Here is a 48,391-nt window from a genome sequence, read left to right on the forward strand (position 1 = left end):
GCGGGCGGAGTTCGCGAAGCGGGCGGCGGCCGCGGCGCCGGTGGTGCCCACGTGAATCCGACGATGCGCGCAACGGTTTCCCGTGTCCTGCTCGCGGCTTTCTTCGCGGCCGCCGCGCTGCCCGTCCACGCCTGCCCCAAGGCCGAAGACGTGCGCGCAGTCGAGCTGCATGGCTTGTGGCGTGCGGAATTCGAGGGCGTCTCCAGCGGCGCCACGCTGCTGCTCGAGAAGCATCCCGAATGGGTGGAGAGCGTGGCCGGCGCGATCAATCGAGACGGCGCGCGCAGCCTCGTCTCGGGCGAGCTGGAGACCGGCGACTTCACCCTGGAGGAATCCGCAGACGGCATTCACATCGCCGCGGTGTGGGACGGCGCGATCGTCGACGGCTCGTGCGGCCGCGAAATCCGCGGCACCTGGACGCGCGACGGCGAGACGGCAGGTCGCGCGTTCAGGCTGCGCAAGCTCGATTGATTTCCCCGGCGCGCGGCTACCTGGGATACAGGACGAGCTGGGTGCAGCGGAAGAGCGCGAGCGTGCGTCCCGTCTCGCGATGCGTGACCACGGCGTCCCACACCTGCGTCGTCCCCCCGAGGTGCGCCGCAGTCGCAGCGCAATCGAGCGTGCCATCCAGCGTGGTGCCGAGGTGATTGGACTTCAGCTCGATGGTCGTGAACCCGTTCGCGCCTTCAGGCAGGTTGGCACGGCAGCCGTAGCCGCAACAGGTATCGGCCAGCGTGACCAGGCTGCCGGCATGCAGGTATCCGTTGGGCGCCATCAGCTCCGGTCGCACCGCCAGTTCCGCGCGCAACTCCCGCCCGTTCACGGACAGCACGCGAATTCCGAGGTAGCCGGGCAGCTTTCCCACGCCGGCATCGTTGAAATCGTCTGCAGTCATCCAGGTCGCTCCTTGCTGATGTTCACGTCTTCAGCTCGCCAGGAATGCTAGTACCTTCGGCACGAAGTCGGCATGGAACTGGAACACCGCGCCATGTCCGGAATCGGGATAGAGGATGAGCTCGGCGTTCGGAAGCCGCTGCGCCAGGTCGCGCGTGTTCTTGCTCGGCACCATGCGATCACTGTCACCGTTGGCGACGAGGACAGGTTGGTGGACCCGGGACAGGTCCGCAGCTTCCTTCGCGCCCCAGCGGCGCAGTGCCTTCAATTGCGCCTCTCCTGGGCGATCATCCCGCCCATCGAGAACCCGAACAGGTCCACTTGGTCCAGGCGCTGGGCCTTGATGAAGGTGATGGCGTCCCTGGCCATTTCCTCGATCGATGCCGAAGGCTTCCCGCTCGACGCACCCACGCCTCGATTGTCGAACGCGATCACGCGGTGCCTGGCTGCGATGCCGTCGACGATGCGGGGATCCCAGTTGTCCAGCACCGCGGCCAGATGGACGAGGAACACGACCGGCGGGCCGGCATGGTCCGTCCCCAGTTCGCGATAGGCGAACTCCACGCCCCCTGCGGTGATCGTCCGCGTTGGAACGTCCTTCCAGGTGGGCTGCGATGCATGCGACGCGTTCATGGTGCTCCTAGCCGGCCAGCGCCGGATAGTCGACGTAGCCTTTGGGACCCGGGGTGTAGAAGGTGGCCACGTCGACGGGGTTGAGCGGCGCGTCGACCTGCATGCGCTGCACGAAGTCGGGATTGGCGAGGAACGGTTCACGTGGGCGTTGAGGAACTGCTCGATCAGGTAGCCGTTGGCGGCATGCAGCTCGACGCCGTCGAATCCGGCTTGCACGGCGAGCCGGGCCGAAGCCGCGAACTCGCCGACGGCCGCAGTCATGGCCCGCGGCGCGCTGTGCGGCTGCATGCCCTGCCCGTCGGTGAACATCTCGCCGGGGCAGGCATCGGCCGTCGGACCCAGCACTTGCCCACCGGGCGGCAGGTTCGCGACATGCGCCACGCGGCCCGTGTGCATCAACTGCACGAAGATCTTGCCCCCCTTGGCGTGGACCGCATCGGTCACCGCCTTCCAGCCTCGCACCTGCGCATTGTTGAAGAGCCCTGGGATGCGCGCATAGCCGAGGCCGTTCGGCGAGGGCGAGGTGCCCTCGGTGACGATCAGGCCCGCGGTTGCGCGCTGGCCGTAGTAGTCCGCCATCAGCGCGTTGGGGGTGTTGGCCTCGACGGCACGACTGCGCGTCATCGGCGCCATGACGGCACGGTTGTCGAGTTGAAGCGAAGGCGTCGCGAGAGGTTCGAAAAGCATGGGGTCCTTGGATGGAAGAGGTCGCTGCCAGGCGGAGCTTGGGCGATGGCGCGCAGTCCGGGTCAGGCCGGCTGCGGCAGGTAAGTCGGACGGGCCGCCGTCATCCCCTGCTTGACCTGCAGGGTGACGTCATCGGCCAGCACTTCCTCCAGACCCGACTCGAGTCCGTCGAGCGCGCGCCTGACGATGTCTCCGGGGCTTGTCTTGGGCACATCGATCCCTCGCGTGAGGTCGGTGTCGACATACGCCATGTGCAGCGCAAGCACTTGCGTGGCCTGCCCGGCCAGCTCGCTGCGCAGGGCATTGGTGAGCGACCAGGCAGCGGACTTGCTGGCCGCATAGGCGGCCAGCTCGCCGCCGTTGACCCAGGAGGCCACGGACAGCACATTGAGCAGTGCGCCGCCGCCGTTCTGCTTGAGCGCCGGCGCGAACGCCTTGCTGACGCGCAGCACCGAGAAGAAGTTGGTCTCGAAGATGCGCCTGGCGACGGCTTCGCTGTCGGGCGCGAGAAAACCGCCTGGCTGCGCGATCCCCGCATTGTTGATCACGAGCGTCACGTCCGAGGCGAGCGCGGCGGCGGCAGCAACCTCCTCCGGCTTGGTGACGTCGAGTCGCAGGGGCTGGACACCGGCTTGCGCGACGGAAGAAGGCTCACGCGCGCCGGCGTACACCTTGCGTGCACCGCGGGCGAGCAGCTCGCGCGTGAAGGCCAGGCCGATGCCGCGATTGGCGCCCGTGACGAGGACGACGGCGTTCTTGATCTTCATGGGGATCTCCGGGTTGGGAATGGGAGCAAGTGGTTCAGGCGAGCTTGACGACGACCTTGCCCTTGGCGCGTCCTGCATCGAGGTAGTCCATGGCTTCATTGGTGGCTTCGAATGGATAGACCCGGTCCAGCACGGGGCGGATGGTCCCGGACTCGACCAGGGCAGCGATCTCGCGCAGCTGGCTGCCGTTGGCCTTCATGAAGAGAAACTCGTAGCCGACGCCCCGGTCCCTGGCCTTGCGCCGGATGCCGGCGCTGAGCAGGCGGATCACCAGCTTGACGAAGCCGGGTGCGGCGATGTCCTGGCCGAATGCGGGGTCGGGCGGGCCGGAAATGGAAATGAGCTTCCCGCCCGGCCTGAGCACCCGCAGTGACTTGTCCAGCGTCTTGCCGTCCTGGCTGTGCAGGACCACGTCGTAGTCGCGCAGCACCTGTTCGAAGTCCTGGCTCCTGTAGTCGATGGCGACGTCGGCGCCGAGGCTCTTCACCAAGGCCATGTTGGCCGTGCTGGTGGTGGTGGCGACGGTGGCGCCGAGGTGCTTCGCCAGCTGGATGGCGAACGTGCCCACGCCGCCCGAGCCCGCCTGGACGAAGACCTTCTGGCCCGGCTTCAGCTGGGCCCGCTCGACCAGCGCCTGCCACGCGGTCAGGCCCACCAGGGGAATGGAAGCGGCTTCTTCCATGCCGATGCCCCTTGGCTTGAGCGCGAGGGAGGTTTCCTTGACCGCAACGAATTCGGCCAAAGTGCCGATGCGGAAATCGTCGGTCCGCGCATAGACCTCATCCCCCGCCTTGAACTGCCGCACGCGCGGCCCGACGGCGACCACCACCCCGGCGACGTCGTGACCCAGGATGAGCGGCATGCGATACGGCAGGATCAGCTTGAATTCACCGTCCCGGATCTTCGCGTCCAGCTGGTTGAGGCCGGCCGCATGGACCTGGACCAGGACGTCGTCCTCGCGCAGTTGCGGGGTTTGAACGTCCGCCGCCTGCAAGGGGCGACGCTTGCCGTACTGCTCGAGGACGAAAGCCTTCATGATTTGTTTCCTGGCGATTTTCGTATGATGCTCATCATATTCTGGATCAAGCGAACCGGCCGCATACACGGGCGTGGTTCAGTCGCTTGCGGGACGGAGGTGTTTCAGCGCGGCCTGGCGCAGGTCATCCGACAGCGCGGGCTCGTCGACCGCGCGCGCCAGCAGCAAGGCCCCGACCATGGTGGCGACGGTCGCAAGGGCGCGTTCGTGGGCGCCGGGTCGGCCCCAGTCGGGTGACTGGCGCGCCACCAGGTCGTTCATTTCCTTGATCCGCAAGGTGGCCGCGCGCCGGACCTCGGGCGCCTGGCGCGGCATCTCCGAACCGAGCGCGGCCACAGGACAGCCGAGCTCCGCGTTCTCCACGTGCTCCCTGGAGAGATAGGCGCGCAGCATGGCCGCCAGCGCCTTCTCCGGCGGCACCCGGGCAGCTGCCTTCGCCACTGCGGCGAGGGACTCCGCGCCCGCCCGATCCGCCGCTTCGGCCAACATGGCCTCGCGCGATGCGAAATGCGCATAGAAAGCACCATGCGTGAGGCCGGCCTCCTTCATGATGTCCGCAACCCCGGTGCCGTCGTAGCCGCTGCGACGGATCGCCCGCGCTGCCGCCGACACGATCCGGTCGTGCGAGGCTTCCTTGGCAGCAGCTCTGGCGTGGGGTGCCTTGTTTCGCATGACACCCATCATACGTCGTTCCGCCGAACAGCGCAAAAGGCGGCTGCGGCTTGCCTCGAGGACGAGTGCGCGGCCGCGCTGGACCTCGACAGGGTCAAAGGACCACGTCGTACTCGATGGTCAGCGGCGCGTGGTCGCGCACAATCCTGTCCATGCCATCGCTCGCCCCGACCAACAAGGCCGAAGCCTTCGAGCTCGCCTTCGAGTTCTCGCCCGTGGGCATGTGCATTACCGAGAACCGCGTGGTCACGATCTGCAACGCCGCCTTCGGCAGGATGTTCGGCTACGCGACCGGCGAACTCCTGGGCAAGCGGCTCGAGCCGCTCTATCCGTCCCACGAGGAGTACGTCCACATCGGCAATGTCGGCCTGCCGATCATGCGCGAGACGGGCACGTACAGCGACGAGCGGATCATGAAGCGTCGCGACGGCTCGCTGTTGTGGTGCCACGTGGCCGGGCGGGCCCTGGACCGCTCGGACCCTTTCGCCTGCGCCGTCTGGATGTTCGAGGACATTTCCGCCAAGCGGCCGCTGGTGGGCGACCTGACGGTTCGCGAGCGCGAGATCGCGCGCCAGCTGATGACGGGCGGCACCAGCAAACAGATCGCGCGGGTGCTTGGCATCAGCCCGCGAACGGTGGAGGCGCATCGCGCGCGGCTGATGAAGAAGCTCGGAGCCTCCAACCACGGCGATCTCGTGGCCCGCCTGATCGGCAACAGCTGATCGCTGCGGCGCCGCCGGGGATTCACCCTGACGTAGTTCTACGCTCTGGCCGCGCATGCTGCGGCGCACTACGCTTCGCGCACTCGTGTCCCTCCCGGAGAAAACCGTGACCCAGGCGCAGATCGTCGGCTGGAGCCATCTGCCGTTCGGCAAGTTCGGTAGCCTCGACCTCGAATCCCTCGTCGGCGGCTTGAAGGCCAAGGGCCACTCCATCGGCGCGACCGGCGTCTCGATGCACGTGCTCGCCTGCATGCAGCTCACTGGCACGGCGGCAGACATCCAGTCGCCGGTCGCGCGCCTCGGCGCCGTGTTCAACATGGGCGGCTACGCGGTGACAAGCTGCGCGTCGATCCTGGAGGCGGCCCGGTGAACCTCGCGCTGTCGCTGCGCCGCATCGCACTGGCGGAACCGCAACGCCCCGCCCTGTACTCGGGCGAGCAGCTCCTGCTGACGTACGGCAACCTCGCCGATCGCAGCGCGCGCATCGCGCAGTCGCTGCGCGCCGCGGGGCTGGAAAGCGGCGACCGCGTCGTGCTGTTCATGCGCAACCACCCGGCCTGCCTGGAGCTGCTGTACGCCGCGTGGTGGGCCGGGCTCGCCGTGGTGCCGGTCAACGCCAAGCTGCACCTGCGCGAGGCGCAGTGGATCACGGAGCACTCCGGCGCGCGCTGGGCCTTCGTCACGGCGGACGTCGGAGCGGGACTGCAGGTGCCGGGGCGCTGCATCGACGTGGACGCGCCGGAGTACGCGGCCCTGGCGCAAGCCGCGGCCGCCACGATCGTGGACCGCGCCCCCGGCGACCTCGCCTGGCTGTTCTACACAAGCGGAACCACCGGTCGGCCGAAGGGCGTGATGCTCACGCACGGTAACCTGCTGACGATGGCGCTCGCCTATTTCGCGGACGTCGATGCCGTCGACCCGCGCGATGCGATCGTGTACGCGGCGCCTATGTCGCACGGTGCCGGCCTGTACGCGTTGCCGCATGTGATCGCTGGCGCCCGCCATGTCGTGCCCGCCTCGGGGGGCTTCGACGCGGCGGAGCTCTTCGGCCTGGCGCGCGGCTTCGGTCGCCTGTCGATGTTCGCCGCGCCAACCATCGTCAAGCGCCTCGTCGACCACGCCGAAGCGCACGACCTGGATGGGGAGGGCTTCAAGACCATCGTGTATGGCGGCGCGCCGATGTATGCGGAAGACATCCGGCGCGCGCTGAAGGTCATGGGCCCGCGCTTCGTGCAGATCTACGGCCAGGGCGAAAGCCCGATGACGGTCACCGCGCTCTCGCGTCGTCACCTCGTGGACAAAGCCCACCCGCGCCATGCCGAACGCATCGCCTCGGTTGGCGTCGCGCAGGCGCCGGTGGAAGTGCGCGTGGCCGATAAGGACGGCACCCCGCTGCCGCTGGGCGATGTAGGCGAAGTGCTCGTGCGTGGCGCCACCGTCATGCCCGGGTACTGGCGCGACCCTGCCGCCACCGAAGCCGCCATCCGCGACGGCTGGCTGTTCACCGGCGACATGGGCGCGCTCGATGCCGACGGCTTCCTGACGCTGAAGGACCGCAGCAAGGACATGATCATCAGCGGCGGCTCCAACATCTATCCGCGCGAAGTGGAGGAAGTGCTGCTGCTCGCGCCCGGCGTGGCCGAAGTGTCGGTGGTCGGCGCGCCCGATCCCGAGTGGGGTGAAGTGGTGGTCGCGTTCGTGGTGGCGCGTCCGGGCCACGCGCTTGACGCCGCCGCGCTGGACGCGGTGTGCCTGCAGCACATCGCACGCTTCAAGCGCCCCAAGCGCTACGAATTCGTTGGGCAGTTGCCGAAGAACAACTACGGCAAGGTCCTGAAGACCGCGCTGCGCGAACAACTGAAGGAAGAAAGAACATGAGCGATAGCCCTCCCCTGCAAGGCCGACGCGCGCTGGTCACCGGCTCCGTGCAAGGCATCGGCCTGGCGATCGCGGAGGCCATCGCACGCCAGCGCGCCGATATCGTGCTGCACGGCCTGGCCACCCCGGCGCAGGCGCACGAGGCGCGTCGCGTCATGCTGGAGGCCGGCGCCCCGCGAGTGGACGTGTTCACGCACGACCTGCGCGCCCCCGCCCACGTCGAGGCAATGATGCAGGAGGCGCTGGCCGCGGGCCCCATCGACATCCTGGTGAACAACGCCGGCATCCAGCACACCGCGCCACTCGCTGACATGCCGCGCGCGAAGTGGGACGACATCATCGCGATCAACCTGTCGGCGGCCTTCGACACCATGCGCCTCGCGCTGCCGCCCATGGCGCAGCGCGGCTACGGGCGCGTGGTGAACATTGCCTCCGTGCACGGGCTCGTGGCATCGATCCACAAGGCGCCGTACGTGGCGGCCAAGTTCGGGCTGATCGGCATGAGCCGCGTGGCCGCGCTGGAATACGCCGGCGCCGGCTCGCGCGCCACCGGCGGCGTCACGGTCAACTGCATCTGCCCCGGCTGGACCGAAACGGCAATCATCCAGCCGCAGATCGACGCGCGCGCGCACGGCCTGGACGTGTCGCGCGACGAGGCGATGCGCGACCTGCTGCGCGAGAAGCAACCGAGCGGACGCACGTCGCTGCCGACGGAGATCGCTCGCGTGGTCACTTGGCTTTGCGAACCGGCGGCGCACAACCTGACCGGGGTGGCAATCCCCGTCGACGGCGGCTGGACAGCCCAGTGATCCGGGCTCGGTAAGGTCCGACTTGGCGCCCCGGCGGCTCAGAGCGCCATCTCGTACTGGATCGTGATGGGCGCATGGTCCGAAAATCGCTCGGTCTTGTAAATCGTCTCGGTCCGTGCAAGCGCCGCGATCCCCGGCGTGGCCAGATGGTAGTCCAGCCGCCACCCCACGTTCTTCGCATACGCCTGCCCCCGGTTGCTCCACCATGTGTAGCACTCCTCGCCCGCCTCCGGCTTCAGCAGCCGATACACGTCGACCAGCCCGGTCTCCGACGTGATCTTCGTCATCCACGTCCGCTCCTCGGGCAGGAAGCCGCTGTTCTTGCGGTTGCCGCGCCAGTTCTTCAGGTCCCGCTCGTGGTGCGCGATGTTCACGTCGCCGCACAGGATGAATTCGCGCGACTGCTTCAGGCGCACGAGGTGCGGATCGATCTCGTCGAGGAAGCGGAACTTCGCGAGCTGCCGGTCCTCGCCCGACGAGCCGCTCGGAAAATAGCAACTGATGAGCGAGAACTTGCGCGCGGGCGTGTCGAAGCGCAGCTCGACATAGCGCCCCTCCGCGTCGAACTCGCCCGAGCCGAACCCGACGATGACGTCGCTCGGCTCGTGCCGGCTGAATGCACCCACGCCGGAATAGCCCTTTTTCTGCGCGTAATGGAAGTGGCCGCGCAGCCCGGCGAGGCTGTCGAAGCGGCCTTCGACGTCCGCCGCCTGCGCCTTGACCTCCTGCACGCAAATACAATCCGGCTTCACCTGCGCGAGCCACGCCTCGATACCTTTGCTGGTCGCGGAGCGGATGCCGTTGAGGTTGAGGCTGGTCAGTTTGAACAAGGATTGAGGCATGACGAAAGAGGGTGGCCAGGACGTCCTGGCGCAGGAGTTCGTGCAGTTCGCGGTGGAAGCCGGCGTCCTGCGCTTCGGCGAGTTCAAGACGAAAGCCGGTCGGCTGTCGCCCTACTTCTTCAATGCCGGCCTCTTCGACGACGGGGCCAAGCTCGGCCGGCTCGCGCAATTCTATGCACGCCGCATCGCGGCGTCGCGCATCGAGTTCGACATGATCTTCGGCCCCGCCTACAAGGGCATTCCGCTCGCCGCGGCCACCGCCGTCGAGCTCGCGCGGCTCGGGCGCAACGTGCCCTATGCCTACAACCGCAAGGAAGCCAAGGACCACGGCGAAGGCGGCACGCTGGTGGGCGCACCCGTGAAGGGCAAGGTGCTCATCATCGACGACGTGATGTCCGCCGGCACCGCGGCGCGCGAGTCCATCGCGATCATCGAAGCCGCCGGGGCGACGCCGCATGCGGTGGCCATCGCGCTCGACCGCCAGGAAAAGGCGACCGAGGGCGGCAGGGACGTGAACCATAGCGCCGTGCAGTACGTCCGCAACCAGCTCGGGCTGGAGGTTTGCGCGATTGCGGAGCTTGCCGACTTGCTTCAGTATCTTCGGCAGCACGCCGGCACGGAGCTGGGCGCGCATTACGACAAGGTCCTCGCCTATCGGGAGCGGTACGGCGTCGACTGACCACGAGGGGCGGCGTTTGTCGAGACCGAAGCACAAGGCAGTGGGGGCGTGCTTGCTGCTGGCGGGCAGCGTGGGCGGCGCGTGCGCGCAATCCATCTACGCCTGCGTCGACGCGAAGGGCCGGCGCCTCACGTCCGACCGGCCCATCGCGGAATGCATGGACCGCCCGCAAAAGGAGCTCAGTCCGTCCGGCACGGTTCGGCGCGTGGTCCCGCCGCCGATGACGGCCGACGAGCGCGCGGCGGCCGAGGAGAAGGCCCGCAAGCTGGCCGAGGAGAAGCTGCGCGAGGACGAGGAAAGGCGGCGCAACCGCGCCCTGCTCGCCCGCTATCCCGATGCCGGCTCGCACGAGCGTGAACGCGTCTCGTCACTGAAGCTCGTCGACGATGCGATCGCGATCGCGCAGAAGCGCGCGGTCGACCTCGACGAGCAGCAGAAGAAGCTCGCGCTGGAGACCGAGTTCTACAAGGGCGATGCGGCGCGGATGCCGCAGCGCCTGCGCAAGCAGATCGAGGAAAACGCGCAGCACCTGGCGGCGCAAAAACGCTTCATCGCGGAACGGCAGGAAGAAAAGAAGCGCATCAACGTGCGCTTCGACCAGGAGCTGGCGCGCCTGAAGCAGCTGTGGGTGGGCCAGCGCGGCCCCGCCTCACGGCCGGTGGCCGTCCCTACACCCCGAGCTTCTTCTTCAGCAGCTCGTTGACCTGCTGCGGATTGGCCTTGCCCTTGCTCGCCTTCATGGCCTGGCCCACGAGCGCGTTGAACGCCTTGTCCTTGCCCGCGCGGATCTGCGCGACGTTGTCGGGGTTGGCGGCGATGATGTCGTCGAGGATCTTCTCGAGCGCACCGCTGTCGTTCATCTGCTTCAGGCCCTTGGCCTCGATCACGGCGTCGACGTCGCTGCCCTCGCCGCTCCACAGCGCATCGAACACCTGGCGCGCCGCGTTGTTGGAGACCGTGCCGTCGGCGATGCGGCCGATGAGTCGCGCGAGCGTGAGCGCATCCACGGGCGCCGCGTCGATGCCGATGTCCTGTGCGTTCAGCCGGCGCGACACTTCGCCCATGATCCAGTTGCTCGCGAGCTTCGGCTGGCCGCAGGCCTGCGCGGCCGCTTCGAAGTAGGCGGCCATCGCCTTGCTCTGCGTGAGCGTCGCAGCGTCGTATTCGGGCAGGCCGTGGACCTGCACGAAGCGCGCGGCCATCGCGCGCGGCAACTCGGGCATCCCGGCCTTCACGCGCTCGATCCACTCGGCGGCGATCACGAGCGGGGGCAGGTCCGGGTCGGGGAAGTAGCGGTAGTCCGCGGCGTCTTCCTTCGTGCGCATCGCGCGTGTCTCGCCCGTGTCGGGGTCGAACAGCACGGTGGCCTGCTGGATCGCGCGGCCGTCCTCGATCTCGCCGATCTGCCACCGCGCTTCGTAGTCGATGGCCTGCTGCATGAAGCGGAAGCTGTTGAGGTTCTTGATCTCGCGGCGCGTGCCGAGCTTCTCGCCGGGCTTGCGCACCGAGACGTTCGCGTCGCAGCGGAACGAGCCTTCCTGCATGTTGCCGTCGCAGATGCCGATCCAGGTGACGATCTTGTGCAGTTCCTTCGCGTACGCCACGGCTTCGTCGGACGATCGCATGTCCGGCTCGGTCACGATCTCCAGCAGCGGCGTGCCCGCGCGGTTCAGGTCGATGCCCGACTGGCCGACGAAGTCCTCGTGCAGCGACTTGCCCGCGTCTTCTTCCAGGTGCGCGCGAACGAGCCGCACGGTCTTCTTCTCGTCGCCGACGTAGAACTCGACGCCGCCGCCTTGCACGACCGGAATCTCGAACTGGCTGATCTGGTAGCCCTTGGGCAAGTCGGGATAGAAGTAGTTCTTGCGCGCGAAGACGGATCGCGGCGCGACATGCGCGCCGATGGCGAGGCCGAAGCGGATGGCACGTTCGACGGCGCCCTTGTTCATCACCGGCAGCGTGCCCGGCAGCGCGAGGTCGACGGGCGACGCCTGCGTGTTCGGCTCCGCGCCGAAGGCCGTGGGCGAGCGGCTGAAGATCTTGCTCTGCGTCGAAAGCTGCGCGTGCGTCTCGAAGCCGATGACGACTTCGTAGCCCTGGATCAGTTTGGCGGGCATGTCAGAAGCCTTCCGGTTTGCGGAGGTGGAAATCGGTCGCTTGCTGGAACCGGTGGGCAGCGTTCAACAGCTTCGCTTCGGTAAAGTAGTTGCCCAGCAGTTGCAGCCCCACCGGCATGCCGCCCTCGCCGAATCCGCAGGGATGCGACATGCCCGGCAAGCCGGCGAGCGACCCCGGCAGGGTGAAGATGTCCGCGAGGTAATCCGCCAGCGGATCGTTGCCGTGCTCGCCGAGCTTCCACGCCACGCTCGGCGCGGCCGGCCCCGCGATCACGTCGCACTGCCCGAACGCCTGCTGGAAGTCGTCGGCGATCATGCGGCGGATCTTCTGCGCCTGCAGGTAGTAGGCGTCGTAGTAGCCATGCGAGAGCACATAGGCGCCGATCATGATGCGGCGCTTGACCTCGTCGCCGAACCCCTCGGCGCGGGTCTTCTTGTACATGTCGAGCAGATCGCCATGTTGAGCCGCGCGGTGGCCGAACTTCACGCCGTCGAAGCGCGAGAGGTTGGAGCTCGCCTCGGCCGGCGCGATGACGTAGTACACGGGAATCGCAAGCTCGGTGCGCGGCAGCGAGACCTCGACGAGCTTCGCGCCGAGCTTCTCGTACTCCTTCAGCGCGGCATCGATGGCGGCGCGCACGTCGGGCGCGAGCCCTTCGCCGAAGAACTCCCTGGGCAGGCCGATGCGCAAGCCTTCGAGGCTGCCGTTCAAGGAGCGCGAGAAGTCCTCGGCCGGCATGTCGAGCGAGGTCGAGTCGCGGTCCGGGTCCGGGCCGCACATGGCCGACAGCAGCAAGGCGCAATCTTCGGCCGTGCGCGCCATGGGCCCGGCCTGATCGAGGCTGGACGCGAAGGCGATCATCCCGTAGCGCGACGCGCGGCCGTAGGTCGGCTTGATGCCGGTCACGTTGCAGAACGACGCGGGCTGGCGGATGGAGCCGCCCGTGTCGGTGCCCGTCACGGCGGGCGCGAGCGAAGCCGCGACCGCCGCCGCGCTGCCGCCCGATGAGCCGCCGGGAATGCGGCTCGTGTCCCACGGATTCTTCACGGCCGCGAACGCGGAGTTCTCGTTCGACGAGCCCATGGCGAATTCGTCGCAGTTGAGCTTGCCCAGCGTGACGCAGCCGGCTTCGGCGAGTTTCGCCACCACCGTTGCATCGAACGGCGAGCGGTAACCGGAGAGCATCTTCGAGCCCGCGGTGCTCGGGAAGTCCGCCGTGACGAAGATGTCCTTGTGCGCGATGGGCACGCCGAGCAGGGGCGCGGCGTCGCCGGACGCGATGCGCTTTTCGGCCGCCTTCGCCTGCTCGATCGTCACCGCCTCGTCCGTGGCCAGAAACGCGCCGAGCGATTCGTGCTTCGCGATGCGGCCCAGGTAGTCCTTCGCCACTTCCACCGGCGAGACCTTGCGCGCTCGCAACTCGCCCGCGAGGCGCGCGACCGTCCAATCCATCATTCGATCACCTTCGGCACGAGAAAGAGGCCGCGCTCCACGGCGGGCGCGCTTCGCTGGTTGGCCTCGCGGCGGTTCGGCTCGCTCGCCACGTCGTCGCGCAGGCGCAGCGCGACGGGCTGGACCACATCGACCGGATGCGCCAGCGGTTCGATGCCCGCGGTGTCGACGCCGCGCATCTTCTCGACGATGCCGAAGAAGCCATTGATCTGAGAGAGCATGCGCTCGCTCTCGTCCGCGCTCAATTCCAGCCGCGCCAGGTTGGCGATGCGGCCGATGTCTTCAGGGGTCAGGGACATAGTGTAAAAAAGGCTTCGCGCACCCCCGGCGGGGGCGGGTCGACACAGGGGATCGGGTATTATCCCGCCTTTGGTGAACGGCCGCGAAAGCGGCCGATTTCACAGAAGAAACGAGGACTTTCCCAAATGTTCGGAGCTTTCCGTCGATACCTCTCGACCGACCTGGCCATCGACCTCGGCACCGCGAACACCCTGATCTTCGTCCGTGACAAAGGCATCGTGCTCGACGAGCCCTCCGTCGTCGCCATTCGCCACGAGGGCGGCCCCCAGGGCAAGAAAACGATCCAGGCCGTGGGCGCCGAAGCCAAGGCCATGCTCGGCAAGGTGCCGGGCAACATCGAGGCCATCCGCCCGATGAAGGACGGCGTGATCGCCGACTTCACCGTCACCGAGCAGATGCTCAAGCAGTTCATCAAGATGGTCCATCCCCGGTCCATCCTGAGGCCTTCGCCGCGCATCATCATCTGCGTCCCCTGCGGCTCCACCCAGGTCGAGCGCCGTGCGATCCGCGAGTCGGCGCTCGGCGCCGGCGCCTCCGAGGTCTACCTCATCGAGGAACCCATGGCCGCCGCGATCGGCGCCGGGCTGCCCGTGTCCGAAGCCTCCGGCTCCATGGTCGTCGACATCGGCGGCGGCACCACCGAGGTCGGCGTCATTTCGCTGGGCGGCATGGTCTACAAGGGCAGCGTGCGCGTGGGCGGCGACAAGTTCGACGAAGCCATCATCAGCTACATCCGCCGCAACTACGGCATGCTGATCGGCGAGCCTACGGCCGAGTCGATCAAGAAGCAGATCGGCTCCGCCTTCCCCGGCAGCGAGGTCAAGGAGATGGAGGTCAAGGGCCGCAACCTCTCCGAAGGCGTGCCGCGCTCCTTCACGATCTCGTCGAACGAGATCCTCGAGGCGCTCACCGATCCCCTGAACAACATCGTTTCGGCCGTCAAGAACGCGCTGGAACAGACGCCGCCCGAGCTCGGCGCCGACATCGCCGAGCGCGGCATGATGCTCACCGGCGGGGGCGCCCTGCTGCGCGACCTCGACCGCCTGCTGGCCGAAGAGACGGGCCTGCCCGTGCTGGTTGCTGAAGACCCGCTGACGTGCGTGGTCCGCGGCTGCGGCATCGCACTCGAACGCATGGAGCGACTGGGCTCGATCTTCACCAGCGAGTGATCGGCCTCGGCACAATACGCGGATGCCTTTAGGCACCCTCGACCGCACCCCCCCGCCCTTTTTCAAGCAGGGCCCGTCTGCACTCTCCAAGCTCATGGTGTGCAGCGCGCTCGCGCTGTTCCTCATGGTGGCGGATGCGCGCTTCAAGATGACGCAGCCGCTGCGCCAGGCGGTGGCGCTGGTGATCTTCCCCGTGCAGTGGCTCGCCATGCGGCCGGTGCTGGGCATGCGCTGGGTCTCCGAATATTTCGTCGGGCTCGACGCCGCGCAGTCGACGGAAGCCCAGGCCCGCGAGAAGCTCGCCCTGCAGTCGCTGCGCGCCAACCAGGTGGAGCAGCTCGCACTCGAGAACGAGCGGCTGCGCAAGCTGCTCGAACTGCGCGGCCGTCTCGTCACCACTTCGCTCGCCGCCGAGGTGCTCTACGACGCGGCCGACCCCTACACGCGCCGCGTGATCATCGACAAGGGGCTTGCGCAGGGCATCGAAGCCGGCTCGCCCGTCATCGACGAATCGGGCGTGCTGGGCCAGGTGACGCGCGTGCATCCGCTCATCAGCGAGGTGACGCTCGTGACCGACCGCGAGCAGGCGATTCCCGTGCTCAACACGCGCACGGGCTCGCGCGGCGTGGCGTACGGCGAACCGACGGCGCACAGCGGCTCGCTGGAGCTGCGCTACATGGCCGCCAACGCGGACGTGAAGCCGGGCGACGTGCTCACCACGAGCGGCGTCGACGGCGTCTACCCGCCGGGCCTGCCTGTCGGCGTGGTCGAAAAAGTGGAGCGGCGCCCCGACTCCGCCTTTGCCCGCATCGTCTGCAAGCCGCAGGCACTGGTCGACGGCGCCCGCCACGTGATGGTTCTCAAGCCGCTCACGGCGCAGATACCGCCTCGGCCCGAACCCGCGCCCTCGGACATTCCCGCAGCTAAAAAAGGGAACATCCGCAAATGATCATGCGCCCCGGCCAGCCCCTGCTGCTGCCCGCCAACACCTTGTTCATCTGGACGAGCCTCGTCATCGCGCTGCTCGTGAACATGCTGCCGCTCGGCCGGCTCCCCTGGCTGCCGGACTTCCTGGCGGTCGTGATCGTGTTCTGGAACGTCCACCAGCCGCAGCGCATCGGCGTCTTCGCCGCGTTCGCGTTCGGCCTCGCGCTCGACGTACACCAGGCGACGTTGCTGGGCCAGCATGCGCTTGCCTATACGGTGCTCAGCTATTTCGCGATCACGATCCATCGCCGCCTGCTGTGGTTCAAAGTGCCCTCGCAGGCGATGCAGGTGCTGCCGCTGTTCGCGGCCGCCCACGCCGTCGAGATCGCGATCCGCATGATGGCCGGCGGCGCGTTTCCCGGCATCACCGTCCTCCTGTCGCCGCTCATCGAAGCGCTGCTGTGGCCGATCGTGAGCATTTTGTTGCTCGCCCCCCAACGCAGGGCGCCCGATCCCGACGAAAATCGACCCCTATGAGGGCTCGTCGATGACCGAACTGCGCAACGTGGAAGCGGACCTGTCGCGCTTCCGCGCGCGGGTCCTGGTCGCGAGCCTGGCGGTGCTCGTCTGTTTCCTGCTGCTCGCCTCGCGGCTGGTGTACCTGCAGGTGTTCCGGCATGCCGACCTCGACGAGCAGGCCGAAAACAACCGCACGGCGATCGTGCCCATCGTCCCGAACCGCGGCCTCATCGTCGACCGCAACGGCATCGTGCTCGCGACGAACTATTCGGCCTACACGCTGGAGATCCAGCCGTCGCGCCTCGACCGGCCGCTCGAGCGCGTGATCGACGAGCTTTCCCAGATCATCGACATCCAGCAGCGCGACCGCCGCCGCTTCAAGAAGCTCCTGGACGAATCGAAGAGCATCGAGTCGCTGCCCATCCGCACGAAGCTGACCGACGAGGAGGTCGCGCGCTTCGCCGCCCAGCGCTTCCGCTTCGCGGGCGTCGACATCAAGGCGCGGCTCTTTCGCAACTATCCGTGGGGCGAGCTCGCGAGCCATGCCATCGGCTACATCGGGCGCATCAACCAGACCGAGAAGCAGGCCATCGGCGACTGGGCCGAGGAAGACCAGGCCAACTACCGCGGCACGGAGTACATCGGCAAGCTCGGCGTGGAGCAGAGCTTCGAGAAGCAGCTGCACGGCATCACCGGCGTCGAGGAGGTCGAGACGTCCGCCGGCGGGCGCGCGGTGCGTCGCCTGGCCAGCCACCCCGCGACCCCGGGAAACACGGTCGTGCTGTCGCTCGACATCAAGCTGCAGAAGCTGGTGGAGGACATGTATGGCGAGCGGCGCGGCGCGCTCGTGGCGCTCGACCCGAAGAGCGGCGAGGTGCTGGCCTTCGTCAGCAAGCCGACCTTCGACCCCAACCTCTTCGTCGACGGCATCGACCACGAGAACTGGCAGCTGCTCAACGAGTCGATCGAAAAGCCGCTGCTCAACCGCGCGCTGCGCGGGACCTACCCGCCGGGCTCGACGTACAAGCCGTTCATGGCGCTCGGCGCGCTGACCACGGGCAAGCGTTCGGCCACGCAGATCATCCATGACGGCGGCTCGTGGGCGTTCGGCGGCCACGTGTTCCGCAGCCACGGCGACCACGGGCTGGGCGCCGTCGACATGCACGCCAGCATCGTCAAATCGAGCAACGTCTACTACTACTCGCTCGCCAACGAGATGGGCGTGGACCTGATGCACGACTTCATGAAGCCCTTCGGCTTCGGCCAGCACACGGGCATCGACATCTTCGGCGAGGTGCGCGGCGTGCTGCCTTCCACCGAGTGGAAGCGCAACTACTACCGCCGCCCCGAGCAGAAGAAGTGGTATGCGGGCGAGACGATTTCGCTGGGCATCGGCCAGGGCTACAACAGCTTCACGATGCTGCAGCTCGCGCAGGCCACCGCCACGCTCGCCAACAACGGCGTGAAGAACAAGCCGCACCTCGTGATCGCCACGCAGGACGCGATGTCGAAGAAGCAGACGCCGCTGCCGCGCGAGCCGGCCGTGAACCTTGGCGTGCAGCCGGACCACGTCGCCGTCGTCCGCAAGGCCATGGTCGCCGTGACCCAGCAGGGCACGTCGACGCACGTGTTCCGCGGCGCGCCCTACCTCTCGGGCGGCAAGACCGGCACGGCCCAGGCCGTCACCGTCGCGCAGGGGACGAAGTACAACGCCTCGAAGCTCGAGGAGCATCAGCGCGATCACTCGCTCTACATCGCCTTCGCGCCGGCGGACGATCCGAAGATCGCGATTGCCGCCATCGTGGAGAACGCCGGTTTCGGCGCGGCCCATGCGGCCCCGATCGCCCGCCGCATCTTCGATTACTGGCTCGTCAACCAGTATCCGAGCGAGGAAGACCTCGAGGCCGTGCGCAAGGGCCAGGCCACCGCGCCGATCGGCAAGCCGCGCGTCGCGTCCGAAGTGGCATGGCCCCCGGGTGCAGGCGCCGCGGGCGCGGCGGTACCGGCGGCATCCGCCACGCTCGTGATGTCGCCGATGGCAGCCGCGTCGGCGGCGGTGGCGGCGGCCTCGGCGGCGCAAGGCCCCGTCGCTCCCGCGATGCCGGCCGCGCCGGCTCCGGCCGCACCCTCGCCCGCCGCGGCCGCAACGGTGCCCGCGGCCTCCACCCTGAGAGTCGCCACGCGGCCTCGTTGAGACCCCGCGCGCCGATCGCCGCGCACCGATCTCGCTCGCTCAGGTCCGCGGCACGCGCCCCAGCAACCAGGCGCCCACCGCATCCGGCATCGCATTCACGTGGCCGGGCCAGCGGCCGGACGGAAATCCGACGTGCCCGCCCTCCGCCGGTTGCCACAGCGTCACGGATTCGCTCACGTCCCCGGCGTGCGGCAGGCTCTGCGCGGGCACGAACGGATCGTTGCGCGCATTGAGCGCCAGCGCCGGAATGCGGATGCGCGACATGTACGGTTTGGCCGAGGCACGCGCCCAGTAGTCGTCGGTGCCCGCGAAACCGTGCAGCGGCGCCGTGAAGATGTTGTCGAACTCGTAGAGGTCGCGCGCCGCGAGCAGCGCCTCGCGGTCGAACAGATCGGGGTGCTGCGCGAGCTTGCGCAGCGCCTTCGGCTTCATCGAGCGCAGGAACATCGTCGTGTAGACGACGCGGTTGAATCCTTTGCCGATGGCGCGTCCGCCCGCGGCGAGGTCGAGCGGCGAACAGATCGACGCAACCGCGCTCACGAGGTGCGAGGCGCGCGCTTCCCACTCGCCGGCCCAGCGCATGAGCGCATTCCCGCCGAGGGACACGCCTGCGGCGACCATGGGACCCTCGTGCCGTTCGCGCAGGCGCCCGAGGATCCAAGCGATCTCTTCATGATCGCCGGAGTGGTAGGCCCGCGGCCCGGCGTTGAGCTCGCCGCTGCAGCCGCGGAAATGCGGCACGACGAAGCCGATGCCCTGCACCTTCGCGAATGCGGCGAAGGCTTCGGCATAGTGGCTGCGCGAGGAGCCCTCGAGACCGTGGAACAGCACGAGCAGCGGGGCATTCCCCCGTGCCACTTCGTCCTGCCAATCCAGATCGATGAAATCCCCATCCGGCGTCGTCCACCGTTCGCGCCGGTACGTCGGCGCGGCGCCGGTCGTGCGACGCGCGCACAGCGCCGCCCAGATCGTCTGCAGGTTGCCGCCCGGCAACCACCAGGGCGCGCGGTATCCGTTCAATGGAGGACCGAGGGCGATTCCGTCACTTCCTGGACGTCGCTCGTGGTGCCCGGACTCGCATGGTGCGCGACCATGCGCCAGCCCTGCGCGGTGCGGTGATAAACGTTCGTGGCGATCACCCACGCATGCGTCGGACCCTGCGGCGTCAGCACCTCGACCTTCTCCAGCAGGTTGTGAACGGCGCTCGCGATCGACACCGTCTTGCGCACATGCTGCGGCCACGCCCGGATGCTGCCGTTGGCGAACATCGCCTCGAAGGTCGCGCGAATCGCCATCGCGCCCACGACGCGCGGGCCGCCGGGGTGGATGCAGACGATGTCGTCCTCGTCCGCCCAGCAGGCCATCAGCTTCTCGATGTCCGCGTTCTGCAGGGCGTGGTAGAAGGCCGCCTCCACGTCGTCGGCGTTGCCTTCGAGGTTGGCCTGCTGAAGCTTGGACTTGCGCATCGGATGAATTGTGCCTGCGCCGGCTACCTTGCGAGCCAGCTTGCCGCAACCGCCCGCGCATCGCCCTGGCCCGCCCGCCACACCGTCTCCGGCGCGGCGACGTGGATGCCCGGCGGGGCGAGCTCGAGCGACGCGGCCAGCAGCTGCGCCACCTTCGCGGCGCGCACCGGCTGCTCGCTCGCCGGCACCATGTACTTGAAGACGGAGAGCATGAATCGCGCGACCCGTTCCGGAAAATTCGCGCCGGCCACGTCCACGGGCTTCTGCGGCGAACGCAGCACCAGCAGCCGGTCGAAGTGCAAGGCCGCGACGGCCTGCTCGTCGAGATTCGCGAGGCCGTGCTTCAGGGCTTCAGGCAACCGGCCCTGCAAATGCGGCAGCACCACCGCGAGCGATGCGACGCCGCTGCGCCGCAGCCACGCGGCCAGTGCGGGCAGGCGATCCGGCACCGGCGTCCACAGGGCGCGCTCCCGGTCGTAGAACAGGCGCGCCGGCTCGAACATCACCACGGCCGCATCGGCCTGCGACGGCGGCCACTCGGAGGGATCGTCGGACGGCACGACCGCGACGCTCACGCCGCGGAGTCCGACCGTGATGGGCTCTCGCGCCAGCACCTGCGTATCGGAAAAGGCGCCGCCGCCGGCCAGACGGTTGAGCACTTCATTGCCCAGCACGCCGGTGGCGCCCGCGACGATCAGGCGCGGCTTCGGCGGCGCGACGGGCGGCGCGCGCCGGGCGCCTTGAAGCACTTGAATCGGGTCCTGACGCATCCCATCTATGCTACCGTTGCGCCCACTTCGAGAAAGGTCTTTCCATGAAACGATGGTTGTCGATCCTCGCCGCGTTCGCGGTGCTGTCGCTCACCGGTTGCGGCTACAACGACTTCCAACGCCTGGACGAGCAGACCAAATCCGCGTGGAGCGAAGTGCTCAACCAGTACCAGCGCCGCGCCGACCTCATCCCGAACCTCGTCGCCACGGTCAAGGGCGAAGCGAACTTCGAGCAGGACACATTGACGCGCGTGATCGAAGCGCGCTCGAAGGCGACGGCCGTGCAGGTGACGCCCGAGACGCTGAACGACCCGCAGGCTTTCCAGCGCTTCCAGCAGGCGCAGGGCGAACTGTCGAGCGCGCTGTCGCGGCTGCTCGTGGTGAGCGAGCGCTACCCCGACCTCAAGGCGAACCAGGCGTTCCGCGGATTGCAGGCGCAGCTCGAGGGCACGGAGAACCGCATCACCGTGGCGCGCAACCGCTACATCCAGACGGTGCAGGAGTACAACGTGCTGCGCCGCAGCTTCCCGACCAACCTGACGGCGATGGTCTTCAACTACGACGTCAAGCCGAACTTCACGGTGCAGAACGAAGCGCAGATCTCGGCGCCGCCGAAGGTGGAGTTCGGGACGACGCCGGGTGCGCCCGCGCCCGCGCCCGCCCCCGCGGCACCCACGGCCCCGGCCGCCAGCCGATAGGACGGCGTGCGCCGGCTGCTCGTTCTCGTAGTCGCCCTCTGGGCGCTGGCGGCCGGCGCCCAGAACCTGCTGCCCGTCCCCGAGTTGACGGCCCGCGTCATCGACCAGACGGGCACGCTCGACGACATCCAGCGCAAGGGACTCGACGACAAGCTCGCCGCGCTCGAGAAGAGCAAGGGCTCGCAGGTCGTCTTCCTGCTCGTGCCGACGACGCAGCCGGAGGACGTCTTCAGCTACGCCAACCGCGTCGCGAACACCTGGAAGATCGGCCGCAAGGGGGTAGGCGACGGCGTGCTGCTCGTCGTCGCGAAGAACGACCGCAAGATCAACCTGCAGATCGCGAAGACGCTCGAAGGCGCGATCCCCGACGTCACGGCCAAGCAGATCATCGACCAGGAGATCACGCCGAAATTCCGTCAGAACGACTTCGCTGGCGGTTTGCTGGCGGCGGCGGACCAGATCGTGGCGCGCATCGGCGGCGAGGCGCTGCCCGCGCCGCCCGCCGAGCCGGAGAAGAAGGCGATGGGTGTGGAAGGCTTCGACTGGTTCGACCTCGCGATCTTTCTTTTCGTCGCCGTGCCGATCATCGCGAAGGTCCTGCGCGGCCTGTTCGGCAAGCTCGGCCCGGTGGTGGCGGGTGGCGGCGCGGGGATGATCGCGTTCGTCGTCACCTCGAGTCTCGTCGTCGCGGGCATCGCGGGCGTCGTCGCGCTCATCATCGCCTTGCTCTCCGGCGGCCTCGGCGGCGGTCGCCGAGGCGGCTTCGGCGGCGGTCCGTGGGTCTCCACCGGGGGCTTCGGGGGCGGTGGGGGCGGCAGCGGCTGGGGCGGGGGCGGCGGAGGCGGCTTCAGTTCCGGCGGCGGCGGCGACTTCGGGGGCGGCGGCGCCTCGGGGGACTGGTGATGGCCATCGGAAAGATCAAGCGCCTGTTCGCGCATCGCTGGCTCGACGAGTCGGACACCCGCAAGGCCATTCCGCCCGATCTCGTGAAGCGGCTCGGCGAACGCGTGGCGGCGAGCGAGAAGCGGCACACCGGCGAGATCCGCCTCTATATCGAGGCGGGTCTGCCCACGAGCTACATCCTGCGCGGCGCAACGCCGCGCGAGCGTGCGGTGGCGATGTTCGGCAAGCTGCGCGTGTGGGACACGGAGCAGAACAACGGCGTGTTGATCTACCTGATGCTGGCCGAGCATGCGATCGAGATCGTCGCGGATCGTGGGCTGAGCCGGCGGGTGCCCGATGCGGAATGGAAGGCGATCGTGCAGCGCATGGGGTCGGCGTTCCGCGAGAAGCGCTTCGAGGAGGGGCTCACGCAGGCACTGTCGGAGGTGTCGGCGCTGCTGGTGCAGCACTTTCCGCTGGCGGATGGGGCCGCGGACCGCAACGAATTGCCGGACGAACCCGCCCTCGGCTGAAACGAAAAAGCCCCGCTCTTTCGAACGGGGCTCGCAGCGGATCGAGGCGCTCGACGCGCTCGACGCTTACTTCTTCTGCCGGTACTTGCGCAAAGCAGCGAGCTGCGCGGCCATGACGGCCAGTTCGGACGTCGCCTTCGCCACGTCGATCTCGCTCTTGGCGTTCTTCAGGGCTTCTTCGGCCGCCTGGCGCGCCTGGTTGGCCTTCTCTTCGTCCAGGTCCTTGCCGCGGATGGCGGTGTCGGAGAGTACGGTCACGCGGTTCGGCTGCACTTCGAGAATGCCGCCGGCCACGAACACGAACTCCTCGCTGCCGTCCGCCTTCTCGATGCGCACCGAGCCCGCCTTCACGCGCGTGATGAGCGGCGTGTGGCGCGGATAGATGCCGAGCTCGCCGGCCTCGCCGGGCAGCGCCACGAAGCGCGCCTCGCCGGAGAAGATGCTCTCCTCCGCCGAGACCACGTCGACGTGGATGGTGTGGGTGGTGTCGACCATCTTCGTTGGACCTTAGGCGGCCAGCTTCTTCGCCTTCTCGAAGGCTTCGTCGATGGTGCCGACCATGTAGAACGCCTGCTCGGGCAGGTGGTCGCATTCGCCGGCCACGATCATCTTGAAGCCGCGAATCGTCTCGGAGAGCGGCACGTACTTGCCGGGCGAGCCCGTGAACACTTCGGCCACGTGGAACGGCTGCGACAGGAAACGCTGGATCTTGCGCGCGCGCGCCACGGCCAGCTTGTCTTCCGGCGACAGTTCGTCCATGCCCAGGATGGCGATGATGTCGCGCAGTTCCTTGTAGCGCTGCAGCGTCTGCTGCACGGCGCGGGTCGTGTTGTAGTGGTCTTCGCCGACGACGTTGGGGTCGACCTGGCGCGACGTGGAGTCGAGCGGGTCCACCGCGGGGTAGATGCCCAGCGCGGCGATGTCGCGCGACAGCACCACCGTGGCGTCGAGGTGGGCGAAGGTCGTGGCGGGCGACGGGTCGGTCAGGTCGTCCGCGGGGACGTACACGGCCTGGATCGAGGTGATCGAGCCGACCTTGGTCGACGTGATGCGCTCCTGCAGGCGGCCCATTTCCTCGGCCAGCGTCGGCTGGTAGCCCACGGCGGACGGCATGCGGCCCAGCAGCGCGGACACTTCCGTGCCGGCCAGCGTGTAGCGGTAGATGTTGTCCACGAAGAACAGCACGTCGCGGCCCTCGTCGCGGAACGACTCGGCGATGGTGAGGCCCGTCAACGCCACGCGCAGGCGGTTGCCGGGGGGCTCGTTCATCTGGCCGTACACCATGGCCACTTTCGACTCCGACAGGTTGTCGAGCTTCACGACGCCCGAGTCAGCCATCTCGTGATAGAAGTCGTTGCCTTCGCGGGTGCGCTCACCCACGCCGGCGAACACCGACAGGCCCGAGTGCGCCTTGGCGATGTTGTTGATCAGCTCCATCATGTTCACGGTCTTGCCCACGCCGGCGCCGCCGAACAGGCCCACCTTGCCGCCCTTGGCGAAAGGGCAGATCAGGTCGATCACCTTGATGCCGGTTTCGAGCAGTTCCTGCGAGGGCGACAGCTCGTCGTACGCGGGGGCCTTGCGGTGAATGGGGGCGGACAGCGTGCCGTCGACCGGGCCACGCTCGTCGATGGGGTTGCCGAGCACGTCCATGATGCGGCCGAGCGTCGCGGTACCCACGGGCACCGTGATCGGGGCGCCGGTGTTGTACACCATCGAGCCACGGCGCAGGCCGTCGGACGAACCCAGCGCAATGGTGCGCACCACGCCGTCGCCCAGCTGCTGCTGCACTTCGAGCGTGAGGGCCGTGCCCTCCATCTTCAGCGCGTCGTACACGCGCGGCATCGATTCGCGCGGGAACTCGACGTCGACGACGGCGCCGATGCACTGAACGATTTTTCCTTGAACTTGAGCCATAGGTTGCTCCAAATATTTAAACGGCGGCGGCACCCGACACGATCTCCGAAAGTTCTTTCGTGATCGCGGCCTGGCGCGTCTTGTTGTAGACCAGCTTGAGTTCGCCGATGAGGTTGCCTGCGTTGTCGGTGGCCGACTTCATGGCCACCATGCGCGCGGACTGCTCCGAAGCCATGTTTTCCGCGACGGCCTGGTAAACCAGGGCCTCGACGTAGCGAAGCAGCAGGTCGTCGATGACGGTCTGCGCGTCGGGCTCGTAGATGTAGTCCCAGCCCGGCTCGCCGCCGGACGCCTTGGACTCGGCCTCCATCTTGGCGGCGGACAGCGGCAGCAGGACCTCGAGGGTCGGCTCCTGCCGCATGGTGTTGATGAACTTCGTGTACGCGATGTACACGGTGCTCAGCTTGCCGGCGGCGTACTGGTCGAGCAGAACCTTCACCGGGCCGATCAGGCGGTCGAGGTGCGGCGTGTCGCCCAGCTGCGTGACGTGCGAGACGACCTGCGCGCCGATGCGGTTGAGGAAGCCGAGGCCCTTGTTGCCGATGGCCACGGTCTGCACCTGCACGCCATCGCCCTGCAGTTCGCGGATCTTTTGCGTGACCGCGCGCAGCACGTTGGTGTTGAGGCCCCCGCAGAGGCCCTTGTCGGTGGAAACGACGATGACCCCGGCGGCCTTCACGTCGTTCGTCTTCATGAACGCGTGCGTGTACTCGGGGTTGGCCTTGCCGAGGTTGGCCGCGATGTTGCGGACTTTCTCGCTGTAGGGCCGGGCCGAGCGCATGCGTTCCTGCGCCTTGCGCATCTTCGAGGCGGCGACCATTTCCATGGCCTTCGTGATCTTCTTGGTGTTCTCCACCGACTTGATCTTGCCGCGAATCTCTTTGCCTGCAGCCATTGCCGTTTTCCTGCCTTGAAGGGTTTAGGCGAAGGTCTTCTTGAACGCTTCGATGGCGGCCGTGAGCTCGCCCTCGGCGTCCTTGTCCATCGCCTTGTTCGTCTCGAGCTTTTGCAGCAGCGCCGCCTGCTTGTCCTTGAGGTAGGCATGCAGGCCGTGCTCGAAGGCGAGGACGCGCTTGACGTCGAGGTCGTCGAAGTAGCCCTTGTTCACCGCGAACAGCGACGCAGCCATCAGCGAGATGGGCAGCGGGCTGTACTGGGGCTGCTTGAGCAGTTCGGTCACGCGCGCGCCGCGATCGAGCTGCTTGCGCGTGGCCGCGTCGAGGTCGGAGGCGAACTGCGCGAACGCGGCCAGCTCACGGTACTGCGCGAGGTCGGTACGGATACCGCCGGACAGGCCCTTGATCAGCTTCGTCTGCGCGGCGCCGCCCACGCGGGACACCGAAATACCCGCGTTGATGGCGGGACGGATGCCGGCGTTGAACAGCGACGTTTCCAGGAAGATCTGGCCGTCCGTGATCGAGATCACGTTGGTCGGCACGAAAGCGGACACGTCGCCGGCCTGCGTTTCGATGATCGGCAGCGCGGTCAGCGAACCGGTCTTGCCCTTGACCTCGCCCTTGGTGAACGCTTCCACGTAGTCGGCGTTCACGCGCGCGGCGCGCTCGAGCAGGCGGCTGTGGAGATAGAACACGTCGCCGGGATACGCTTCGCGGCCCGGCGGGCGGCGCAGCAGCAGCGAGACCTGGCGGTAGGCGACGGCCTGCTTGGACAGGTCGTCATAGATGATCAGCGCGTCCTGCCCGCGGTCGCGGAAGTACTCGCCCATCGTGCAGCCCGAGTACGCCGAGACGTACTGCATGGCGGCGGATTCGGACGCCGACGCGGCGACGACGATGGTGTACTCCATCGCGCCGTTCTGCTCGAGCGCGCGAACGATGTTCTTGATCGTGGACGCCTTCTGCCCGATGGCGACGTACACGCAGGTCATGTTCTGACCCTTCTGATTGATGATCGTGTCGACGGCCACGGCGGACTTGCCCGTCTGGCGGTCGCCGATGATCAGCTCGCGCTGGCCGCGGCCGATGGGCACCATCGCGTCGATGGACTTCAGGCCGGTCTGTACCGGCTGGTCGACCGACTTGCGCGCGATCACGCCCGGGGCGACCTTCTCGATCACGTCCGTGAGCTTCGCGTTGATCGGGCCCTTGCCGTCGATCGGCTGGCCGAGCGCGTTGACCACGCGGCCGATGAGTTCGGGGCCGACGGGCACTTCGAGAATGCGGCCCGTGCATTTGACGGTATCGCCTTCGGAGATGTGCTCGTACTCGCCCAGAATCACGGCGCCGACGGAGTCGCGCTCGAGGTTCAGCGCGAGGCCGTACGTGGGCGTGCCGTCGGCGGTTGCCGGGAATTCCAGCATTTCGCCGGCCATGGCATCGGACAAGCCGTGGACGCGGACGATGCCGTCGGTGACCGAGATGACCGTGCCCTGATTGCGGATGTCGGCGGTGGCCGCGAGGCCCTCGATCCGGCTCTTGATCAGTTCGGAGATTTCAGCGGGATTGAGTTGCATGACTCTTCGCTTTCCTTCTGTGCTGCTCGTCGCCTTCAGGCGGCGAGCGCGACTTTCATTTGTTCGAGGCGGGCCTTGACGGAGGTGTCGAGCACCTCGTCGCCGACCACCACGCGGATGCCGCCGATCAGCGACTCGTCCTGCACGACCGTCAGGTTCAGCTTGCGACCGAAGCGCTTCTCGAGCGCCGCGGACACCCGGCCGAGGTCGAAGTCGGAGATCGGGAACGCGCTGTGGACGACGGCGTCGGACGAGCCGCTTTGCGCGTTCTTCATGTCGCGGAACTGGCGCGCGACTTCGGGCAGTGCGGCGAGGCGGCCGTTGTCGATGATCGCGCGCAGGAAGTTGCGGCCCGACTCGGACAGCTGCGCCTTCGACACGCCGACCATCAGGTCGAAGACCTGCTGCTCGGTCGCCTTCGGGTTGCCGGCGAACTGCAGCATCTGCTCGTTTCCGGCGACCGCGGCCAGCGCGTCGAGCCACTGGCTCGTCGCGGCGTCGCCGCTCGAAGCCTTGTACAAGGCCTCCGCGTACGGGCGGGCAATGGTGGCGAGTTCGGCCATCTCTTGCTTCCCTTACAGCTCGGTCTGCAGGCGCTGCAGCAGCTCGGCGTGGACGCCCGCGTTGACTTCCTTGCGCAGGATCTGCTCGGCGCCTTTGACGGCCAGCGCGGCGACCTGCTCGCGAAGCGCTTCGCGCGCTTTCACGGTCTGCTGGTCGGCCTCGGCCTTCGCGGCGGCGATGATCTTGTTCGCCTCTTCGGTCGCGCGGCCCTTCGCCTCTTCGACGATGCCCTGCGCGCGACGCTCGGCGTCGGCCAGCATCTGCGCCGTCTCGTTGCGCGACTTGGCGAGCTCTTCCTCGACACGGCGGTCGGCCGCGGCGAGTTCCGACTTGGCCTTGTCGGCGGCCGCCAGGCCCTCGGCGATCTTGCGCGCGCGCTCGTCGAGCGCAGCCGCGATCGGGGGCCAGACGTACTTCATCGTGAACCCGACCAGGATCAGGAACACGATCATCTGAACGATGAGGGTACCGGTGATGCTCACTTTGTCATCCTTGCTCCCGCGTGCCCTGTGGCAGCGGGAAAGTGGTGGAAGGATGCGAAGAAATTACTTCGGCAGGTTGGCGATCTGGCCCAGGAACGGGTTGGCGGTGGCGAACCACAGCGCGATACCGGTGCCGATGATGAACGCCGCGTCGATCAGGCCGGCCAGCAGGAACATCTTGGTCTGCAGCTCGTTCATGAGCTCGGGCTGGCGGGCGGCGGCTTCAAGGTACTTGCTGCCCATGATGCCGATCCCGATGCACGCGCCGATGGCGCCCAGGCCGATGATGAGGCCCGCGGCCAGTGCGACAAAGCTGATGACTTCCATTTGTTTTCTCCTAAGGAACGTTGGTGGTGAAACTGAAAAAAGAAACTCGATTTAGTGCGCGTCGTGCGCCTGGCCCACGTAGACGAGCGTCAGCATCATGAACACGAACGCCTGCAGCGTGATGATCAGGATGTGGAAGATCGCCCAGGCGGTGCCCGCGATGATGTGGCCGATGGCCAGGCCGATGCCCGTCGCCGAGAGCGACCAGGCGCCGCCCATGAGCGCGATCAGCATGAAGATCAGCTCGCCGGCATACATGTTGCCGAACAGTCGCATGCCGTGCGAGACCGTCTTGGCGACGAACTCGATGATCTGCATGAGGAAGTTGAACGGCCACAGCAGCGGGTGCGAGCCGAAGGGCGCCGTGAACAGCTCGTGGATCCAGCCGCCCGCGCCCTTGATCTTGACGTTGTAGTACAGGCAGACCAGCAGCACCGCGAGCGACAGGCCCATCGTGACCGAGAGGTCGGCGGTCGGCACGACGCGCATGTAGTCGGGCGCGCCGACGGCGGGCGCGACGCCGTGCCAGATCTGGGGAATGAGGTCGACGGGCAGCAGGTCCATCGCGTTCATCAGGAAGATCCAGACGAAGACGGTGAGCGCGAGGGGCGCCACGAACTTGCGGCTCTGTGCGTTGTGCACGATGCCCTTGGCCTGCGAATCGACCATTTCCACCAGCACCTCGACGGCGGCCTGGAAGCGGCCCGGCACGCCGGACGTGGCCTTGCGCGCGGCGCGCCACAGGAGCAGGCAGCCGAGCACGCCGAGCAGCGTGGCCCAGAAGATCGAATCGAAATTGAAGACGCCGAAATCGACGACGCCCGTCGGTTTGCGGTTTTGAAGGAAGCCGAGGTGGTGGACGATGTATTCGCCAGCGGTCGGTCCGGTTGCGGATGCAGCCATTTCTTGTCTCAGTTCTCAGTTCGTCTCGGACGCGGCTTGAAGGCCAGCGCCACCCAATACACCTTCATCGCGAGGATGAGACCCACCAGCAGCGCCGGCCAGCTCAACCCCGGGACAAGTTTCGGCGCCAGCATCAGCATGGCCACCGAAATCCCGATCTTGACCATCTCCCACAGCAGGAACCCGATGGCGGCAGTGCCGGCATTGAGCGAAGAGAACCGCCCGGTGAGCCCCCGCGCGAACACGGCCGCGGGAATCACCACGGCCATCGCGCCATAGAAGGCGGACCACCCGACGTTCTGCTTCCCGGTGAAGGCCCATGCGGCCAATGCCGTCACGACCGCCACGACCGCCTGACCCGCGACCACCCGCCAGGGGGAGACCGGCGGGTTCTGCTCGCGCAGCCGTCGCGCCTGTTCGGCGCTGATCGGCTGCACGGGGAGCTCCTCCGAATCCTTGTCTTCCTCGGGATAGGGCGCGATGTGTTTCATGTTGCCCGCGTGTCGCCCGGGGAATTTTGCAAAGCCGCTCATTATAAGTAGAAACCCCCGCCGAAATCGACCTTGTCTGACGGCCCGGTCAGGTGGCCGCCGACAGCCAAGTAGTTTTACCTACCGCGCCACGGCCAGGCCGCACAATCGCGGACATGCACAACCTCCTACTGTTTCTCCATCTCGCCGCCGCCATCTTCTGGATGGGCGGCATGGCGTTCCTCGTGCTTGCGATGCGCCCAGCCGCCCATGCACACCTGCAGCCGCCGCAGCGCCTGCCCTTCGCCACCGATGTACTGCGACGCTTCTTCGTCGTCGTCGCGGCGAGCATCGCGGTGCTGCTTTCGACCGGCGCCTGGCTGCTGATGCAGGGCGGGCGCGGCGTGCCGCCGGGCTGGCACGCCATGGCCGGCCTGGGCGTGGTGATGATGCTCATCTTCGGCCATATCTGGTTTTCGCCTTTTCGAAAGCTGAAGGCCGCCGTGGCGGCAGGGGACTGGCCGAAGGGCGGCGCGGCGATGCAGCAGATCACCCTGCTCGCCAAGATCAATCTCGGCCTCGGCTGGATCGCCATCGCGGCGGTGATGTTGTGGCGTTGAGCGGAGAATCGCCGGCATGAGCACGAACGACCTCGCGGATCTCCCCTGCTGGCTCGACGGCGAGTTCACCCGCCTGCGCGAAGCCAAGGTCAGCGTGATGGATCGCGGCTTCATCTTCGGCGACGGCGTGTACGAGGTGGTGCCCGTCTACGGCGGGCGGCCGTTTCGCTTCGACAGCCACATGGCGCGGCTCGATCGCAGCCTGGGCGAGATGAGGATTCCGAATCCGATGACGCCAGCGCAATGGCGCGCCATCATCGACGGACTGATCGAGCGCTATGCGCGGCAGATGGGCCAGCCGCTCGCCGAGACGAACCAGCTCGTGTACTGGCAGGTGACGCGCGGCGTGGCGATGCGCGACCACGCGATGATTCCCGGGCTCGTGCCGACGATCTTCGCGATGACCAACCGGCTCCCGCAGCCCACCGCTCAGGAACGTGCGGAGGGTGTGAAGTGCATCACCGCCGACGATTTCCGCTGGGAGAAGGCGCACATCAAGAGCATCAGCCTCGCTGGCGCCGTGCTCTCGCGCCAGATGAGCGCGGATGTCGGCGCGAACGAGACCGTCATGTTCCGCGATGGCTGGCTCAGCGAGGGAGCGTCCGCGAACGTGTGGGTCGTGAAGGACGGCACGGTGCTCGGCCCGCCCAGGGACAACCTGGTGCTCGAGGGCATCCGCTTCGGCCTGCTGGAGCAACTGTGCGCCGACGCGGGCGTTCCCTTCGAGCTGCGCCGGATTTCGCGCGACGAGGTCTTCGCCGCCGACGAGCTGCTGCTGTCGAATGCGAGCAAGGAGGTGCTGCCGGTGACGCGCCTCGACGGCCAGCCGGTTGGAAACGGCCGGCCCGGCCCCATCTACGAGAAGCTCTATGCCGGCTACCAACGGGCGAAGCAGACTTCCCCATGAACACTTCCACCACGCGCCAGGACTCCCTCATCGAATACCCGTCGAAGTTCCCCATCAAGGTGATGGGGACGAAGGTGGACGGCTTCGTGCATGCGGTCACCGCGATCGCCAAGCGGTTCGACCCCGAATTCGACGCGGCGACGGTCGAACTGCGCGACAGCCGCGAAGGCAAATACCTCGGCATCACGATCACCGTCACGGCGACGAGCCGCGAACAGCTCGACGAGCTGTACCGCACGCTGTCGACGCATCCGATGGTGAAGGTGGTTCTCTAGCCCCGGCGGCCCGACCGTGGAAACGCGCGTCTTCGGCCGCGTCGACTACCTCCCGACGTACGAGGCCATGCGCGCGTTCACCGAAGCGCGAAGCGAAGACACCCCGGACGAGCTGTGGCTTTGCGAACACCCGCCGGTGTTCACGCAGGGCCTCGCGGGCAAGCCCGAGCACGTGCTGGAGGCCGGCGACATTCCGATCGTTGCGACCAACCGCGGCGGCCAGGTGACGTATCACGGGCCGGGGCAGGTCGTGGCGTACCCGCTCGTCGACATGCGTCGCGGCGGCTACTTCGTCAAGGAATACGTGTACCGGATCGAAGAGGCCGTGCTGCGCACGCTGGCGCACTTCGGCGTGACCGGCCATCGCGTCGCCGGTGCACCGGGCATCTACGTTCGGCTCGACGATCCGTTCTCGCATGCCGCGCTCACCGGGCCGCGCCGCGACACGTTCGAAGGCCTCGGCAAGATCGCCGCGCTCGGCATCAAGGTCGCGCGCCATTGCACCTACCACGGCGTGGCGCTCAACGTGGCGATGGACCTGCAACCCTTCGAGCGGATCAACCCCTGCGGCTACCCCGGCCTGCGGACAGTCGATCTTCTTAAAATAGGCGTCCCAACCACCTGGAACGAAGCGGCAGCCGTCCTGAGCCACCAGCTCGAAGCACTGCTGTCGCCCAAGGGCACCCCATGAGTTCGTCTCCCATCGTGCGCGAAGCGCAGACCGTCGACACCTACGACGCCACGGCCAAGCAGAAGGCCGCGGCCAAGCTGTCGCGCATCCCCGTCAAAGTGGAGCCGCACGAGATCCTGCGCAAGCCGGAATGGATCCGCGTGAAGGCGGGCTCGCCCACGACGCGCTTCTACGAGATCAAGCAGATCCTGCGCGAGCACAAGCTCCACACGGTCTGCGAGGAGGCGTCGTGCCCGAACATCGGCGAATGCTTCGGCAAGGGCACCGCGACCTTCATGATCATGGGCGACAAATGCACGCGGCGTTGCCCGTTCTGCGACGTGGGCCACGGCCGGCCCGACCCGCTCGACGCCGACGAGCCGCTGAACCTGGCGAAGACCATCGCGGCGCTCAAGCTGAAATACGTGGTGATCACGAGCGTCGACCGCGACGACCTGCGCGACGGCGGCGCGGGCCACTTCGTCGAGTGCATCCGAAAGACGCGCGAGCTGTCGCCCGAAACGACGATCGAGGTGCTCGTGCCCGATTTCCGCGGCCGCGACGACCGCGCGCTGGAAATCCTGAAGGCCGCGCCGCCCGACGTGATGAACCACAACCTCGAGACGATCGCGCGCCTGTACAAGGAAGCCCGTCCGGGGTCCGACTATAAGTTCAGCCTGAACCTGTTGAAGAAGTTCAAGGCGCTGCATCCGAATGTGCCGACCAAGAGCGGCATCATGGTCGGCCTCGGCGAGACCGACGAGGAAATCCTGGGCGTGATGCGCGACATGCGCGAGCACGACATCGACATGCTCACCATCGGCCAGTACCTCGCGCCGTCGACGTCGCACCTGCCGGTGCGCCGCTACGTGCATCCCGACACGTTCCGGATGTTCGAGGAGAAGGCGCGGGAGATGGGCTTCAGCCATGCGGCCGTCGGGGCGATGGTGCGCAGTTCGTATCATGCGGACGAGCAGGCGCATGCGGCGGGGGTGGCGGCGCAGGCCGCTTGAGCGCGGCGCTCGGCGCGCCCGCTAAGCTCGCCCCCATGTCCGCCAACCTCTATGCCCTCGGCGCGATCGCGCTGTGGGTGACGCTCGCATCGCTCGGACTCGCGCTCCGGCATGTGCCGCCGTTCCTCCTCACCGGAATCGCGCTCGCCATCGGCAGCGTGCTCGCCCTGCCCCGCATCCACGAGTGGCGCGTGCCCGCGTCCACGCTCGCGCTCGGCGTGTACGGGCTCTTCGGCTACCACTTCCTGCTGTTCATCGCGCTGCGCCACGCGCCGCCCGTGGAAGCGAACCTCGTCAACTATTTGTGGCCGCTGCTGATCGTCGTGCTTGCGCCGCTTTTCCTGCCCGGCATGCGCCTGAAGCCGCTGCACGTCATTGCCGCCGTGATCGGCTTCGCGGGCGCGGCGGTTGCCATCCTCGGCGGCGGCGGGTCGCGCGCGAGCGGCGCATGGTCCTGGGGCTACCTGCCCGCGCTCGGCTCGGCATTCATGTGGTCGACGTACTCGCTGGCAACGCGCCGCGTGAAGCCGTTTCCCACATCGGCCATCGGTTTGTTCGGCCTCGTGTCGGGCCTGCTCTCGCTTGCTTGCCACGCACTCCTCGAGCCCTCCGTGAGCCTGAATGCGCAGGACTGGCTGCTCATCGCGCTCATGGGACTCGGCCCCCTCGGCGCCGCGTTCTTCCTCTGGGACAAGGCGCTGAAGCTCGGCGATGCGCGGCAGATCGGCATCCTGAGCTACCTCACGCCGCTCGGCTCGACCGCGTTGCTGGTCCTCGTGAGCGGACGCGGCTTCGATGCGAGCATCGTGGCGGCGGCCCTGCTGATCATCGGCGCCGCCGTCGTCGGCACGCGCGTGAAATGACGCGATGCGGCGCCGCTCAGGCGGCCGCCATGTCCTTCGCCGGGTCTTCGGACTCGAGCACGCCATTCGCCCACGGTGCGAGCCTTGCCGCGTCCGCGCGAAGGATCTCCTGCTTCACCGCCAGGATCTGCGCGGGGTGCATCGAGAAGCTGCGCAGCCCCAGACCGAGCAGCAGCCGCGTGAACTGCACGTCGCCCGCCATCTCGCCGCAAACGCTCACGTCCTTGCCGAGCGCGCGGCAAGCGGCGATGGTGTCGGCCACGAGCCGCAGCACCGCGGGATGGCACGGGTCGTACAGGTGCGCCACCGATTCGTCGGCACGGTCGATCGCCAGCGTGTACTGGATCAGGTCGTTGGTGCCGATCGACAGGAAGTCGAAGTACTTGAGGAAGGTCTTCACCTGCAGCGCCGCCGCCGGGATCTCGATCATCGCGCCGATGGCCACCTGCCCGTAGGCCTGGCCGCGGTTGTCGAGTTCGGCGCGCGCGAAGTCGATGAGCGACAGCGTCTGCCGGATCTCGCCCGCATGCGCGAGCATCGGGATCAGCATGTTCACCTTGCCGTGCGCGGACGCGCGCAGGATCGCGCGCAGCTGCGTGCGGAACATCTCCGGCTCCGACAGGCTCCAGCGGATCGCGCGCAGGCCCAGCGCGGGATTCAGGTGCGCATCGTCGTGCCGCGATTCGTCGAGCGGCTTGTCCGCGCCGACGTCGATGGTTCGGATCGTGACGGGCAGGCCCTCCATGCCCTCCACCGCGCGGCGGTAGGCGAGGTACTGCTCCTGCTCGTCGGGCATCTTGCCGTCGCGGCCCATGAAGAGGAATTCGCTGCGGAACAGGCCCACGCCGACCGCGCCCGCCTTGAGCGCCGCCGCCGCGTCGTCGGGCAGCTCGATGTTGGCGAGCAGTTCGATCTTCTGGCCGTCGAGCGTGACGGCGGGCGTGTGACGCAGGCGCGCGAGCCGGCCGCGCTCGAGTTCGGTCTGCCGCTGCTTGAACCCGTATTCGGCAAGGATGATGGGCGAGGGGTCGACGATCATCACGCCCGAGTCGCCATCGATGATGACCCAGTCGTCCTGGCGCACGAGCTGGCTCGCGCTGCGCGCGCCGACCACCGCCGGAATGTCCATGCTGCGCGCGACGATGGCGGTGTGCGAGGTCTTGCCGCCGACGTCGGTGACGAAGCCCGCGAAGACGCTCTGCTTGAACTGCAGCATGTCGGCCGGCGAGAGGTCGTGCGCGATCAGGACCAGCGGCACGTCGACGCTGTCGTCGAGCAGCAGGTCCTGCTGCGTCTTGCGCTTGGGCGCGGGCGGGCTCACCACCGGCGACTCGCCGCCCTTCATGTAGCGCAGGATGCGTTCGGCCACCTGCTCCAGGTCGGCCTTGCGCTCGCGCAGGTAGTCGTCCTCCATGTCGTCGAACTGGCGCGACAGCACTTCGAGCTGGGTCGTGAGCGCCCATTCGGCGTTGTACAGCCGCTCCTGGATCCAGTGCTTCACGCCGGAGATCAGCTCCTCGTCCTGCAGCAGCATGAGGTGGACGTCGAGCAGCGCGGCAAGCTCCTGCGGCGCTTCCTTCGGCCCCATCGCGGCGATGGTCTGCTGGTGCCGGTGGATTTCTTCGACCACCGCGTTGCGCCCCGCCCGCACGCGCGCGATCTCGGACTCGACCTGCGACGGCTGGATGAAGTAGTGCGCGACATCCGCGCGCCCGGCGACCAGCAGCACCGCGCGGCCGATGGCGATGCCCCGCGCGACGGCGATGCCGTGGATCGAGAAGGTCACTCGCCTTCCCCAAACTTGTCGTGGATCAGCGCCAGGATGGCATCCATGCACTCCTTCTCGCGCTCGCCGTCGGTCTCGACGACGACTTCGGTTCCCATGCCGGCGGCCAGCATCATGACGCCCATGATGCTCTTGGCATTGACGCGCCGGTCGTTGCGGGTCATCCAGACCTCGCAGGGGTAGCTGCCCGCGAGCTTGGTGAGCTTGGCGGAGGCGCGGGCGTGCAGGCCCAGCTTATTGCTGATGGTCGTCGGCGTTCGGATCATGTTTGCGTTTGGGCTGGTTCTGCGGGGCGGTCACGGCGACCTGCATCACGCCTTGGGTGCCGCCGGTGACGGCGCGCGAGACGAGCAGTTCGAGCGGCTCGTGGCGATAGCTGACGCCACGCAGCAGCATCGGCAGGTTGACGCCCGTGATGAGGCGCGAGGTCGCGCCGTCGACGAGCTTCTGCGCGACATTGCTCGGCGTCGCGCCGAAGATGTCGGTCATGACGAGCACGCCTTTCGTGCCCGGCGTGCGGACCAGCTGGTCCATCGCGATGCGGGCGGAGGCGAGCGTCTCGTCCGGCGAGAGGTTCGGCTGCACGTCGATCGCGGCGACGTGCGGTCCGCAGTCGGGAAACACATGCAACGCGCACTGCCGCAACGCGTTGGCGAGCGGCGCGTGGGCGATGATGAGAAGGGCGTTCATTCGCTGTGTTCCATCGGATTATGGCGGCTGCCCGCCATGAAATACCCATAGGACACGAGGCTCGTTGCGAGGAAGACACCGAAGGCCGCGCGAAACGCGTCCACTTCCGCGAGTCCCGCCGCGCGGAAGGCGTCGATGGCCAGGCCGATGCCCCATTGCACGACAAAGACGCCGAAGAAGATCACGAGGTTGTACGCCGAGAGCGCCCGCCCCGCTTGGTGCGCGGGGAACACCATCCCCACCGTGGGCTGCGCGAGCGACACGAAGGTGCTCGCGACGCAGAAAAGTGCCAGCGTGCCGGCGCCGGCGGCCGGGCCGGCCACGATCAGCGCCGCCATCGCGACAAAGCTGAGAGGCAGTCCCCGCGCGATCAGCAGGTCCGTCGTGTAGCCGTGCCGCTGCAGCCACGGACTGAGCATGCCCCAGATCCAGAACGCGACCAGCATGCAGGCATTGAGCAGGAACAGGCCGCCCGCGGAGGCCACCGGGTCGTAGCCGGCCACCCGCACCATCCAAGGACCCGCCCAGAGCGTCTGCACCGCGATCATGCCGCCATAGCTGAAGAAGCCGATGGGCGTCATGCGGCGGAAATAGGGATGACGGATCACCTCGCGGTAGCTGGCCGCCGGCGCCGCGGGCTGGGCCGGGTCGCGCTCGTCCCAGGCGGGCACCAGCCGGGCGAGCACCAGCATCGACACCGCCGTCAGCACCGCGAGTCCCCAGAAGACGCCGCGCCATCCGATGAGGGGCATGAGCCATTGCACGGGCAGCGTCGACGCGAGCATGCCGAAGGAGCCCGTCATGAGCATCCACGAATTCGCCCGCAACTGCGCGGTGGGCGAGAGCCAGCGCCGGTATCCCGTGAGCGGCGCCATGAGGCAGGCGCTGACGCCGATGCCGCACAGCACACGCGCGGCGAGCAGGCCCGCGAAGCCGGTCGCGAGCGCGAAGGCGCCGCAGCCCGCGACGGCGACCAGCAGGAAGCCGAGGATCACCTTCTTCGGCCCATGGCGATCGAGCCAGGTGCCCAGCGGAAGCTGGGTCGCCGAGAATCCGAGGTAGTAGCCCCCGGCGAGCAGGCCGAGTTCGGCGGCGTCGAGGCGGAATTCGACCGTGAGCGTGGGCGACAGCGTCGCCGTGATGGCGCGGATCAGGGCCGAGAAGAAGTAGGCGAAGGCGAAGGCGAGGAAAACCGCGACGGCCTGGCGGCGGGTGAGAACGGACATCGGCTCGCATTATCGGTTTCCATCGCAAAATCGCCTGCATGAACTCCCTGGATGGCATCGTCGTGCTCGACCTCTCCCGCGTGCTCGCGGGCCCCTGGTGTACCCAGACCCTTGCCGACCTCGGCGCGGACGTGATCAAGATCGAGCGTCCCGGCTCGGGCGACGACACGCGCAGCTGGGGCCCGCCCTTCCTGCAGGACAGCGAGGGCAAGGACACGGGCGAGTCCGCCTACTACCTCGGCACGAACCGGAACAAGCGCTCGGTCACCTGCGACATCGCGTCGCCCGGCGGGCAGGCGCTCGTGCGCGAGCTCGCGGCGAAGTGCGACGTGTTCGTCGAAAACTTCAAGGTGGGAGACATGGCCCGCTACGGCCTCGACTACGCGACGCTGAAGCAGGTGAATCCGCGCCTGGTCTATTGCAGCATCACCGGTTTCGGCCAGAACGGCCCCTACAGCGACCGCGCCGGCTATGACTACGCGATCCAGGGACTGGGCGGCCTCATGAGCATCACCGGCGAGCGCGACGACATCGGCGGTGGTCCGCAGAAGGTCGGCGTGGCCGTCGCCGATCTTTTCACGGGCATGTATTCGACCGTCGCGATCCTCGCCGCGCTGCGCCACGCCGAGCGCACGGGCGAAGGCCAGCACGTGGACATGGCGCTGCTCGACGCGCAGGTGGCGATGCTCGCGAACCTCGGCGCCACCTATCTCGTGAGCGGCAAGGTGCCGGGCCGCGCCGGCAACGCGCACCAGAACATCGTGCCTTACCAGGTGTTCGAGACGGCGCCGGCGGCCGACGGCACCAAGGATCACATGATCCTGGCCGTGGGCAACGACGGCCAGTTCGCGAAGTTCTGCGAAGTCGCGGGCCGCTCGGACCTGCCGCAGGACGCGCGGTTCACGCGCAACGCGGACCGGGTACGCAATCGCGCGGTGCTGGTGCCGATGCTCGAAGCGATCCTGAAGACGCGCGGCAAGACGGACTGGCTGCGCGCCCTCGAAGCCGCCAAGGTGCCTTGCGGCTCGATCAACAATCTCGCCGAGGTCTTTGCCGATCCGCACGTCCAGCATCGGGGCATGATCGACACGTGGGCGCATCCGCAGAAGCCGGACCTGCGGCTCGTGGCCAGCCCGCTGAAGCTCGGCGCCACGCCGGTGCGGACCGACCTGCCGCCGCCCCGGCTCGGCGAGCACACGGCGGACGTGCTTTCCAGCTTCCTCGGCTACGACGAAGCGCGGCTCGCCGCGCTTCGCAAGGACAAGGTGATCTGATGGCCAATTTCGTTCTCGTCCATGGCGCCTGGCATGGCGGGTGGTGCTGGCAGCGCGTCGTCGCTCCGCTTGCGTCGGCGGGACATCGCGTGTACGCGCCGACACTCACGGGCGTGGGCGAACGCGCGCACCTGCTGTCGTCGCTGATCACGCTCGAGACGCACATTGCCGACGTCGCGAATGTCCTCGAGGCCGAGGAACTGGAGTCGGTGGTGCTCGTCGTGCATTCGTACGCCGGCATGCTGGGCACCGCCATCGCCGACCGGATGGGCGCCCGGCTGAAGCACCTCGTGTACGTGGATGCGGTCGTTCCGAAGCCCGGCGAGAGCTGGAGCTCGACGCAGGCCAGCGCGACGCGCGAGCAGCGCCTGGCTGCCGCGCAGGCCTCGGCGGAGTACAGCTTCCCCGCGCCGGACCCCGCGGTTTTCGGCCTCGCCGGCTCCGATCTGGAATGGGTGAAGCGGCGCCAGACGCCGCATCCCGGCCATACCTACCAGGCCCCGCTCGACTTCGACGTGGCCCGCGTGGCCGCCGTCCCGCGCACCTTCGTCGACTGCACGAAGCCGCCGCTCGGCACGATCGACGTGGTGCGCCGCCGCGTGCGCGATCCGAAGTTCTGGGATGGCGCGTGGCAAGGCGGCGGCGGTGCGCGTGTCGTCGAGCTTCCGACCGGGCACGATCCGATGATCAGCGCCCCGGGCGAACTCACGCGCCTGCTGCTCGACGCCGCAGGGCGATCCGACGCTTACTCCTGATAGGCCTCGAGACCGATCATTAGCTTCACTTCGTCCGACACGCCGGGCACGCCGAACTTCATGCCGAAATCGGTACGCTTGATCGCACCTTCGACGTAGGCGCCGCACATCGCGCGCTTGTTGAACGGGTGCGGGCCGCAGTTGAACGACGTCACCTTCAGCGTGACGGGCCGGGTCACCCCGATCATCGTCAACGTCCCCTCGACACTGTCCACCTTGTCGCCCGCGAAATTCAGCTTGGTCGAGCGGTAGATCATCTCCGGGAATTCCGAGCTGTTGAAGAAGTCGGCATTGCGCAGGTGCTCGTCGCGCGACCGGGCACCGTCGGTGCGCCGCGCATCGCCCGTATTGACCGTGGCCGTCTGGATACGCACCTCCAGGGAGCCGGTCTTCGCGGCGGTGTCGAGCACCACCTTCCCCGTCATTCTGTCGAAGCGCCCGTGGATCGTCGTCATCCCGAGGTGATTCACGGTGAAGTTCGGATACGAGTGGAAGGGATCGATGTTGTAGGTGACAGGCGCGGCAAGCAGGGGCATGGAAGCCAGCATGGCCAGCAACAGGGTGGTCAGTCGTTTCATGGTCGGGAAATCCTCTTTGGCACGTTGTGGGGGAAATCTATGACGACGACGTGGCTGCGCGCCACGCCAGGAAGATGGCGATCAGCATCGGCGCCAATGCGGCGAGCGAGTTCAGGACGGCGCGCAACCACACCGGCCGCCCCGCGTCGGGGACCCAGCGCGGAAGAATCGGCGTCAGCAGCACGGGCAACAGGCAGTACCAAGGAAGGGACGCACTGAAGGCGGCCAGCACTCCGGCGAGTCCGGCGACCATCGCCGCCGGCAGGGAAATCGAAGCGCCCACGGGCGATGGCTGCCCCCGGATCATCTGGATGAGCAGAGTGGCGCCCGCGGCAGCGCCGACGGAAATCGCCGCAAGCCCGAGCACCGCGGAAGCCCCCAGGACGGCGAGTGCGCCCGTCCCGACACCTAGCATCAACCCCGTCGACGCGCCGCGAACCGGATCCTGTCCAATCCACAAGGTGGATGCAGCGATGTAGGCCACGAAAGCGGCGGCAGCGGCGCCCTGGAGCACGGCCGTCGCCAGCTCCTTTTGGCCGAGGAAACGCCAGAGCACCCACAGCGTGGCCACAAAAGCGATCGGCACGACGAGGCCTGCCGCATAACGGACTCGAATCGACGCGGCGTACTCGACAGCCAGGACGATGACGGCACTTGCGAGTCCGACGAGCGCGAGGCGCATCGTCGACGACAGCGACTCGAAGGAAAAGCCGATCGCCAATGCGGCGAGTACCGCGAATCCTGCAACCTGTGCCAGGCCGAGGAATCGGGTACGGGCCAGGATTGCGGCTACCGCAAGCGCGACGACAAATGGTGCGGCAGCCGATTGCACCGCAGGGTTGCCGAGGAGTTCATTCATGTTTTGCAGCGCAGCTCATCCATCACCATGGAAGCATGACATCCGCGGACGAGGAAAGTTCGCGAGCTTTGCACAAACACGGGAAAATACGAAGAGACCGTGGCGCTACACTGACACCCCCGCATCGCCCTGCGAAGAGAGTGGACACGGCACTTCCCCACATTCAACTGACCGCCCCGCAGCGTCCGGACGAACTCGATTCGGTACGCGATCTCATTCGGGAATACGCTCAGGGCCTCGGCGTCGATCTCTGTTTTCAGCAGTTCGACGAGGAACTGGCGACCCTGCCCGGCGAATACGCGGCGCCCCGTGGCACCTTGCTGGTCGCGCGCGTGGATGGCGCCCTCGCGGGCTGCTGCGCGCTGCGCCCGCTGGACACGGCCGACTATCCCGATGCCGCCGAGATGAAGCGCCTCTACGTGCGCAAGGCGTTCCGCGGCTTCGGCCTGGGCCGCCAGCTGGCCGAGGCCATCCTCGACGCGGCGCGCCTCGCCGGCTACCGCAGCGTGCTGCTCGACACGCTCGACGACATGGAAGCCGCGCGCGCCCTCTACGCGGAACTGGGGTTCGAGGAGATTCCCCCCTACTACCACAACCCCATCGCGGGGGCGCACTACCTCAAGGTCGACCTTTAGGATCCGAGCGCCGCCGGGCCGCCCCAAGGCGCGAGAGCCCCCTCGGGGGGCAGCGAACCTCGCGAAGCGGGGAGCGTGGGGGCTCTAGTTCGCGACCTGCTTGAGCATCGTGGCAGCGTCGCTGACTTCGAACTTGCCCGGTCCCTCGACGTTCAGCGTCGCCACCTTGCCGTCCTTCACGAGCATCGAATAGCGTGTGCTGCGCAGGCCCATGCCGCGCGCGGTGAGATCGAGCGTGAGGCCGGTCGCCTTGGCGAAGTCGGCGCTGCCGTCGGCCAGCATGCGGACCTTGCCGTTGCTCTTCTGGTCGCGCGCCCAGGCGCCCATCACGTGCGCGTCGTTCACGCTCAGGCACCAGATCTCGTCGACGCCCGATTTCTTCAGCTCGTCGAACTTCTCGACGTAGCCGGGGACATGCTTGGCGGAGCAGGTGGGCGTAAAGGCGCCCGGCAACGCGAAGAGCGCGATCGTCTTGCCGGCGGCGGCCTCGCGGACCTTGACCGGGTTCGGGCCGATGCTGCAGCCGTTGCCTTCGACTTCGGAATACTCCTGCAGCGTCACGTCGGGCAGGGCGTCTCCAACCTTGATCATCGATATCTCCTCGCAAAAAAGAAAAACGGCCCACATTGTGAGCCGCTTTTCATCGAACGCGCAGAACGAGGGGATTAAACCTCGATCGCCTTCTCGACAAGGCGCGTCGCGACCCAGTTCTTGGTCTTCGAGATCGGCCGGCTTTCGGTGATCTCGATGACGTCGCCGGTGTGGTACTCGCCCTTTTCGTCATGGGCGTGGTACTTGCTGGAACGCATGACGATCTTGTCGTACAGCGGATGCTTCACACGGCGCTCGACCAGGACCGTCACGGTCTTGGCACGCTTGTCGCTCACCACCTTGCCGATCAGGGTGCGCTTGAGGGAGGTCTTTTCCGTCATGGTCGCTCCGATCACTTGGTAGAGGAGGAATCCGAGCCACCTTCGGTGGCGGCGCGCTTCTGCGCCAGGATCGTTTTCGCTCGGGCGATGTCCCGGCGGGTGGAGCGCAGCGAAGCGGTGTTCGACAGCTGCTGCGTGGCCTTCTGCATGCGCAGTCCGAAGTGCGCCTTCTGCAGGTCCTTCACTTCCTGTTCGACGCCGGCGGCGTCCTTCTTGCGGAGATCAGCGGATTTGGTCATGTTCGTCGTCTCCTCGGATCAGGCGCCGATCATGCGCGTGACGAAAGTCGTGCGCAGGGGCAGCTTGGCGGCGGCGAGCTTGAAGGCTTCGCGCGCGAGTTCCTCGGGAACGCCGACGATCTCGAACACGATCTTGCCCGGCTGGATTTCGGCCACGTAGTACTCGGGGTTGCCCTTGCCGTTGCCCATGCGGACTTCGGCCGGCTTCTGCGAGATCGGCTTGTCGGGAAACACGCGGATCCAGATGCGGCCGCCACGCTTCACGTGACGGGAGATCGCGCGACGCGCGGCCTCGATCTGGCGCGCCGTGAGGCGGCCGCGGTCGGTGCATTTCAAGCCGAAATCGCCGAAGGCCACGGCATTGCCCGTGGTCGCCAGTCCGGTGTTGCGGCCTTTTTGCTCTTTGCGGTATTTGCGGCGAGCGGGTTGCAGCATTTTTTACTCTCCTTTGCCGTCGGACGGCGCAGCACTCGTGCCGCTGCCGGTGCCCGGCGCGGCTGCCTTGCGGGCGACGCGCTTAACGGCGGATTTCGGCGCGTCCGCGCCTCCAGTTGCTTCTTGCGGCTTGTCGGAGCCATCGGCAGGCGCCGCGTTGCCGGCGCCAGCGGAGTAGCCACCGCCACCGCCGCCAGGGCCGCGGCGGGGACCGCCACGGTTGCCGCCGGGGCCGCCAGGGCCGCCACGGCGGTCGCCGTCACGGCGCGGGCCGCGCGGGCCGCGGCGCTCTTCGCCTTCGGGACGCGGCGTCGCGTCGAGGTTCGGCGCATCGCGCATGCCGAGCGTGTCGCCCTTGTAGACCCACACCTTCACGCCGATCACGCCGTACGTCGTCTTGGCTTCGGAGAAGCCATAGTCGATGTCCGCGCGCAGCGTGTGAAGGGGCACGCGGCCTTCGCGATACCACTCGGTACGAGCGATCTCGATGCCGTTCAGGCGGCCGGCCGACATGATCTTGATGCCCTGGGCGCCAAGACGCATCGCGTTCTGCATCGCGCGCTTCATGGCGCGGCGGAACATGATCCGCTTCTCGAGCTGCTGGGTGATCGAGTCGGCGATGAGCTGAGCATCGACTTCGGGCTTGCGCACTTCCTCGATGTTGACCGCGACGGGCACGCCCAGGCGCTTGGCGAGTTCCTTCTTGAGGTTCTCGATGTCCTCGCCCTTCTTGCCGATCACCACGCCCGGGCGGGCGGAGTAAATCGTGATGCGGGCGTTCTTGGCCGGACGCTCGATCAGCACGCGGCTGACGGCGGCGCTCTTCAGCTTGGTCTTGAGGTAGTCGCGAACCTTGATGTCCTCGCCGAGCATGTCGGCGAAGTTCTTGTTGTTCGCATACCAGCGGCTGTTCCAGTTGCGGGTGACCGCGAGGCGGAAGCCGGTCGGATGGATTTTCTGTCCCATGTTCTTCCTTGCCTCAGTTGCCGACCGTCACGTACACGTGGCACGTGGGCTTGCTGATGCGGTTGCCGCGGCCCTTGGCGCGAGCCGTGAAGCGCTTGAGCGTGGCGCCCTGCTCCACGTAGATCGTCTTGACCTTCAGTTCGTCGATGTCGGCGCCGTCGTTGTGCTCGGCGTTGGCGATCGCGGACTCCAGAACCTTGCGCACGATGATCGCGCCCTTCTTCTGGGTGAAGTTCAGGATGTTGAGCGCCTGGTCCACCTTCTTGCCGCGGATCAGGTCGGCAACGAGCCGGCCCTTGTCCACGGAGAGGCGCACGCCGCGCAGGACTGCACGAGTTTCAGTCATGGTTCATCCTCACTTCTTCACGACTTTCTTGTCGGCCGGGTGACCCTTGAACGTGCGGGTCAGCGCGAACTCGCCGAGCTTGTGCCCGACCATCTGGTCGGTGATGTAGACCGGCACGTGCTGCTTGCCGTTGTGGACGGCGATGGTGAGGCCGATGAAATCGGGCAGGACCATCGAGCGGCGCGACCACGTGCGGATCGGCTTCTTGTCCTTGGTGGCGACAGACTTCTCGACCTTGGCGACGAGGTGGTAGTCGACGAACGGACCTTTTTTGAGCGAACGCGTCATTGCATCGACTCCTTATTTCTTCCGGCGCGCGACGATGAACGTCTGCGTCCGCTTGTTGGCACGCGTGCGGTAACCCTTGGTCAGGTTGCCCCACGGATCGACCGGATGGCCGCCCGTGCCGGTACGGCCTTCGCCGCCGCCGTGCGGGTGGTCGATCGGGTTCATGGCGACGCCGCGCACCGTCGGGCGGATGCCCATGTGGCGCTTGACGCCGGCCTTGCCGAGCTGGCGCAGGCTGTGCTCTTCGTTGGCGACCTCGCCGATGGTGGCGCGGCACTCGATGTGGATCTTGCGAACCTCACCCGAGCGCATGCGGACCTGGGCGTACGTGCCTTCGCGAGCCAGCAGCGTGGCCGACGTGCCGGCCGAACGCGCGATCTGCGCGCCCTTGCCGGGCTGCATCTCGATGCAATGGATCGTCGAGCCCACCGGGATGTTGCGGATCGGCAGGGTGTTGCCGGCGCGGATCGGCGCTTCGGAGCCGGACACGAGCTGCGCGCCCACTTCCAGGCCGCGCGGCGCGATGATGTAGCGGCGCTCGCCGTCGGCATACACCACGAGGGCGATGTGGGCCGTGCGGTTCGGGTCGTACTCGATGCGCTCGACCTTCGCCGGCACGCCGTCCTTGTTGCGCACGAAGTCGACGACGCGGTAATGGTGCTTGTGCCCGCCGCCACGATGGCGGATGGTGATGTGACCATTGTTGTTGCGGCCGGCCTTCTGGAACTTCTTCTCCAGCAGCGGCGCGTACGGATCGCCCTTGTACAGGTGATCGCGCGTGACCTTGACCACCTGGCGCTGCCCGGCGGAGGTCGGTTTCATCTTGATGACGGCCATGATTAAGCGGTCTCCCCGGAGAAGTTCAACTCCTGGCCGGCGGCCAGGCGAACGTACGCCTTGCGGATGTTGTCGCGGCGGCCGATCGAGCGACCGAATTTCTTGACCTTGCCCTTGATGTTCACCACGGACACGCCCTTGACTTCCACCTTGAACATCAGTTCGACGGCGGCCTTGATCTCGGGCTTGGTGGCGTCCTGCAGGACCTTGAACGTGACGGCATTGGTCTTGTCGGCGACATGCGTGGCCTTCTCGGACACGATGGGCTCGACCAGCACCTTCATCAGGCGGCCTTCGTCAAACTTTTTCGATGCTGCGGTCATGCGAACATCTCCTTGAGCTTGTCGATCGCGCCCTTGGTGACGAGCACTTTCTTGTAATGCACCAGGCTCACCGGATCGGCGTAACGCGGCTCGACGACGAGCACGTTGCGCAGGTTGCGGGAGGCGAGGTACAGGTTTTCATCGACTTCATCGGCGATCACCATCACCGATTCCAGGTTCATGGCCTTGAACCGGGCTGCCAGCTGCTTGGTCTTGGGGCCATCGAGCTTGAGCGACTCGACGACGGCCAGACGCCCGTCGCGGGCGAGCTGCGAGAAAATGGACGCCATGCCGGCGCGGTACATCTTCTTGTTGATCTTCTGGGTGAAGTTCTCTTCCGGGCTGTTCGGGAAGGTGCGGCCGCCTCCGCGCCACAGCGGCGAGGACGTCATGCCGGCGCGGGCGCGGCCCGTGCCCTTCTGGCGGAACGGCTTCTTGGTCGAGTGCTTGACCTGCTCGCGGTCCTTCTGGGCGCGCGTGCCTTGACGGGCGTTCGCCTGGAAGGCAACGACGATCTGGTGGACCAGCGCTTCGTTGTACTCGCGGCCGAAGACCGTCTCGGGCGCGTCGACCTTGGAGGAGGCCTGGCCCTGCTCGTTCAGGAGTTCGAGTTGCATTTACTTGGCTCCCTTCGCCGGCGCTGCGGCGGCGGCCGGCTTCGGCTGGCCCTTGACGGCGGGCAGCACGGTCACGAAACCGTTCTTCGCGCCGGGGACCGCGCCGCGGATCAGCAGCAGGCCGCGGGCTTCGTCCACGCGGACGACGTCGAGGTTCTGGGTGGTGACGGTGACGTCGCCGCGATGGCCCGACATCTTCTTGCCGGGGAACACGCGGCCCGGGTCCTGCGCCATCGAGATCGAGCCCGGCACGTTGTGCGAACGGCTGTTGCCGTGCGACGCGCGCTGCGACTTGAAGTTGTGGCGCTTGATCGTGCCCGTGAAGCCCTTGCCGATGGAGGTGCCCTGCACGTCAACGCGCTGGCCGACGGCAAAGATGTCCTGCACCGGAACGGTGGCGCCGGCGGCGTACTTGCCCGCGACATCGGCGTCGACACGGAATTCCTGGATGACTTCACCGGCTTCGACACCCGCCTTGGCGAGGTGGCCGGCGGCCGGCTTGGTGACACGCGAGGCCTTGCGCGCACCGAACGTGACCTGCAGGGCCACGTAGCCGTCGTTTTCCTGGGTCTTGACCTGGGTGACGCGGTTGTTGGACACATCCACCACCGTCACCGGCACGGCGTCGCCGTCGTCGGTGAAGAGGCGCATCATGCCCACCTTCCGGCCCAGCAACCCGAGGCTGCTCAAGCTCATGTTGTTACTCCGTTGCTCTCGCCGCAGCCGCTGCAATTGGCTTCTGCGTCTGGGCCTCGAAGGCCCTGCGAAAGAGGGTTGATAAAAAGCTCCGCCCGACCGAAATCGGACGAAGCCCGCGATTGTAGCAGCCTTCCGGCTCTACCGCACGCCATGAAAAAGGCCGCCCGAAGGCGGCCTTGGCAGGACGGCAAGTGCGGCTTACTGCAGCTTGATTTCGACGTCGACGCCGGCCGGCAGGTCGAGCTTCATCAGCGCGTCCACGGTCTTGTCGGTCGGGTCGACGATGTCCATCAGGCGCTGGTGCGTGCGGATCTCGAACTGGTCGCGGCTCGACTTGTTGACGTGCGGCGAACGCAGGATGTCGAAGCGCTTCATGCGCGTCGGCAGGGGCACCGGGCCCTTGACGATGGCGCCGGTGCGCTTGGCGGTGTCGACGATCTCGGCGGCGGACTGGTCGATCAGCTTGTAATCGAAGGCCTTGAGGCGGATGCGGATCTTCTGGCTGGCCATGTCGATTACTCCATGATCTTGGCAACGACGCCCGAACCCACGGTCTTGCCACCTTCACGGATGGCGAAACGCAGGCCTTCTTCCATGGCGATCGGGGCGATCAGCTTGACCGTGATCGACACGTTGTCGCCGGGCATAACCATTTCCTTGTCCTTCGGCAGCTCGATCGAGCCGGTCACGTCGGTCGTGCGGAAGTAGAACTGCGGGCGGTAGTTGTTGAAGAACGGCGTGTGGCGGCCGCCCTCGTCCTTGCTCAGCACGTAGA

General features: G+C 67.3%; 63 protein-coding genes and 2 pseudogenes (1 of these 65 only partly in view). 24 read left to right on the forward strand and 41 right to left on the reverse strand.

Going from position 1 to position 48,391, the window contains the following annotated elements; translation table 11 throughout:
• Both AB7E83_RS10345 and AB7E83_RS10350 read left to right on the forward strand, forming a co-directional pair.
• Positions 1–55, forward strand: partial view of an ATP-dependent helicase gene (locus AB7E83_RS10345; protein WP_428568730.1) — the 3' portion only. Its footprint begins 2,006 nt before the window's first position; the window shows 55 of its 2,061 coding nt (coding positions 2,007–2,061); the start codon falls outside the window, past its left edge; the stop codon is at positions 53–55.
• Between the two features lie 8 nt (positions 56–63).
• Positions 64–471 (forward strand): hypothetical protein, encoded by a 408-nt coding sequence (locus AB7E83_RS10350; protein WP_428568732.1) that lies wholly within the window; start codon positions 64–66, stop codon positions 469–471.
• 16 nt (positions 472–487) lie between these two features.
• Here AB7E83_RS10350 and AB7E83_RS10355 read toward each other — a convergent pair whose 3' ends face one another.
• From AB7E83_RS10355 to AB7E83_RS10380, 6 genes are all read right to left on the reverse strand, one after another.
• Positions 488–895, reverse strand: a complete 408-nt coding sequence (locus tag AB7E83_RS10355) for a PaaI family thioesterase (RefSeq protein ID WP_428568735.1) — start codon at positions 893–895, stop codon at positions 488–490.
• Between the two features lie 30 nt (positions 896–925).
• On the reverse strand, positions 926–1,162 hold the full coding sequence (locus AB7E83_RS10360; protein WP_428568737.1) for an alpha/beta fold hydrolase: 237 nt from the start codon (positions 1,160–1,162) through the stop codon (positions 926–928).
• Positions 1,159–2,214, reverse strand: coding sequence for an alpha/beta fold hydrolase (locus tag AB7E83_RS10365; protein ID WP_428568739.1), 1,056 nt, complete (start codon positions 2,212–2,214; stop codon positions 1,159–1,161). The genes AB7E83_RS10360 and AB7E83_RS10365 overlap by 4 nt, the downstream gene beginning before the upstream one ends.
• A 62-nt stretch (positions 2,215–2,276) precedes the next feature.
• Entirely contained in the window at positions 2,277–2,981 is a 705-nt protein-coding gene (locus AB7E83_RS10370; protein WP_428568742.1) for an SDR family oxidoreductase, read from the reverse strand.
• A gap of 34 nt (positions 2,982–3,015) precedes the next feature.
• Positions 3,016–4,017 (reverse strand): NADP-dependent oxidoreductase, encoded by a 1,002-nt coding sequence (locus AB7E83_RS10375; RefSeq protein WP_428568743.1) that lies wholly within the window; start codon positions 4,015–4,017, stop codon positions 3,016–3,018.
• Positions 4,018–4,095: 78 nt separating this feature from the next.
• Positions 4,096–4,701, reverse strand: coding sequence for a TetR/AcrR family transcriptional regulator (locus AB7E83_RS10380; protein ID WP_428568746.1), 606 nt, complete (start codon positions 4,699–4,701; stop codon positions 4,096–4,098).
• 140 nt (positions 4,702–4,841) lie between these two features.
• On the opposite strand from AB7E83_RS10380, the gene AB7E83_RS10385 reads away from it, so the two are divergent.
• The 4 genes and pseudogenes from AB7E83_RS10385 (at position 4,842) to AB7E83_RS10400 (ending at position 8,098) form a co-directional block, all read left to right on the forward strand.
• Positions 4,842–5,411 carry a LuxR C-terminal-related transcriptional regulator gene (locus AB7E83_RS10385; RefSeq protein ID WP_428568749.1) on the forward strand — a complete coding sequence of 190 codons (570 nt, stop codon included), beginning with the start codon at positions 4,842–4,844 and terminating at the stop codon, positions 5,409–5,411.
• A 184-nt stretch (positions 5,412–5,595) separates the two neighbouring features.
• Positions 5,596–5,781 (forward strand): annotated as a pseudogene (locus AB7E83_RS10390) (thiolase C-terminal domain-containing protein); the annotation flags it as partial.
• Positions 5,778–7,289: an AMP-binding protein gene (locus AB7E83_RS10395; protein WP_428568752.1), complete on the forward strand. Its 1,512-nt coding sequence runs from the start codon at positions 5,778–5,780 to the stop codon at positions 7,287–7,289. The pseudogene AB7E83_RS10390 and the gene AB7E83_RS10395, both read left to right, overlap by 4 nt.
• Positions 7,286–8,098 (forward strand): 3-hydroxybutyrate dehydrogenase, encoded by an 813-nt coding sequence (locus tag AB7E83_RS10400; protein WP_428568754.1) that lies wholly within the window; start codon positions 7,286–7,288, stop codon positions 8,096–8,098. The genes AB7E83_RS10395 and AB7E83_RS10400 overlap by 4 nt, the downstream gene beginning before the upstream one ends.
• A gap of 38 nt (positions 8,099–8,136) precedes the next feature.
• Here the strand turns inward: AB7E83_RS10400 and AB7E83_RS10405 are convergent, their stop codons facing one another.
• Positions 8,137–8,928 carry an exodeoxyribonuclease III gene (locus AB7E83_RS10405; RefSeq protein WP_428568757.1) on the reverse strand — a complete coding sequence of 264 codons (792 nt, stop codon included), beginning with the start codon at positions 8,926–8,928 and terminating at the stop codon, positions 8,137–8,139.
• A gap of 10 nt (positions 8,929–8,938) precedes the next feature.
• On the opposite strand from AB7E83_RS10405, the gene pyrE reads away from it, so the two are divergent.
• Positions 8,939–9,619, forward strand: coding sequence for an orotate phosphoribosyltransferase (gene pyrE / locus AB7E83_RS10410; RefSeq protein ID WP_428568759.1), 681 nt, complete (start codon positions 8,939–8,941; stop codon positions 9,617–9,619).
• Between the two features lie 16 nt (positions 9,620–9,635).
• The gene (locus tag AB7E83_RS10415; RefSeq protein ID WP_428568761.1) at positions 9,636–10,322 is read left to right on the forward strand and encodes a DUF4124 domain-containing protein; all 687 of its coding nucleotides are present in this window, start codon (positions 9,636–9,638) and stop codon (positions 10,320–10,322) included.
• On the opposite strand, the gene gatB is transcribed toward AB7E83_RS10415, so the two are convergent.
• From gatB to gatC, 3 genes are read right to left on the reverse strand one after another with little or no spacing between them, the layout of a single operon-like run.
• A complete protein-coding gene (gene gatB, locus AB7E83_RS10420; protein ID WP_428568764.1) occupies positions 10,288–11,736 on the reverse strand; it encodes an Asp-tRNA(Asn)/Glu-tRNA(Gln) amidotransferase subunit GatB in 1,449 nt (482 codons plus the stop codon). The two genes, AB7E83_RS10415 and gatB, sit on opposite strands and share 35 nt — an antisense overlap.
• A 1-nt stretch (position 11,737) precedes the next feature.
• Positions 11,738–13,192 carry an Asp-tRNA(Asn)/Glu-tRNA(Gln) amidotransferase subunit GatA gene (gene gatA / locus AB7E83_RS10425; protein WP_428568767.1) on the reverse strand — a complete coding sequence of 485 codons (1,455 nt, stop codon included), beginning with the start codon at positions 13,190–13,192 and terminating at the stop codon, positions 11,738–11,740.
• Complete coding sequence (gene gatC / locus AB7E83_RS10430; protein ID WP_428568769.1) at positions 13,189–13,488, reverse strand: Asp-tRNA(Asn)/Glu-tRNA(Gln) amidotransferase subunit GatC; 300 nt, start codon at positions 13,486–13,488, stop codon at positions 13,189–13,191. The genes gatA and gatC overlap by 4 nt, the downstream gene beginning before the upstream one ends.
• A 126-nt stretch (positions 13,489–13,614) precedes the next feature.
• Between gatC and AB7E83_RS10435 the strand changes: the two genes are divergently transcribed.
• From AB7E83_RS10435 to mrdA, 4 genes are read left to right on the forward strand one after another with little or no spacing between them, the layout of a single operon-like run.
• Positions 13,615–14,658 (forward strand): rod shape-determining protein, encoded by a 1,044-nt coding sequence (locus tag AB7E83_RS10435; RefSeq protein ID WP_428568772.1) that lies wholly within the window; start codon positions 13,615–13,617, stop codon positions 14,656–14,658.
• A 22-nt stretch (positions 14,659–14,680) separates the two neighbouring features.
• Entirely contained in the window at positions 14,681–15,607 is a 927-nt protein-coding gene (mreC, locus tag AB7E83_RS10440) for a rod shape-determining protein MreC (protein ID WP_428568775.1), read from the forward strand.
• Entirely contained in the window at positions 15,604–16,122 is a 519-nt protein-coding gene (gene mreD / locus AB7E83_RS10445) for a rod shape-determining protein MreD (protein WP_428568778.1), read from the forward strand. The genes mreC and mreD overlap by 4 nt, the downstream gene beginning before the upstream one ends.
• Before the next feature lie 10 nt (positions 16,123–16,132).
• On the forward strand, positions 16,133–18,298 hold the full coding sequence (mrdA, locus tag AB7E83_RS10450; RefSeq protein ID WP_428568781.1) for a penicillin-binding protein 2: 2,166 nt from the start codon (positions 16,133–16,135) through the stop codon (positions 18,296–18,298).
• A 39-nt stretch (positions 18,299–18,337) separates the two neighbouring features.
• Here mrdA and AB7E83_RS10455 read toward each other — a convergent pair whose 3' ends face one another.
• From AB7E83_RS10455 to AB7E83_RS10465, 3 genes are read right to left on the reverse strand one after another with little or no spacing between them, the layout of a single operon-like run.
• The gene (locus AB7E83_RS10455) at positions 18,338–19,318 is read right to left on the reverse strand and encodes a YheT family hydrolase (protein WP_428568783.1); all 981 of its coding nucleotides are present in this window, start codon (positions 19,316–19,318) and stop codon (positions 18,338–18,340) included.
• Positions 19,315–19,764: a YybH family protein gene (locus tag AB7E83_RS10460; RefSeq protein ID WP_428568785.1), complete on the reverse strand. Its 450-nt coding sequence runs from the start codon at positions 19,762–19,764 to the stop codon at positions 19,315–19,317. Before AB7E83_RS10460 ends, AB7E83_RS10455 begins: the two co-directional genes overlap by 4 nt.
• Positions 19,765–19,787: 23 nt before the next feature.
• Positions 19,788–20,513, reverse strand: a complete 726-nt coding sequence (locus AB7E83_RS10465; protein ID WP_428568788.1) for a hypothetical protein — start codon at positions 20,511–20,513, stop codon at positions 19,788–19,790.
• A gap of 65 nt (positions 20,514–20,578) precedes the next feature.
• Between AB7E83_RS10465 and AB7E83_RS10470 the strand changes: the two genes are divergently transcribed.
• From AB7E83_RS10470 to AB7E83_RS10480, 3 genes are read left to right on the forward strand one after another with little or no spacing between them, the layout of a single operon-like run.
• A complete protein-coding gene (locus tag AB7E83_RS10470; protein ID WP_428568790.1) occupies positions 20,579–21,232 on the forward strand; it encodes a LemA family protein in 654 nt (217 codons plus the stop codon).
• 6 nt (positions 21,233–21,238) lie between these two features.
• Positions 21,239–22,135: a TPM domain-containing protein gene (locus AB7E83_RS10475; RefSeq protein ID WP_428568793.1), complete on the forward strand. Its 897-nt coding sequence runs from the start codon at positions 21,239–21,241 to the stop codon at positions 22,133–22,135.
• Positions 22,135–22,647 (forward strand): TPM domain-containing protein, encoded by a 513-nt coding sequence (locus tag AB7E83_RS10480; protein WP_428568796.1) that lies wholly within the window; start codon positions 22,135–22,137, stop codon positions 22,645–22,647. Before AB7E83_RS10475 ends, AB7E83_RS10480 begins: the two co-directional genes overlap by 1 nt.
• Positions 22,648–22,713: 66 nt before the next feature.
• Here AB7E83_RS10480 and AB7E83_RS10485 read toward each other — a convergent pair whose 3' ends face one another.
• From AB7E83_RS10485 to AB7E83_RS10525, 9 genes are all read right to left on the reverse strand, one after another.
• Positions 22,714–23,142, reverse strand: a complete 429-nt coding sequence (locus tag AB7E83_RS10485) for a F0F1 ATP synthase subunit epsilon (protein WP_428568798.1) — start codon at positions 23,140–23,142, stop codon at positions 22,714–22,716.
• 12 nt (positions 23,143–23,154) lie between these two features.
• Positions 23,155–24,564 carry a F0F1 ATP synthase subunit beta gene (atpD, locus tag AB7E83_RS10490; protein ID WP_428568801.1) on the reverse strand — a complete coding sequence of 470 codons (1,410 nt, stop codon included), beginning with the start codon at positions 24,562–24,564 and terminating at the stop codon, positions 23,155–23,157.
• 16 nt (positions 24,565–24,580) lie between these two features.
• Positions 24,581–25,459 (reverse strand): F0F1 ATP synthase subunit gamma, encoded by an 879-nt coding sequence (gene atpG / locus AB7E83_RS10495; RefSeq protein ID WP_428568803.1) that lies wholly within the window; start codon positions 25,457–25,459, stop codon positions 24,581–24,583.
• 24 nt (positions 25,460–25,483) lie between these two features.
• Positions 25,484–27,037 carry a F0F1 ATP synthase subunit alpha gene (gene atpA, locus AB7E83_RS10500; protein ID WP_428568806.1) on the reverse strand — a complete coding sequence of 518 codons (1,554 nt, stop codon included), beginning with the start codon at positions 27,035–27,037 and terminating at the stop codon, positions 25,484–25,486.
• 35 nt (positions 27,038–27,072) lie between these two features.
• Entirely contained in the window at positions 27,073–27,600 is a 528-nt protein-coding gene (locus tag AB7E83_RS10505) for a F0F1 ATP synthase subunit delta (protein ID WP_428568809.1), read from the reverse strand.
• 12 nt (positions 27,601–27,612) lie between these two features.
• Positions 27,613–28,083 (reverse strand): F0F1 ATP synthase subunit B, encoded by a 471-nt coding sequence (locus AB7E83_RS10510; RefSeq protein ID WP_428568812.1) that lies wholly within the window; start codon positions 28,081–28,083, stop codon positions 27,613–27,615.
• A gap of 63 nt (positions 28,084–28,146) precedes the next feature.
• A complete protein-coding gene (gene atpE / locus AB7E83_RS10515) occupies positions 28,147–28,410 on the reverse strand; it encodes a F0F1 ATP synthase subunit C (protein ID WP_168109379.1) in 264 nt (87 codons plus the stop codon).
• Positions 28,411–28,461: 51 nt separating this feature from the next.
• The gene (gene atpB, locus AB7E83_RS10520) at positions 28,462–29,313 is read right to left on the reverse strand and encodes a F0F1 ATP synthase subunit A (RefSeq protein ID WP_428568816.1); all 852 of its coding nucleotides are present in this window, start codon (positions 29,311–29,313) and stop codon (positions 28,462–28,464) included.
• An 8-nt stretch (positions 29,314–29,321) separates the two neighbouring features.
• Positions 29,322–29,804, reverse strand: a complete 483-nt coding sequence (locus AB7E83_RS10525) for an ATP synthase subunit I (protein WP_428568819.1) — start codon at positions 29,802–29,804, stop codon at positions 29,322–29,324.
• Between the two features lie 155 nt (positions 29,805–29,959).
• On the opposite strand from AB7E83_RS10525, the gene AB7E83_RS10530 reads away from it, so the two are divergent.
• From AB7E83_RS10530 to AB7E83_RS10555, 6 genes are all read left to right on the forward strand, one after another.
• The gene (locus AB7E83_RS10530) at positions 29,960–30,403 is read left to right on the forward strand and encodes a CopD family protein (protein ID WP_428568822.1); all 444 of its coding nucleotides are present in this window, start codon (positions 29,960–29,962) and stop codon (positions 30,401–30,403) included.
• A gap of 16 nt (positions 30,404–30,419) precedes the next feature.
• Positions 30,420–31,310 (forward strand): aminotransferase class IV, encoded by an 891-nt coding sequence (locus AB7E83_RS10535; protein WP_428568824.1) that lies wholly within the window; start codon positions 30,420–30,422, stop codon positions 31,308–31,310.
• Entirely contained in the window at positions 31,307–31,585 is a 279-nt protein-coding gene (locus AB7E83_RS10540) for a YbeD family protein (RefSeq protein ID WP_428568827.1), read from the forward strand. Before AB7E83_RS10535 ends, AB7E83_RS10540 begins: the two co-directional genes overlap by 4 nt.
• 67 nt (positions 31,586–31,652) lie before the next feature.
• Positions 31,653–32,276 (forward strand): lipoyl(octanoyl) transferase LipB, encoded by a 624-nt coding sequence (lipB, locus tag AB7E83_RS10545; protein ID WP_428568885.1) that lies wholly within the window; start codon positions 31,653–31,655, stop codon positions 32,274–32,276.
• The gene (gene lipA / locus AB7E83_RS10550; protein ID WP_428568830.1) at positions 32,273–33,268 is read left to right on the forward strand and encodes a lipoyl synthase; all 996 of its coding nucleotides are present in this window, start codon (positions 32,273–32,275) and stop codon (positions 33,266–33,268) included. Before lipB ends, lipA begins: the two co-directional genes overlap by 4 nt.
• A gap of 35 nt (positions 33,269–33,303) precedes the next feature.
• On the forward strand, positions 33,304–34,131 hold the full coding sequence (locus AB7E83_RS10555) for a DMT family transporter (protein ID WP_428568833.1): 828 nt from the start codon (positions 33,304–33,306) through the stop codon (positions 34,129–34,131).
• A 16-nt stretch (positions 34,132–34,147) separates the two neighbouring features.
• Here the strand turns inward: AB7E83_RS10555 and ptsP are convergent, their stop codons facing one another.
• Genes ptsP through AB7E83_RS10575 form a run of 4 tightly spaced genes read right to left on the reverse strand, consistent with a single transcriptional unit; the run spans position 34,148 to position 37,833 of the window.
• Positions 34,148–35,917: a phosphoenolpyruvate--protein phosphotransferase gene (gene ptsP / locus AB7E83_RS10560; RefSeq protein WP_428568836.1), complete on the reverse strand. Its 1,770-nt coding sequence runs from the start codon at positions 35,915–35,917 to the stop codon at positions 34,148–34,150.
• The gene (locus AB7E83_RS10565) at positions 35,914–36,183 is read right to left on the reverse strand and encodes an HPr family phosphocarrier protein (RefSeq protein WP_428568838.1); all 270 of its coding nucleotides are present in this window, start codon (positions 36,181–36,183) and stop codon (positions 35,914–35,916) included. The genes ptsP and AB7E83_RS10565 overlap by 4 nt, the downstream gene beginning before the upstream one ends.
• A complete protein-coding gene (locus AB7E83_RS10570; RefSeq protein ID WP_428568840.1) occupies positions 36,152–36,607 on the reverse strand; it encodes a PTS sugar transporter subunit IIA in 456 nt (151 codons plus the stop codon). The genes AB7E83_RS10565 and AB7E83_RS10570 overlap by 32 nt, the downstream gene beginning before the upstream one ends.
• On the reverse strand, positions 36,604–37,833 hold the full coding sequence (locus AB7E83_RS10575; protein WP_428568843.1) for an MFS transporter: 1,230 nt from the start codon (positions 37,831–37,833) through the stop codon (positions 36,604–36,606). The genes AB7E83_RS10570 and AB7E83_RS10575 overlap by 4 nt, the downstream gene beginning before the upstream one ends.
• Positions 37,834–37,871: 38 nt before the next feature.
• Here AB7E83_RS10575 and AB7E83_RS10580 point away from each other — a divergent pair, with 38 nt between their 5' ends.
• Positions 37,872–39,107 carry a CaiB/BaiF CoA transferase family protein gene (locus AB7E83_RS10580; protein WP_428568844.1) on the forward strand — a complete coding sequence of 412 codons (1,236 nt, stop codon included), beginning with the start codon at positions 37,872–37,874 and terminating at the stop codon, positions 39,105–39,107.
• Entirely contained in the window at positions 39,107–39,862 is a 756-nt protein-coding gene (locus AB7E83_RS10585; RefSeq protein WP_428568847.1) for an alpha/beta fold hydrolase, read from the forward strand. The genes AB7E83_RS10580 and AB7E83_RS10585 overlap by 1 nt, the downstream gene beginning before the upstream one ends.
• Here AB7E83_RS10585 and AB7E83_RS10590 read toward each other — a convergent pair.
• Positions 39,853–40,440, reverse strand: a complete 588-nt coding sequence (locus AB7E83_RS10590) for a YceI family protein (RefSeq protein WP_428568850.1) — start codon at positions 40,438–40,440, stop codon at positions 39,853–39,855. The genes AB7E83_RS10585 and AB7E83_RS10590 overlap by 10 nt on opposite strands.
• A gap of 37 nt (positions 40,441–40,477) precedes the next feature.
• Positions 40,478–41,299: a hypothetical protein gene (locus tag AB7E83_RS10595; RefSeq protein ID WP_428568852.1), complete on the reverse strand. Its 822-nt coding sequence runs from the start codon at positions 41,297–41,299 to the stop codon at positions 40,478–40,480.
• Positions 41,300–41,460: 161 nt separating this feature from the next.
• On the opposite strand from AB7E83_RS10595, the gene AB7E83_RS10600 reads away from it, so the two are divergent.
• Complete coding sequence (locus AB7E83_RS10600) at positions 41,461–41,934, forward strand: GNAT family N-acetyltransferase (protein WP_428568888.1); 474 nt, start codon at positions 41,461–41,463, stop codon at positions 41,932–41,934.
• An 84-nt stretch (positions 41,935–42,018) separates the two neighbouring features.
• Here the strand turns inward: AB7E83_RS10600 and AB7E83_RS10605 are convergent, their stop codons facing one another.
• The 13 genes and pseudogenes from AB7E83_RS10605 to tuf form a co-directional block, all read right to left on the reverse strand.
• Positions 42,019–42,525, reverse strand: a complete 507-nt coding sequence (locus AB7E83_RS10605) for a peroxiredoxin (protein WP_428568854.1) — start codon at positions 42,523–42,525, stop codon at positions 42,019–42,021.
• A 74-nt stretch (positions 42,526–42,599) separates the two neighbouring features.
• Positions 42,600–42,866: a 30S ribosomal protein S17 gene (rpsQ, locus tag AB7E83_RS10610; protein WP_428568857.1), complete on the reverse strand. Its 267-nt coding sequence runs from the start codon at positions 42,864–42,866 to the stop codon at positions 42,600–42,602.
• Positions 42,867–42,877: 11 nt separating this feature from the next.
• Complete coding sequence (gene rpmC, locus AB7E83_RS10615) at positions 42,878–43,105, reverse strand: 50S ribosomal protein L29 (protein ID WP_428568860.1); 228 nt, start codon at positions 43,103–43,105, stop codon at positions 42,878–42,880.
• Between the two features lie 18 nt (positions 43,106–43,123).
• Positions 43,124–43,540, reverse strand: coding sequence for a 50S ribosomal protein L16 (rplP, locus tag AB7E83_RS10620; protein WP_428568863.1), 417 nt, complete (start codon positions 43,538–43,540; stop codon positions 43,124–43,126).
• Positions 43,541–43,543: 3 nt separating this feature from the next.
• Positions 43,544–44,506 carry a 30S ribosomal protein S3 gene (rpsC, locus tag AB7E83_RS10625; RefSeq protein WP_428568866.1) on the reverse strand — a complete coding sequence of 321 codons (963 nt, stop codon included), beginning with the start codon at positions 44,504–44,506 and terminating at the stop codon, positions 43,544–43,546.
• A gap of 13 nt (positions 44,507–44,519) precedes the next feature.
• Positions 44,520–44,852 carry a 50S ribosomal protein L22 gene (gene rplV, locus AB7E83_RS10630; protein ID WP_428568869.1) on the reverse strand — a complete coding sequence of 111 codons (333 nt, stop codon included), beginning with the start codon at positions 44,850–44,852 and terminating at the stop codon, positions 44,520–44,522.
• A gap of 9 nt (positions 44,853–44,861) precedes the next feature.
• On the reverse strand, positions 44,862–45,140 hold the full coding sequence (rpsS, locus tag AB7E83_RS10635) for a 30S ribosomal protein S19 (RefSeq protein ID WP_428568871.1): 279 nt from the start codon (positions 45,138–45,140) through the stop codon (positions 44,862–44,864).
• A gap of 12 nt (positions 45,141–45,152) precedes the next feature.
• Entirely contained in the window at positions 45,153–45,977 is an 825-nt protein-coding gene (gene rplB / locus AB7E83_RS10640; RefSeq protein ID WP_428568874.1) for a 50S ribosomal protein L2, read from the reverse strand.
• Positions 45,978–45,979: 2 nt separating this feature from the next.
• A complete protein-coding gene (gene rplW / locus AB7E83_RS10645; RefSeq protein ID WP_428568876.1) occupies positions 45,980–46,300 on the reverse strand; it encodes a 50S ribosomal protein L23 in 321 nt (106 codons plus the stop codon).
• Positions 46,297–46,917, reverse strand: coding sequence for a 50S ribosomal protein L4 (rplD, locus tag AB7E83_RS10650; protein WP_428568878.1), 621 nt, complete (start codon positions 46,915–46,917; stop codon positions 46,297–46,299). Before rplD ends, rplW begins: the two co-directional genes overlap by 4 nt.
• Positions 46,918–47,613, reverse strand: coding sequence for a 50S ribosomal protein L3 (gene rplC / locus AB7E83_RS10655; RefSeq protein WP_428568880.1), 696 nt, complete (start codon positions 47,611–47,613; stop codon positions 46,918–46,920).
• 201 nt (positions 47,614–47,814) lie between these two features.
• Positions 47,815–48,126, reverse strand: a complete 312-nt coding sequence (rpsJ, locus tag AB7E83_RS10660; protein ID WP_171562550.1) for a 30S ribosomal protein S10 — start codon at positions 48,124–48,126, stop codon at positions 47,815–47,817.
• A gap of 5 nt (positions 48,127–48,131) precedes the next feature.
• Positions 48,132–48,391: pseudogene (gene tuf / locus AB7E83_RS10665) on the reverse strand (elongation factor Tu); the annotation flags it as partial.

The organism is Ramlibacter sp., from assembly GCF_050250995.1.
Taxonomy (GTDB): Bacteria; Pseudomonadota; Gammaproteobacteria; order Burkholderiales; family Burkholderiaceae_C; genus Ramlibacter.

What these genes read in the sequence shown, in the direction of transcription:
- AB7E83_RS10575 (WP_428568843.1), bottom strand. Translation starts at nt 37,833, where the DNA reads ATGTCCGTTCTCACCCGCCGCCAGGCCGTCGCGGTTTTCCTCGCCTTC.
- rpsS (WP_428568871.1), bottom strand. Translation starts at nt 45,140, where the DNA reads ATGACGCGTTCGCTCAAAAAAGGTCCGTTCGTCGACTACCACCTCGTC.
- AB7E83_RS10530 (WP_428568822.1), top strand. Translation starts at nt 29,960, where the DNA reads ATGCACAACCTCCTACTGTTTCTCCATCTCGCCGCCGCCATCTTCTGG.
- rpsQ (WP_428568857.1), bottom strand. Translation starts at nt 42,866, where the DNA reads ATGACGGAAAAGACCTCCCTCAAGCGCACCCTGATCGGCAAGGTGGTG.
- gatB (WP_428568764.1), bottom strand. Translation starts at nt 11,736, where the DNA reads ATGCCCGCCAAACTGATCCAGGGCTACGAAGTCGTCATCGGCTTCGAG.
- atpB (WP_428568816.1), bottom strand. Translation starts at nt 29,313, where the DNA reads ATGGCTGCATCCGCAACCGGACCGACCGCTGGCGAATACATCGTCCAC.
- AB7E83_RS10590 (WP_428568850.1), bottom strand. Translation starts at nt 40,440, where the DNA reads ATGAAACGACTGACCACCCTGTTGCTGGCCATGCTGGCTTCCATGCCC.
- AB7E83_RS10380 (WP_428568746.1), bottom strand. Translation starts at nt 4,701, where the DNA reads ATGATGGGTGTCATGCGAAACAAGGCACCCCACGCCAGAGCTGCTGCC.
- AB7E83_RS10355 (WP_428568735.1), bottom strand. Translation starts at nt 895, where the DNA reads ATGACTGCAGACGATTTCAACGATGCCGGCGTGGGAAAGCTGCCCGGC.
- rplD (WP_428568878.1), bottom strand. Translation starts at nt 46,917, where the DNA reads ATGCAACTCGAACTCCTGAACGAGCAGGGCCAGGCCTCCTCCAAGGTC.
- AB7E83_RS10370 (WP_428568742.1), bottom strand. Translation starts at nt 2,981, where the DNA reads ATGAAGATCAAGAACGCCGTCGTCCTCGTCACGGGCGCCAATCGCGGC.
- AB7E83_RS10485 (WP_428568798.1), bottom strand. Translation starts at nt 23,142, where the DNA reads ATGGTCGACACCACCCACACCATCCACGTCGACGTGGTCTCGGCGGAG.
- lipA (WP_428568830.1), top strand. Translation starts at nt 32,273, where the DNA reads ATGAGTTCGTCTCCCATCGTGCGCGAAGCGCAGACCGTCGACACCTAC.
- atpA (WP_428568806.1), bottom strand. Translation starts at nt 27,037, where the DNA reads ATGCAACTCAATCCCGCTGAAATCTCCGAACTGATCAAGAGCCGGATC.
- rplP (WP_428568863.1), bottom strand. Translation starts at nt 43,540, where the DNA reads ATGCTGCAACCCGCTCGCCGCAAATACCGCAAAGAGCAAAAAGGCCGC.
- rplW (WP_428568876.1), bottom strand. Translation starts at nt 46,300, where the DNA reads ATGACCGCAGCATCGAAAAAGTTTGACGAAGGCCGCCTGATGAAGGTG.
- rpsJ (WP_171562550.1), bottom strand. Translation starts at nt 48,126, where the DNA reads ATGGCCAGCCAGAAGATCCGCATCCGCCTCAAGGCCTTCGATTACAAG.
- atpE (WP_168109379.1), bottom strand. Translation starts at nt 28,410, where the DNA reads ATGGAAGTCATCAGCTTTGTCGCACTGGCCGCGGGCCTCATCATCGGC.
- lipB (WP_428568885.1), top strand. Translation starts at nt 31,653, where the DNA reads ATGCGCGCGTTCACCGAAGCGCGAAGCGAAGACACCCCGGACGAGCTG.
- mrdA (WP_428568781.1), top strand. Translation starts at nt 16,133, where the DNA reads ATGACCGAACTGCGCAACGTGGAAGCGGACCTGTCGCGCTTCCGCGCG.
- gatC (WP_428568769.1), bottom strand. Translation starts at nt 13,488, where the DNA reads ATGTCCCTGACCCCTGAAGACATCGGCCGCATCGCCAACCTGGCGCGG.
- AB7E83_RS10435 (WP_428568772.1), top strand. Translation starts at nt 13,615, where the DNA reads ATGTTCGGAGCTTTCCGTCGATACCTCTCGACCGACCTGGCCATCGAC.
- AB7E83_RS10385 (WP_428568749.1), top strand. Translation starts at nt 4,842, where the DNA reads ATGCCATCGCTCGCCCCGACCAACAAGGCCGAAGCCTTCGAGCTCGCC.
- rplV (WP_428568869.1), bottom strand. Translation starts at nt 44,852, where the DNA reads ATGACTGAAACTCGTGCAGTCCTGCGCGGCGTGCGCCTCTCCGTGGAC.
- atpD (WP_428568801.1), bottom strand. Translation starts at nt 24,564, where the DNA reads ATGGCTCAAGTTCAAGGAAAAATCGTTCAGTGCATCGGCGCCGTCGTC.
- atpG (WP_428568803.1), bottom strand. Translation starts at nt 25,459, where the DNA reads ATGGCTGCAGGCAAAGAGATTCGCGGCAAGATCAAGTCGGTGGAGAAC.
- rplC (WP_428568880.1), bottom strand. Translation starts at nt 47,613, where the DNA reads ATGAGCTTGAGCAGCCTCGGGTTGCTGGGCCGGAAGGTGGGCATGATG.
- AB7E83_RS10585 (WP_428568847.1), top strand. Translation starts at nt 39,107, where the DNA reads ATGGCCAATTTCGTTCTCGTCCATGGCGCCTGGCATGGCGGGTGGTGC.
- rpsC (WP_428568866.1), bottom strand. Translation starts at nt 44,506, where the DNA reads ATGGGACAGAAAATCCATCCGACCGGCTTCCGCCTCGCGGTCACCCGC.
- gatA (WP_428568767.1), bottom strand. Translation starts at nt 13,192, where the DNA reads ATGATGGATTGGACGGTCGCGCGCCTCGCGGGCGAGTTGCGAGCGCGC.
- AB7E83_RS10470 (WP_428568790.1), top strand. Translation starts at nt 20,579, where the DNA reads ATGAAACGATGGTTGTCGATCCTCGCCGCGTTCGCGGTGCTGTCGCTC.
- AB7E83_RS10365 (WP_428568739.1), bottom strand. Translation starts at nt 2,214, where the DNA reads ATGCTTTTCGAACCTCTCGCGACGCCTTCGCTTCAACTCGACAACCGT.
- AB7E83_RS10605 (WP_428568854.1), bottom strand. Translation starts at nt 42,525, where the DNA reads ATGATCAAGGTTGGAGACGCCCTGCCCGACGTGACGCTGCAGGAGTAT.
- pyrE (WP_428568759.1), top strand. Translation starts at nt 8,939, where the DNA reads ATGACGAAAGAGGGTGGCCAGGACGTCCTGGCGCAGGAGTTCGTGCAG.
- AB7E83_RS10505 (WP_428568809.1), bottom strand. Translation starts at nt 27,600, where the DNA reads ATGGCCGAACTCGCCACCATTGCCCGCCCGTACGCGGAGGCCTTGTAC.
- mreD (WP_428568778.1), top strand. Translation starts at nt 15,604, where the DNA reads ATGATCATGCGCCCCGGCCAGCCCCTGCTGCTGCCCGCCAACACCTTG.
- mreC (WP_428568775.1), top strand. Translation starts at nt 14,681, where the DNA reads ATGCCTTTAGGCACCCTCGACCGCACCCCCCCGCCCTTTTTCAAGCAG.
- AB7E83_RS10400 (WP_428568754.1), top strand. Translation starts at nt 7,286, where the DNA reads ATGAGCGATAGCCCTCCCCTGCAAGGCCGACGCGCGCTGGTCACCGGC.
- AB7E83_RS10375 (WP_428568743.1), bottom strand. Translation starts at nt 4,017, where the DNA reads ATGAAGGCTTTCGTCCTCGAGCAGTACGGCAAGCGTCGCCCCTTGCAG.
- AB7E83_RS10350 (WP_428568732.1), top strand. Translation starts at nt 64, where the DNA reads ATGCGCGCAACGGTTTCCCGTGTCCTGCTCGCGGCTTTCTTCGCGGCC.
- AB7E83_RS10595 (WP_428568852.1), bottom strand. Translation starts at nt 41,299, where the DNA reads ATGAATGAACTCCTCGGCAACCCTGCGGTGCAATCGGCTGCCGCACCA.
- AB7E83_RS10555 (WP_428568833.1), top strand. Translation starts at nt 33,304, where the DNA reads ATGTCCGCCAACCTCTATGCCCTCGGCGCGATCGCGCTGTGGGTGACG.
- AB7E83_RS10480 (WP_428568796.1), top strand. Translation starts at nt 22,135, where the DNA reads ATGGCCATCGGAAAGATCAAGCGCCTGTTCGCGCATCGCTGGCTCGAC.
- AB7E83_RS10580 (WP_428568844.1), top strand. Translation starts at nt 37,872, where the DNA reads ATGAACTCCCTGGATGGCATCGTCGTGCTCGACCTCTCCCGCGTGCTC.
- rplB (WP_428568874.1), bottom strand. Translation starts at nt 45,977, where the DNA reads ATGGCCGTCATCAAGATGAAACCGACCTCCGCCGGGCAGCGCCAGGTG.
- AB7E83_RS10460 (WP_428568785.1), bottom strand. Translation starts at nt 19,764, where the DNA reads ATGCGCAAGTCCAAGCTTCAGCAGGCCAACCTCGAAGGCAACGCCGAC.
- AB7E83_RS10540 (WP_428568827.1), top strand. Translation starts at nt 31,307, where the DNA reads ATGAACACTTCCACCACGCGCCAGGACTCCCTCATCGAATACCCGTCG.
- AB7E83_RS10525 (WP_428568819.1), bottom strand. Translation starts at nt 29,804, where the DNA reads ATGAAACACATCGCGCCCTATCCCGAGGAAGACAAGGATTCGGAGGAG.
- AB7E83_RS10535 (WP_428568824.1), top strand. Translation starts at nt 30,420, where the DNA reads ATGAGCACGAACGACCTCGCGGATCTCCCCTGCTGGCTCGACGGCGAG.
- AB7E83_RS10570 (WP_428568840.1), bottom strand. Translation starts at nt 36,607, where the DNA reads ATGAACGCCCTTCTCATCATCGCCCACGCGCCGCTCGCCAACGCGTTG.
- AB7E83_RS10565 (WP_428568838.1), bottom strand. Translation starts at nt 36,183, where the DNA reads ATGATCCGAACGCCGACGACCATCAGCAATAAGCTGGGCCTGCACGCC.
- rpmC (WP_428568860.1), bottom strand. Translation starts at nt 43,105, where the DNA reads ATGACCAAATCCGCTGATCTCCGCAAGAAGGACGCCGCCGGCGTCGAA.